The sequence below is a fragment of the Pseudomonas sp. Tav-5-1A genome (genome assembly GCF_055755055.1).
On sequence record NZ_CM146901.1, the window covers coordinates 5570334 to 5626514 of the forward strand.

General features: G+C 65.0%; 51 protein-coding genes (1 of these 51 cut by a window edge). 21 read left to right on the plus strand and 30 right to left on the minus strand.

The window, feature by feature from the left end; translation table 11 throughout:
- The first annotated feature begins 255 nt into the window (after positions 1–255).
- Complete coding sequence (locus AC0J42_RS25610; protein ID WP_473004412.1) at positions 256–1203, plus strand: antitoxin Xre/MbcA/ParS toxin-binding domain-containing protein; 948 nt, start codon at positions 256–258, stop codon at positions 1201–1203.
- Positions 1204–1216: 13 nt separating this feature from the next.
- On the opposite strand, the gene AC0J42_RS25615 is transcribed toward AC0J42_RS25610, so the two are convergent.
- The 3 genes from AC0J42_RS25615 to AC0J42_RS25625 form a co-directional block, all read right to left on the minus strand.
- The gene (locus AC0J42_RS25615; protein WP_416426760.1) at positions 1217–1516 is read right to left on the minus strand and encodes an amidase; all 300 of its coding nucleotides are present in this window, start codon (positions 1514–1516) and stop codon (positions 1217–1219) included.
- On the minus strand, positions 1513–2604 hold the full coding sequence (locus tag AC0J42_RS25620; protein ID WP_473004413.1) for a serine hydrolase domain-containing protein: 1092 nt from the start codon (positions 2602–2604) through the stop codon (positions 1513–1515). The genes AC0J42_RS25615 and AC0J42_RS25620 overlap by 4 nt, the downstream gene beginning before the upstream one ends.
- Before the next feature lie 63 nt (positions 2605–2667).
- A complete protein-coding gene (locus AC0J42_RS25625) occupies positions 2668–3552 on the minus strand; it encodes an acyl-CoA dehydrogenase family protein (RefSeq protein WP_473004414.1) in 885 nt (294 codons plus the stop codon).
- A 132-nt stretch (positions 3553–3684) separates the two neighbouring features.
- Between AC0J42_RS25625 and olsB the strand changes: the two genes are divergently transcribed.
- Both olsB and AC0J42_RS25635 read left to right on the plus strand, forming a co-directional pair.
- The gene (gene olsB / locus AC0J42_RS25630) at positions 3685–4440 is read left to right on the plus strand and encodes an L-ornithine N(alpha)-acyltransferase (RefSeq protein ID WP_416426765.1); all 756 of its coding nucleotides are present in this window, start codon (positions 3685–3687) and stop codon (positions 4438–4440) included.
- The gene (locus AC0J42_RS25635) at positions 4440–5210 is read left to right on the plus strand and encodes a lysophospholipid acyltransferase family protein (protein WP_416426767.1); all 771 of its coding nucleotides are present in this window, start codon (positions 4440–4442) and stop codon (positions 5208–5210) included. The genes olsB and AC0J42_RS25635 overlap by 1 nt, the downstream gene beginning before the upstream one ends.
- A 75-nt stretch (positions 5211–5285) precedes the next feature.
- On the opposite strand, the gene AC0J42_RS25640 is transcribed toward AC0J42_RS25635, so the two are convergent.
- Positions 5286–5852 (minus strand): acyl carrier protein phosphodiesterase, encoded by a 567-nt coding sequence (locus AC0J42_RS25640; protein WP_473004415.1) that lies wholly within the window; start codon positions 5850–5852, stop codon positions 5286–5288.
- Positions 5853–6004: 152 nt separating this feature from the next.
- Between AC0J42_RS25640 and AC0J42_RS25645 the strand changes: the two genes are divergently transcribed.
- Together AC0J42_RS25645 and AC0J42_RS25650 are read left to right on the plus strand one after the other, a co-directional pair.
- Positions 6005–6310 carry an ArsR/SmtB family transcription factor gene (locus AC0J42_RS25645; RefSeq protein ID WP_416426769.1) on the plus strand — a complete coding sequence of 102 codons (306 nt, stop codon included), beginning with the start codon at positions 6005–6007 and terminating at the stop codon, positions 6308–6310.
- A gap of 48 nt (positions 6311–6358) precedes the next feature.
- The gene (locus AC0J42_RS25650; RefSeq protein WP_416426770.1) at positions 6359–7408 is read left to right on the plus strand and encodes an alkene reductase; all 1050 of its coding nucleotides are present in this window, start codon (positions 6359–6361) and stop codon (positions 7406–7408) included.
- 62 nt (positions 7409–7470) lie between these two features.
- On the opposite strand, the gene AC0J42_RS25655 is transcribed toward AC0J42_RS25650, so the two are convergent.
- The 3 genes from AC0J42_RS25655 to AC0J42_RS25665 all read right to left on the minus strand — a co-directional run bounded on the left by AC0J42_RS25655 (position 7471) and on the right by AC0J42_RS25665 (position 10330).
- Complete coding sequence (locus AC0J42_RS25655; protein ID WP_416426771.1) at positions 7471–8313, minus strand: ATPase; 843 nt, start codon at positions 8311–8313, stop codon at positions 7471–7473.
- Positions 8314–8409: 96 nt separating this feature from the next.
- Positions 8410–9411: an NAD-dependent epimerase/dehydratase family protein gene (locus AC0J42_RS25660; protein WP_473004417.1), complete on the minus strand. Its 1002-nt coding sequence runs from the start codon at positions 9409–9411 to the stop codon at positions 8410–8412.
- 25 nt (positions 9412–9436) lie between these two features.
- On the minus strand, positions 9437–10330 hold the full coding sequence (locus AC0J42_RS25665) for a LysR family transcriptional regulator ArgP (protein WP_473004419.1): 894 nt from the start codon (positions 10328–10330) through the stop codon (positions 9437–9439).
- 91 nt (positions 10331–10421) lie between these two features.
- Between AC0J42_RS25665 and AC0J42_RS25670 the strand changes: the two genes are divergently transcribed.
- The 9 genes from AC0J42_RS25670 to AC0J42_RS25710 all read left to right on the plus strand — a co-directional run bounded on the left by AC0J42_RS25670 (position 10422) and on the right by AC0J42_RS25710 (position 23585).
- On the plus strand, positions 10422–11021 hold the full coding sequence (locus tag AC0J42_RS25670) for a LysE/ArgO family amino acid transporter (protein WP_416426777.1): 600 nt from the start codon (positions 10422–10424) through the stop codon (positions 11019–11021).
- 165 nt (positions 11022–11186) lie between these two features.
- Positions 11187–11783 (plus strand): superoxide dismutase, encoded by a 597-nt coding sequence (locus tag AC0J42_RS25675; protein WP_416426779.1) that lies wholly within the window; start codon positions 11187–11189, stop codon positions 11781–11783.
- Between the two features lie 265 nt (positions 11784–12048).
- Positions 12049–14100, plus strand: coding sequence for a putative bifunctional diguanylate cyclase/phosphodiesterase (locus AC0J42_RS25680; RefSeq protein ID WP_416426781.1), 2052 nt, complete (start codon positions 12049–12051; stop codon positions 14098–14100).
- A 116-nt stretch (positions 14101–14216) separates the two neighbouring features.
- The gene (locus AC0J42_RS25685) at positions 14217–15545 is read left to right on the plus strand and encodes an imelysin family protein (protein ID WP_473004420.1); all 1329 of its coding nucleotides are present in this window, start codon (positions 14217–14219) and stop codon (positions 15543–15545) included.
- 114 nt (positions 15546–15659) lie between these two features.
- Positions 15660–17075: a di-heme oxidoreductase family protein gene (locus tag AC0J42_RS25690; protein ID WP_473004421.1), complete on the plus strand. Its 1416-nt coding sequence runs from the start codon at positions 15660–15662 to the stop codon at positions 17073–17075.
- Positions 17076–17095: 20 nt separating this feature from the next.
- A complete protein-coding gene (locus AC0J42_RS25695; RefSeq protein ID WP_473004422.1) occupies positions 17096–18160 on the plus strand; it encodes an imelysin family protein in 1065 nt (354 codons plus the stop codon).
- Positions 18161–18162: 2 nt separating this feature from the next.
- Complete coding sequence (locus AC0J42_RS25700; RefSeq protein WP_473004423.1) at positions 18163–19218, plus strand: DUF1513 domain-containing protein; 1056 nt, start codon at positions 18163–18165, stop codon at positions 19216–19218.
- 202 nt (positions 19219–19420) lie between these two features.
- Positions 19421–20548 (plus strand): efflux RND transporter periplasmic adaptor subunit, encoded by a 1128-nt coding sequence (locus AC0J42_RS25705; RefSeq protein WP_473004424.1) that lies wholly within the window; start codon positions 19421–19423, stop codon positions 20546–20548.
- Between the two features lie 13 nt (positions 20549–20561).
- Entirely contained in the window at positions 20562–23585 is a 3024-nt protein-coding gene (locus tag AC0J42_RS25710; protein ID WP_473004425.1) for a multidrug efflux RND transporter permease subunit, read from the plus strand.
- Positions 23586–23675: 90 nt separating this feature from the next.
- On the opposite strand, the gene AC0J42_RS25715 is transcribed toward AC0J42_RS25710, so the two are convergent.
- The 9 genes from AC0J42_RS25715 to AC0J42_RS25755 form a co-directional block, all read right to left on the minus strand.
- A complete protein-coding gene (locus AC0J42_RS25715) occupies positions 23676–23897 on the minus strand; it encodes a hypothetical protein (RefSeq protein WP_416426794.1) in 222 nt (73 codons plus the stop codon).
- Positions 23894–24613: a lipopolysaccharide kinase InaA family protein gene (locus AC0J42_RS25720; RefSeq protein ID WP_473004426.1), complete on the minus strand. Its 720-nt coding sequence runs from the start codon at positions 24611–24613 to the stop codon at positions 23894–23896. Before AC0J42_RS25720 ends, AC0J42_RS25715 begins: the two co-directional genes overlap by 4 nt.
- A 161-nt stretch (positions 24614–24774) precedes the next feature.
- Positions 24775–26052, minus strand: coding sequence for a sensor histidine kinase (locus tag AC0J42_RS25725; RefSeq protein WP_416426796.1), 1278 nt, complete (start codon positions 26050–26052; stop codon positions 24775–24777).
- Positions 26042–26725, minus strand: a complete 684-nt coding sequence (colR, locus tag AC0J42_RS25730) for a two-component system response regulator ColR (RefSeq protein WP_416426798.1) — start codon at positions 26723–26725, stop codon at positions 26042–26044. The genes AC0J42_RS25725 and colR overlap by 11 nt, the downstream gene beginning before the upstream one ends.
- A 141-nt stretch (positions 26726–26866) precedes the next feature.
- Complete coding sequence (groL, locus tag AC0J42_RS25735; protein ID WP_158155614.1) at positions 26867–28510, minus strand: chaperonin GroEL; 1644 nt, start codon at positions 28508–28510, stop codon at positions 26867–26869.
- Positions 28511–28558: 48 nt separating this feature from the next.
- The gene (locus AC0J42_RS25740) at positions 28559–28852 is read right to left on the minus strand and encodes a co-chaperone GroES (protein ID WP_027976889.1); all 294 of its coding nucleotides are present in this window, start codon (positions 28850–28852) and stop codon (positions 28559–28561) included.
- 1045 nt (positions 28853–29897) lie between these two features.
- Entirely contained in the window at positions 29898–30383 is a 486-nt protein-coding gene (locus AC0J42_RS25745; RefSeq protein ID WP_416426800.1) for an FxsA family protein, read from the minus strand.
- 64 nt (positions 30384–30447) lie between these two features.
- On the minus strand, positions 30448–31179 hold the full coding sequence (locus AC0J42_RS25750; RefSeq protein WP_416426801.1) for a HugZ family pyridoxamine 5'-phosphate oxidase: 732 nt from the start codon (positions 31177–31179) through the stop codon (positions 30448–30450).
- 152 nt (positions 31180–31331) lie between these two features.
- The gene (locus tag AC0J42_RS25755; RefSeq protein WP_416426802.1) at positions 31332–32339 is read right to left on the minus strand and encodes a DUF481 domain-containing protein; all 1008 of its coding nucleotides are present in this window, start codon (positions 32337–32339) and stop codon (positions 31332–31334) included.
- A gap of 89 nt (positions 32340–32428) precedes the next feature.
- Here AC0J42_RS25755 and AC0J42_RS25760 point away from each other — a divergent pair, with 89 nt between their 5' ends.
- The gene (locus AC0J42_RS25760) at positions 32429–32809 is read left to right on the plus strand and encodes an MGMT family protein (protein ID WP_473004427.1); all 381 of its coding nucleotides are present in this window, start codon (positions 32429–32431) and stop codon (positions 32807–32809) included.
- 42 nt (positions 32810–32851) lie between these two features.
- Complete coding sequence (locus AC0J42_RS25765; RefSeq protein WP_416426805.1) at positions 32852–34402, plus strand: AmpG family muropeptide MFS transporter; 1551 nt, start codon at positions 32852–32854, stop codon at positions 34400–34402.
- Positions 34403–34487: 85 nt separating this feature from the next.
- Here AC0J42_RS25765 and AC0J42_RS25770 read toward each other — a convergent pair whose 3' ends face one another.
- A complete protein-coding gene (locus AC0J42_RS25770) occupies positions 34488–35327 on the minus strand; it encodes a mechanosensitive ion channel family protein (RefSeq protein WP_416426807.1) in 840 nt (279 codons plus the stop codon).
- A 101-nt stretch (positions 35328–35428) separates the two neighbouring features.
- Positions 35429–35908: a YajQ family cyclic di-GMP-binding protein gene (locus AC0J42_RS25775; protein WP_027976882.1), complete on the minus strand. Its 480-nt coding sequence runs from the start codon at positions 35906–35908 to the stop codon at positions 35429–35431.
- Positions 35909–36078: 170 nt separating this feature from the next.
- Here AC0J42_RS25775 and AC0J42_RS25780 point away from each other — a divergent pair, with 170 nt between their 5' ends.
- The 4 genes from AC0J42_RS25780 (at position 36079) to AC0J42_RS25795 (ending at position 40608) form a co-directional block, all read left to right on the plus strand.
- A complete protein-coding gene (locus tag AC0J42_RS25780) occupies positions 36079–37032 on the plus strand; it encodes a diguanylate cyclase domain-containing protein (RefSeq protein WP_473004428.1) in 954 nt (317 codons plus the stop codon).
- Entirely contained in the window at positions 37029–37946 is a 918-nt protein-coding gene (locus AC0J42_RS25785; protein ID WP_473004429.1) for a putative 2-dehydropantoate 2-reductase, read from the plus strand. Before AC0J42_RS25780 ends, AC0J42_RS25785 begins: the two co-directional genes overlap by 4 nt.
- 61 nt (positions 37947–38007) lie before the next feature.
- The gene (locus AC0J42_RS25790) at positions 38008–40041 is read left to right on the plus strand and encodes a sensor histidine kinase (protein ID WP_416426812.1); all 2034 of its coding nucleotides are present in this window, start codon (positions 38008–38010) and stop codon (positions 40039–40041) included.
- A gap of 3 nt (positions 40042–40044) precedes the next feature.
- Positions 40045–40608, plus strand: coding sequence for a cob(I)yrinic acid a,c-diamide adenosyltransferase (locus AC0J42_RS25795; protein ID WP_473004430.1), 564 nt, complete (start codon positions 40045–40047; stop codon positions 40606–40608).
- 123 nt (positions 40609–40731) lie between these two features.
- Here AC0J42_RS25795 and AC0J42_RS25800 read toward each other — a convergent pair whose 3' ends face one another.
- The 3 genes from AC0J42_RS25800 to secA form a co-directional block, all read right to left on the minus strand.
- Positions 40732–41676, minus strand: a complete 945-nt coding sequence (locus AC0J42_RS25800) for a Nudix family hydrolase (protein ID WP_473004431.1) — start codon at positions 41674–41676, stop codon at positions 40732–40734.
- 112 nt (positions 41677–41788) lie between these two features.
- Positions 41789–43006 (minus strand): bifunctional glutamate N-acetyltransferase/amino-acid acetyltransferase ArgJ, encoded by a 1218-nt coding sequence (gene argJ, locus AC0J42_RS25805; protein ID WP_416426816.1) that lies wholly within the window; start codon positions 43004–43006, stop codon positions 41789–41791.
- A gap of 116 nt (positions 43007–43122) precedes the next feature.
- On the minus strand, positions 43123–45861 hold the full coding sequence (gene secA / locus AC0J42_RS25810) for a preprotein translocase subunit SecA (RefSeq protein ID WP_473004432.1): 2739 nt from the start codon (positions 45859–45861) through the stop codon (positions 43123–43125).
- A 275-nt stretch (positions 45862–46136) separates the two neighbouring features.
- Between secA and AC0J42_RS25815 the strand changes: the two genes are divergently transcribed.
- Complete coding sequence (locus AC0J42_RS25815; RefSeq protein WP_473004434.1) at positions 46137–46604, plus strand: DUF721 domain-containing protein; 468 nt, start codon at positions 46137–46139, stop codon at positions 46602–46604.
- A 97-nt stretch (positions 46605–46701) separates the two neighbouring features.
- Here the strand turns inward: AC0J42_RS25815 and lpxC are convergent, their stop codons facing one another.
- The 9 genes from lpxC to murD form a co-directional block, all read right to left on the minus strand.
- Positions 46702–47613, minus strand: a complete 912-nt coding sequence (gene lpxC / locus AC0J42_RS25820; RefSeq protein WP_008365412.1) for a UDP-3-O-acyl-N-acetylglucosamine deacetylase — start codon at positions 47611–47613, stop codon at positions 46702–46704.
- 112 nt (positions 47614–47725) lie between these two features.
- Positions 47726–48916 (minus strand): cell division protein FtsZ, encoded by a 1191-nt coding sequence (gene ftsZ / locus AC0J42_RS25825; RefSeq protein ID WP_416426822.1) that lies wholly within the window; start codon positions 48914–48916, stop codon positions 47726–47728.
- Positions 48917–48978: 62 nt separating this feature from the next.
- Positions 48979–50235 carry a cell division protein FtsA gene (gene ftsA / locus AC0J42_RS25830; RefSeq protein ID WP_008365410.1) on the minus strand — a complete coding sequence of 419 codons (1257 nt, stop codon included), beginning with the start codon at positions 50233–50235 and terminating at the stop codon, positions 48979–48981.
- 14 nt (positions 50236–50249) lie between these two features.
- Complete coding sequence (locus AC0J42_RS25835) at positions 50250–51119, minus strand: cell division protein FtsQ/DivIB (protein WP_416426824.1); 870 nt, start codon at positions 51117–51119, stop codon at positions 50250–50252.
- 4 nt (positions 51120–51123) lie between these two features.
- Complete coding sequence (locus AC0J42_RS25840; RefSeq protein ID WP_416426826.1) at positions 51124–52083, minus strand: D-alanine--D-alanine ligase; 960 nt, start codon at positions 52081–52083, stop codon at positions 51124–51126.
- On the minus strand, positions 52080–53534 hold the full coding sequence (gene murC, locus AC0J42_RS25845; protein ID WP_416426828.1) for a UDP-N-acetylmuramate--L-alanine ligase: 1455 nt from the start codon (positions 53532–53534) through the stop codon (positions 52080–52082). The genes AC0J42_RS25840 and murC overlap by 4 nt, the downstream gene beginning before the upstream one ends.
- Positions 53527–54597 (minus strand): undecaprenyldiphospho-muramoylpentapeptide beta-N-acetylglucosaminyltransferase, encoded by a 1071-nt coding sequence (gene murG, locus AC0J42_RS25850; RefSeq protein WP_473004435.1) that lies wholly within the window; start codon positions 54595–54597, stop codon positions 53527–53529. Before murG ends, murC begins: the two co-directional genes overlap by 8 nt.
- Positions 54587–55801, minus strand: a complete 1215-nt coding sequence (ftsW, locus tag AC0J42_RS25855; protein ID WP_416426832.1) for a putative lipid II flippase FtsW — start codon at positions 55799–55801, stop codon at positions 54587–54589. Before ftsW ends, murG begins: the two co-directional genes overlap by 11 nt.
- Positions 55798–56181, minus strand: the 3' portion of a protein-coding gene (murD, locus tag AC0J42_RS25860) for a UDP-N-acetylmuramoyl-L-alanine--D-glutamate ligase (RefSeq protein ID WP_473004436.1). It continues 963 nt past the right edge of the window; 384 of the gene's 1347 nt are visible here — the last part of the coding sequence; the start codon falls outside the window, past its right edge; the stop codon is at positions 55798–55800. The genes ftsW and murD overlap by 4 nt, the downstream gene beginning before the upstream one ends.

The following is a 56181-nucleotide window of genomic DNA, read 5'->3' on the forward strand; positions in this document are numbered from 1 at the left end:
AACCGGGCACCGCTCAGGTAGCAAAAAACATTACAAGCGCTCCGAATTGACGCCGGAGCCCAATATTAGGTCTCATTCCGAAACACAAGAAGGACACCCCAAGAGCCAGCCACCCTTTATCATCTTGCTCCTGGCGCTTGGCTGCGCAATAATCTGTCCCAACAACTAACCCTTGCAACCGGTGTGGCATGACCATCTGGTTTGAGGGGGAAAAAGCCGGCGAAAGCCGGTTTTTTCGTTTATGGAGCATCGTCAATGCATGGACCAACGGCTTCGACGCCGCTGCGAACCCGAATCTACATCGACGGCTACAACCTTTATTACGGCTGTCTGCGCAACACAGCGTTCAAATGGCTTGACCCGATAGCTCTATGCGAGCAGCACATTCTGCCCTCCATCCTGGCACCGGATGATCTGCTTCGCCCACGCTCTTGGGTACTCCTTCCGGCGCCCTCCCTGAAGTTCTTTACAGCGCGAATCATTGAAAGCGTGGCCAGCGATCCTGACTCGGTTTCATCCCAAGCCAGGTATCACAGCGCATTGCGAAAACTCCACGGCACCCGCATCGAGCTAATCGAAGGGTACTACGCTGTAAACCCCATGAAGGTGCGTCTGATCTGTGCAACTCAGCCAAAACGCCTACCCAAGGATTGCGACACCGGGTTGGCCTGGAAGGTGGAGGAAAAACAATCAGATGTGAATTTAGCCTTGCACGCGTACCACGATGCCTTGACCGGCACCGTCGATCAGGTCGTTGTCGTGACCAATGAACCCGACTTGGCTCCGGCACTGGAAATGATCAGAGCTAATACATCCGTTCGAGTAGGTCTGGTCATTCCCACAACCGGCCATCATCGGCATCCAAACAGCGAACTGGTAAAATTGGCCCACTGGGTTCGAAAAAGAATCGATACCCGCGAACTGGCAGCATCGCAGCTGCCTCGCGTCATTGCCGGCGGGCGCCAGGCCACCTTGAAGCCAGAGTCCTGGTACGCAAACCCCCAACGCTTGAAGCAGGTGCTTGGACCGGTGATAGATGCCAAAGGGAGTCGAGGCGCAGCGTTCAAATGGATGGAAGCACCCAACCCATTCCTGGGAGGGCGACCTCCCATGGAGCTGTTGGAGACAGAGCAAGGCACCGAGAAAATCCTGAGCTATATCAATGACTGGCGAAGCCGCCGTGAACCTGCTCAGGAACCGTGACGCAAGTTCAATTTCAGCGTTGCAGCCGACAACCCTGCCGCGTGCCGGCCCACACCGCCGTGGCGCCCTGCCCCAGCCCCCGCGCTGACACCCGGGTGTTGGCCACGTCATCTTCCAGCGCACTCAAGGGCAGCCACTGTTTGACGTAGCCGGCGCAGTAACCGGCCGATTGGCCCATCACGTAGCGGCACGAGCAGTATTCCTTGGCGCTGTAGGCGCTGAGGATGCCGGGAAACGACAGCAGCGCCACGCGCTCGTGCCACACGGACAAGCCCAGGGCCAGCACGATGATCACCGTCACCCCGCGCCTCATTGCGCTTTGCCCTGGGCGAACGCGGCGATGGCCAGTTTCAGCAGCTGGTTGTGCTGGTAGCTGGCGTCGCGGTCATCGCCGTAGCGGACGATGACCAACTTCTGTTCGGGCAGCACGTACAGCGCCTGGCCCCAATGGCCCAGCGCGGCGAAAGTCTGTGCCGGGGCGTCGGGCCAGGGGCGTGGGGCATTGCCCACGGGCTGGTTGAGCCACCACTGGCCACCGCCGGTGGCTTCGCCTGGCTCGGCGACGGCGTGGTCGAAGGGCCGACGGTTGAAGGCCACCCAGGTTCTGGGCAACAGCTGCCGGCCCTGCCAGCGGCCGTCGCGCAGCATCAAAAGGCCGACGCGGGCCAGGTCGCGGGCGCGCAGGTAGGCGTAGGACGAGGCCACGAACACGCCCTTGCCGTCGGCCTCCCACACCGCGTGCTCAATGCCCAGCGGCTGGAACAGCGCCTGCCAGGGATAGTCGGGATAGTCGTGGGCGCCAACCATCTGCTGCAGCGCCGCCGACAGCAGGTTGCTGTCGCCACTGGAATAGCGGAACACCTGGCCCGGCGCGGCAAAGCTGTCGAGGCCGGCGGTGAACGCAGCCATGTCATCACGGCCACGGGTGTAGAGCATGGCCACCACCGACGAATACAGCGGCGCGTATTCGTAGTCTTCCTGCCAGTCCAGCCCCGAGGCCCAGTGCAACAGGTCGGCCAGGTGCACCTCGGGGTGGCGGGCCATGGCCGGGTAATAGGTGGCTACCGGGTCATCGAGCTGGAAGCGGCCCTGGCCATAGGCGACACCCAGCACGCAGGCCATCAGGCTTTTGCTGATCGACCAGGTGCTGTGCAGGGAGTCGGCGGTAAAGGGCGGCGCGTAGCGCTCATAGACCAGGCGACCGTCGCGAATCACCACCAGGGCGTCGGTGCGCACCCCGGTACGGGTGCTGTCATCGCGCGGGGGGAAGGCGTAGTCGGCCAGGGCCTGCACCGCCGGCGTGGGCGGTTGCAGGGCCTGGGCCCATTGCTCGCCGGGCCAGTCCTCGGCAAGGGCTGGCAGGGCGAAAACAGCGAGGAGGCAGAGCCAGGGTGTGCGCATGGCGCGCAGTGTAGAAGGCGAATGTGACAGGTATTCGCGCTCGGCCGCTGCCTGCGGCAGCGGCTACAGGGCCAGGGTTTCCACGGCTTTATCCAGGCGTTTCTGCCGGGCACCGCTGGCCAGGGTCAATAGGCCGCGGTCGCGTTGCCACACTGCTGCCAGCTCCGCGGGGCCGTTGGCGAACGCCTGTTCCAGAGGCCCGGACAACGCCGCGAACTGCTCGAACACGCCGCCCAGCAGCACATGGCTGGCAGCCGCGTCCGCGCATTGGCGGGTGGCCTCGGCGCAACTGCCCAGCAGGCCCACTAGGCGCAGCTGCAACGCCTGCGGCCAACCGTGGTCCTGGCTGCAGGCGTACAGCCAGCCAAGCATGGCGCTGAGCACATACAGGTCTTCCAGGCTGCGGAACGGTTTGACGTAGGCGTCCCAGCCGTCCCCGGCCAGGCGTTCGCACAGGGCGTTGTCCAGGTGCAGGCGGCTGTGGCTGATCTCCGGCATCAGCGCAATCGGCGGCAACGGCTCCAGGCGCACGCCCGGCTCGCCGGGGTAGACCACCACCAGGCTCAGCCGTGGTGCCTGCCCGGCACTTTCGCTGCGGGCGGCCACCAGCAGCCAGTCGGCGGCATCGCCGGCGGTGACGAAATCCTTGCGGCCGTTGAGGCGCAGGTCCGCCAGGCGCGTCTGCAGGTCGGCCGGGCGCAGGCTGTGCTGCTCGGTGGCGCAGATCGCGCCCAGGCTGGGCGGCGCACTGGGCCACAACACCCGCAACGCGGCCTGGTAGCCCACCAGGAACGCCAGCCCCGGGCTGTGCACGGCCTGGCCGCCGAGCACCGCCAATTCAAACGGCGACACCGGCCCCAGGCGCTCGAGCAGCGCGGCATAGGTATCAGTCAACGATGCTGCCAGCGGCAGGCGTTCACGCACATTGAGCAACTTGAGCCAGGACATGGGGCGCTCCTTGGGGGCTGTCATACAAGCATCACCAAAGCTTAACGGTGATGACACCGGGCCTACCTAGGCTGAGCTTGCACAACAAAGTGGACCGGCCGCAACCCCATGGCTGGCTTTTGGAGACTGGCAATGACTCAGATCGCTCTATCTGGCGTTACTCGCACCGAACGTCGCCTGCAAGCCGAACGCCTGACCGGGGACCAAGCCCTGCGCGAGGCCCAGAGCCTGCGTTTCAATGTGTTCAGCGGCGAGTTCAACGCCAAGCTCAAGGGTGCCGAACTGGGCCTGGACATGGACGACTACGACGCCCACTGCCGCCACATCGGTGTCCGCGACCTGAGCACCGGCGAACTGGTGGCCACCACCCGCCTGCTCGACCACACCGCTGCCCACGGCCTGGGCCGTTTCTACAGCGAAGAAGAATTCAGCCTGCACGGCCTGGGTGGCCTGCAGGGCCCGATCCTGGAAATCGGCCGCACCTGCGTGGCGCCCGACTACCGCAACGGCGGCACCATCGCCGTGCTCTGGGGCGAACTGGCCGAAGTGCTCAACGAAGGCGGCTACAGCTACCTGATGGGCTGCGCCAGCATCCCCATGCAGGACGGCGGCGTGCAGGCCCGGGCGATCATGCAGCGCCTGCGCGAACGCTACCTGTGCACCGAGCACCTGCGCGCCGAACCGAAGAACCCATTGCCTGAGCTGGACGTGCCGCACAACGTCATCGCCGAAATGCCACCGCTGCTCAAGGCCTACATGCGCCTGGGCGCCAAGGTGTGCGGCGAGCCCTGCTGGGACGAGGAATTCCAGGTGGCCGACGTGTTCATCCTGCTCAAGCGCGAGAACCTCTGCCCACGCTACGCCCGTCACTTCAAGGCGGCGGTCTGATGGCACGCGGGCGCGTCTACGCGCGCGTCGCCCGGGTGCTGCTGGTGGTTGCCCTGGGCCTGGGCATGGCGGCCATCTTCACCCTGTATGAACGCCTGCGCCTGCGCAACTCGATGGTCCGGCGCCAGCGCTGGTCGCGCTTCTTCATGGCCCGCCTGAGCAACGCCCTGCCCTTTCGCGTAACCGTGCACGGCAACCTGCCTACCCAGCCGATGCTGTGGGTGGGCAACCATGTTTCCTGGACCGACATCGCCCTGCTGGGCCAACTGGCACCGTTGTCGTTCCTGTCCAAGGCCGAAGTGCGGGCGTGGCCGATCGCCGGCTGGCTGGCGCTGAAGGCCGGTACCCTGTTCATCCGCCGCGGCTCGGGCGACAGCCAGCTGATTCGCCGGCAGATGACCCGCCACCTGGGCAGCCAGTGCTCGCTGATGATCTTCCCCGAAGGCACCACCACCAACGGCCAGGCCCTGCGCACCTTCCACGGCCGCCTGCTGGCCAGCGCCATCGAGGCCCAGGTGCCGCTGCAACCGGTGGCCATCCGTTACCTGCGCAACGGCGCGCTCGACCCGCTGGCGCCGTTCATTGGCGACGACGACCTGCTGTCGCACCTGATGCGCTTGTTCAGCAACGATGTGGGCGAAGTTGAAATCCACCTGCTGGCGCCCATCCCCAGCGCGGGCATGGAGCGCGCGGCGCTGGCGTTCCAGGCGCAGGAAGCGGTGCGCGTAGCGTTGTTTGGCCAGGCCACCGAGCAGGCCGAAGCCGCGTAACCTCTGTAGCAGCGGCCACCAAGCCGCGTCCCCAGGCGCCACGGTGGTGTTTTCGGACGCCGCCTGCGGCAGCTGCTACGGGCGGGCGAACTGCTGGAGGATGGGGTAGAAGGCGCGGAAGTCCGCGGTGAGGGGTTCGTACAGCGCGCGCACTTCCTCCATCGCTCCCAGCATCCCTTCCGGCTTCGACAGCCGCCGCGCAATGCCGTTGAACACCTGCTCCAGCACCTCGAATTCCGCGTACGAGCCCAGCCAGTCGTCGGCGATCATGTACGGCGCCATGCGCGCCAGCCGCCCCGGCAGCTGCGGCTCGGCGGCCAGCACCCGGTACACCCCGGCGGTGTATTGGTGCAACGGTACCTCGGCGTAATCCTGCCAATGCCGCGCCAGGCAGTGGTCGAAAAACACGTCGAGGATAATGCCCGCGTACCGCCGCCGCGCCGCCGGAAAGCGCGCCAACGCCGCCAGCACCAACGGATGGCTATCGGTAAACGCATCGATCTGCCGGTGCAGCTGGATGGCCGCCAGCAAACGCGGCGAATACTGCCCCTCCAGCCGGCCCTTGACGAAATCGCCATACAGGCTGCCCAGCAGTTGTTCAGGTTCCTGGCCGCCCAGGTGCAGGTGCGCGAGATAGTTCATCTCTCCAGCGTACCACCTGGCGAGCGCATCGTTATAACTCGATATACCGATTTAGCCTGTGCATAGCGCTCGATCATATTTGTATATCGCGATTTACAGATATATATTTCGTTTCAACGCGATATACGCTGACCCGGACGAGCACTGCTGCCATGCCCATCGATCTCGACGAAATAATAAAAGCCCTGGCCCACCCAGTACGGCGAGAAATCCTCAACTGGCTGAAAAACCCTGAAGTCGAATTCCCCGACCAACAGCACCACAGCACCGACATCGGCGTGTGTGCCGGGCAGATCGACCAGCGCTGCGGCCTGTCGCAGTCCACGGTGTCAGCCCACCTGGCGACGCTGCAACGCGCCGGGCTGATCAGCAGCCGCAAAGTCGGCCAGTGGCACTTTTTCCAGCGCAACGAGGAGACCATCCAGGCCTTCCTCAAGCAGATGAGCCAAGAGCTCTGAGCGCGCCCGTTATCCCCTTGCCAACTCCAAACCTGTGAGGCTAGTCCCATGACCACGATTTTCGATCCGATCAAACTTGGCGACCTCGAGCTGCCGAACCGCATCATCATGGCGCCCCTGACCCGCTGCCGCGCCGACGAAGGCCGCGTGCCCAACGCCATGATGGCCGAGTACTACGTGCAGCGCGCCAGCGCCGGCCTGATCCTCAGCGAAGCCACCTCGGTAACCCCGATGGGCGTGGGCTACCCCGACACCCCCGGCATCTGGTCCAACGACCAGGTGCGTGGCTGGACCAACGTCACCAAGGCCATCCACGGCGCCGGCGGCCGTATCTTCCTGCAGCTGTGGCACGTGGGCCGCGTCTCCCATGAAAGCTACCTGAACGGCGAGACTCCAGTGGCCCCGAGCGCCATCAAGCCGGCCGGCCACGTCAGCCTGGTGCGCCCGATCACCGAGTTCCCGACCCCTCGCGCGCTGGAAACCGCTGAAATCGCCGACATCGTCGAGGCCTACCGCCAGGGCGCGGAGAACGCCAAGGCCGCCGGTTTCGACGGCGTGGAAGTGCACGGCGCCAACGGCTACCTGCTGGACCAGTTCCTGCAAAGCAGCACCAACAACCGCACCGACAACTACGGTGGCTCGCTGGAAAACCGCGCGCGCCTGCTGCTGGAAGTGACCGATGCCTGCATCGACGTGTGGGGCGCCGGCCGCGTGGGCGTGCACCTGGCACCGCGCGCCGACTCCCATGACATGGGCGACGCCAACCGCCTGGAAACCTTCAGCTACGTGGCTCGCGAGCTGGGCAAGCGTGGCGTGGCGTTCATCTGCGCCCGCGAGAAGCAGGCCGACGACAGCATCGGCGCCGCCCTGAAGGAAGCCTTCGGTGGCCCGTACATCGTCAACGAGCGCTTCACCAAGGCCAGCGCCAACGCTGCCCTGGCAGCCGGCACCGCTGACGCCGTGGCCTTCGGCATCCCCTACATCGCCAACCCGGACCTGGTGGCCCGCCTGGCAGCCGATGCGCCGCTGAACGAACCCAAGCCGGAACTGTTCTACGGCAAGGGCGCCGAGGGTTACCTGGATTACCCGACGCTGTAAGCCTGGCCTGAACGAAAAAGCCCCGGTGCGCGAGCACCGGGGCTTTTTCATGTCCAGCCGATTTACTGGCGGGTGTTGATCTGCTGCTGCAGGTTCTGGATCTGGCTCTGCAGGGTGCTGATGTTGCGCGTGGTCTGCCCACGGAACGAGTCGAACTCGGCGGTGTTGGTGCCGGCTGCCGGCGCCGGGCGGTTCTCCACCTCGCTCTTGAGCACCACCAGGTCCTGCTCGACGCTGTCCAGGCGGCCGCCGACGTTGCCCTGCTTCTTCAGCGCCGCCACGTCATTGGCCACCGCCTTGATCTGCGCGTCCAGCTTGCCGCCGTCGGCCTGGCCGGCCTTCAGGGTCGCCAGGTCTGCGCCCAGGCTCTTGAGCTGCGCCTGCACCTGTTCGTTCGCCGCCTGCTGGGCACTGGCCTGGGCCAGGGCCTGGTCCAGGCGCTTGCCCAGGTCACCCTGCTGCCCGGCCACGCCCTGCTGCTGGCGGCCCTGGTCCTGCAGCTGCGCCTGCAGTTGCTTGATCTGCAGTTTCAATTGCTCGCTGCCGGTGGTGGCGCTGGACTCGGTGGCGACCACCTTGCCGCTGATGTCCTGCAGGCGCCCGGCGGCTTCCTCGCTGATGCGCGCGAAGCTTTCCTGGGTGGCCACCAGTTGCTGCTCCATCAGCGAGATCTGCTGGAAGCTCCACCAGCCCAGGCCGGCCAGGGCAATGGTCAGCGCGCCCACCAGGGCCCACAGGCCACCGGTGCTGGGGCCCTTGACCTTGACCACCGGCGTGGTGCGCGAATACACCGTGGTGCGGTCGCGCTCGGCGGGGGTGGCGGGGGCGAAGTCGTCGTCATCCCCGTCCTTGGCACTCAGGCGGGGCACATTGTCAAAATCGTCGTCACGGGCGTCGTTGCGCATGGGGAAACCTTGTATGTAGCACGATGATGGCTAAATAGCGGTGCGAGTATACCCGCCCACGGGCCGCAGTGATCGACCACGCAGGCGCGCGCCGGTTCAACGGCTGCCGGTGCGGTCCTGGGCTTTCCACCAGCCGCAGAACTCATCCAGCGCCGACCACAGGCTGACCTTGGGCTCGTACTCCAGATAATGCCTTGCCCGGCTGATGTCGAGGGTGAAATCCTTGTTCATGATCTGCATGCCCAGGCGCGACAGGGTCGGTTGCGGCCGCCCCGGCCACAGCAGGCAGGCGCCTTCGTTCAGCGCCGCCGCCGTGTACGCAAGCTTGTAGCCGCGATAACGGGTGGCCTGGGGCAGGTTCATCTGGCGCATCACGTAGTTGACCACGTCCCAGATCGGCACCGGGCTGCCGTTGCTGATGTTGTAGGCCTTGCCCAGCGCCGTGTCCCCAGCCATCAAGGCACTCATCAGCGCCTCATTGAGGTTCTGCACGCTGGTGAAATCGACCTTGTTGAGGCCGTTGCCGATGATCTTCAGGCGGTTTTTCTTCTGCATCGCCAGCAGCCGCGGGAAGATGCTGACATCGCCGGCCCCGGTGACGAAGCGCGGGCGCAAGGCCAGCACCTCGAGGCCGAACTCGGCTGCGCCGAACACCTTCTGCTCGGCAAGGAACTTGGTCTTCGCGTAATGATCGTGGAAGCGCCGCGGCACCTGTTCCTCGCGCAGGCCCAGGTGCGAACGGCCATCAAAATAGATGGAAGGCGAGGACAGGTGCACCAGGCGCCGCACCTGTTCTTTCAGGCACGACTCGACGACGTTTTCGGTGACTTCGACGTTGCCGCGATGGAAGTCCTGGTAACGGCCCCAGTTGCCCACGGCGCCAGCGCAATGCACCACCGCCTCGACGCCGATGCACAGGCGGCGTACCAGGTCAGGGTCGGTGAGGTCGCCCTGGACGAACTGTGCGCCCCGGCGCACCAGGTGCTCGACCCCTTCGGCCCGGCGGCCACTGACGCGCACCTCCAGCCCCTGTTCCAGCGCATGGCGGGCAAAGCGCCCGCCAATAAAGCCACTCGCGCCGGTCACCAGAATTTTCATGAAGCGCTCCGCATCGTTTGTATCGTTAAAGGGTTGTTACCAGCCACTGCCCGGCCTGGCGCGCCAGGTGGTCGGTGAGGTCAGTGAGCAACTGGCCGCCATGGCGCCAGTGGTGCCAGTACAACGGCACGTCGATCCAGCGCTCGGGCATCAGTTCCACCAGGCTGCCATCCGCCAGTTGCGGCTGCACCTGCAGTTCGGGCACCAGGCCCCAGCCCAGGCCGGCTTCGGCCATGCGCATGAAACCCTCGGAAGAAGGACACAGGTGGTGCATGAAGCCGCCGTCGATCCCCAGTGCGGCCATGTAGCGGTGTTGCAGCAGGTCGTCCGGGCCGAAGACCAGGGCCGGGGCGCGGGCCAATTGTCCCGCATCGAAGCCCGCAGGGAAATGCCTGGCGACAAACCCGGGGCTGGCCAATGCCCGGTAACGCATGGCGCCCAGCAGCAGGCTGCGCGCGCCAGCCACCGGCCGCTCGCTGCCGCACAGGCAGGCGGCCACCTCGCCCGCACGCATGCGTTTGAGGCCCACCTCCTGGTCTTCCACCACCAGGTCCAGCAGCAGCCCGCGCTCGGCACAGAAACGGCCGACCGCCGACGCCCACCAGGTCGCCAGGCTGTCGGCGTTCAGGGCAATGCGCAGGCGCTCGGGCAAGCCCTCTTCGTCCAGCGCCGGCACCTGGCCCTGCAGGTCGCGCTCAAGCAGGCGCACCTGCTGCACGTGGTTGAGCAGGCGCCGGCCAACTTCGGTTGGCGTCGGCGGTGTGGCGCGCACCAGCACGGGCTGGCCAATGCGCGCCTCGAGCAGCTTGATGCGCTGGGAAATGGCCGACTGCGACAGCCCCAGCACCTGGGCCGCGCGCTCGAAGCCGCCCTGTTCGGCGACCGCCGCCAGGGCCGAGAGCAATTTGTAATCGAACATCACTTTTCCTAATGAGCGATCAGCAGTATTGGTTTTTCTTATACAGCAACAGGCCCCACACTCCAAAGCCTTGCAGAGGAGCGTGAATGTCATGTGGCACAGTTATGTAAACGGTTTGTTGGTGGCGGCGGGGCTGATCATGGCGATCGGCACGCAGAATGCGTTCGTCCTGGCCCAGAGCCTGCGCCGCGAGCATCACCTGCCGGTGGCCCTGCTGTGCGTGCTGTGCGATGCCGTGCTGGTGACCCTGGGGGTGTTCGGCCTGGCCAACGTGTTGGCGCACAGCCCGTTGCTGCTGGGCGTGGCGCGCTGGGGCGGGGCCGTTTTCCTGCTGTGGTACGGGGCCAAGGCGCTGCGCCGCGCCTGTTCCAGCCAAAGCCTGCAACAGGGTGACGGCGATGGCCAGCGCTCGCGGCGCGCGGTGCTGTTGAGCGCACTGGCGGTGACGCTGCTCAACCCCCACGTGTACCTGGACACCGTTCTGCTGATCGGCTCCCTGGGCGCGCAGCAGAGCATGCCCAGCGCTTATGTGGCCGGCGCCGCAAGCGCCTCGCTGTTGTGGTTCTTCACCCTGGCCCTGGGCGCGGCCTGGCTGGCGCCGTGGCTGGCACGGCCGGCCACCTGGCGGCTGCTGGACCTGATGGTGGCCGTCATGATGTTCGCGGTAGCCGCGCAACTTATATATGCCTAAACGCTCTGGAACCTCTATCCCACACAGTTGTTGCGTGGTTATGCCCAAGCCCCGGTGCTATGATCCAGAGCTTGCGCCGCAAAGAGTAAAAACTCGCCGGCGTATATCTGGCCGCCCGTGATCGGCCTTGCGCTCACCGCAACAGACCTGATTAGGAGAATCACCATGGCTTTTGAATTGCCGCCGCTGCCCTACGCCCACGATGCGCTGCAGCCGCACATCTCCAAAGAGACTCTGGAATACCACCACGACAAGCACCACAACACCTACGTCGTGAACCTGAACAACCTGGTGCCAGGCACCGAGTTCGAAGGCAAGACCCTGGAAGAAATCGTCAAGACTTCCTCGGGCGGCATCTTCAACAACGCCGCTCAGGTCTGGAACCACACTTTCTACTGGAACTGCCTGGCGCCAAACGCCGGCGGCCAACCTACCGGCGCCCTGGCTGAAGCCATCAACACCGCGTTCGGTTCGTTCGACAAGTTCAAGGAAGAGTTCAGCAAGACTTCCATCGGCACCTTCGGCTCCGGCTGGGGCTGGCTGGTGAAGAAGGCTGACGGTTCCCTGGCCCTGGCCAGCACCATCGGCGCCGGCAACCCGCTGACCAACGGCGACACCCCGCTGCTGACCTGCGACGTCTGGGAACACGCCTACTACATCGACTACCGCAACGTTCGTCCTAAATACGTCGAAGCGTTCTGGAACCTGGTCAACTGGAAGTTCGTAGCCGAGCAGTTCGAAGGCAAGACCTTCACTGCCTAAGCTTCGCGCTTGCTGAAAAAGCCCGGCCTGTGCCGGGTTTTTTTGTGCCTGGCGCCAGGGGGCTTGCCTGGATCCGGGATAAGGCTAAGATTCAAAAAAGGAAAAAATGCCGGACGGCGCTCAAGTGCGAGCCGGTTCCAACCGACATACTGGAAGGCGTCTGCATTGGCCATCCGTTGTCAGCCTGTTACCCCTTGACTGCCTACCGGGATTGCCAACGATAATGGCATATTGATGCCACTTGCACGCAACAAGGAATGGCCCTTTGAAGCTGGAACTCAAGAACAGCTTGTCGGTGAAGTTGCTACGCGTGGTACTGCTCTCGGCATTGATTGTCGGGGTGGTGCTCAGTTGCGCGCAAATCGTGTTCGACGTCTACAAGACCCGCCAGGCCGTGGCCAATGATGCCGCGCGCATCCTCGACATGTTCCGCGACCCCTCCACCCAGGCCGTCTACAGCCTGGACCGGGAGATGGGCATGCAGGTGATCGAGGGCCTGTTCCAGGACAACGCCGTGCGCATCGCGTCCATCGGCCACCCCAACGAGCCGACCTTGGCCGACAAGGCCCGGCCGCCATTGCAGACCGCCACGCGATGGCTCACCGACCCCATCCTGGGCGAAGAAAAGACCTTCACCACGCAACTGGTGGGCCGCGGCCCGTACAGTGAATACTACGGCGACCTGAGCATCACCCTAGATACCGCACCCTATGGCCGGGATTTCATCACCAGTTCGGTGATCATCTTCATTTCCGGCGTGCTCCGTGCCCTAGCCATGGGCCTGGCGCTGTACCTGGTGTACCACTGGTTGCTGACCAAGCCGCTGAAACAGATCATCGAGCACCTGACCCAGATCAACCCCGACCGCCCCAGCCAGCACAAGCTGCCGCTGCTCAAGGGCCACGAGCGCAATGAACTGGGCCTGTGGATCAACACCGCCAACCAGTTGCTGGAATCCATCGAGCGCAACACCAACCTGCGCCACGAGGCCGAGAACAGCCTGCTGCGCATGGCCCAGTACGACTTCCTCACCGGCCTGCCCAACCGCCAGCAACTGCAGTCGCAGCTGGACAAGATCCTCGTCGATGCTGGCCGCCTGCAACGCCGGGTGGCCGTGCTGTGCGTGGGCCTGGACGACTTCAAGAGCATCAACGAGCAATTCAGCTACCAGACCGGCGACCAACTGCTGCTGGCCCTGGCCGACCGCCTGCGCGCCCACAGCGGCCGCCTGGGCGCGCTGGCGCGGCTGGGCGGCGACCAGTTCGCCCTGGTGCAGGCCGACATCGACCAGCCCTACCAGGCCGCGGAACTGGCGCAAAGCATTCTTGACGACCTGGAAGCGCCCTTCGGCCCGGACCTGGGCGAGATTCGCCTGCGCGCCACCATCGGCATCACCCTGTTCCCCGAAGATGGCGACAACGCCGAGAAGCTGCTGCAGAAAGCCGAGCAGACCATGACCCTGGCCAAGCTGCGCTCGCGCAACCGCTACCAGTTCTACATCGCCAGCGTCGACAGCGAGATGCGCCGCCGCCGCGAACTGGAAAAAGACCTGCGCGAAGCCATCGCCCGTGGCCAGCTGTTCCTGGTCTACCAGCCCCAGGTCAGCTACCGCGACCACCGCGTGGTCGGTGTCGAGGCGCTGCTGCGCTGGCAGCACCCGGAACACGGCCTGGTGCCGCCCGACCAGTTCATTCCCCTGGCCGAGCAGAACGGCAGCATCGTCGCCATCGGCGAATGGGTGATGGACCAGGCCTGCCGGCAACTGCGCGAATGGCTGGACCTGGGTTTCAGCGACCTGCGCATGGCGGTCAACCTGTCCACGGTGCAGCTGCACCACGCCGAACTGCCGCGGGTGGTCAGCAACTTCCTGCAGATCTACCGCCTGCCGCCGCGCAGCCTGGAGCTGGAAGTCACCGAGACCGGCCTGATGGAAGACATCAGCACCGCCGCCCAGCACCTGCTGAGCCTGCGCCGCTCCGGGGCGCTGATCGCCATCGACGACTTCGGCACTGGCTATTCGTCGCTCAGCTACCTGAAGTCGTTGCCGCTGGACAAGATCAAGATCGACAAGAGCTTCGTCATGGACCTGCTGCAGGACGACGATGACGCCACCATCGTGCGGGCCATCATCCAGCTGGGCAAGAGCCTGGGCATGCAGGTGATCGCCGAGGGCGTGGAAACCCTGGAGCAGGAAAGCTACATCATTGCCGAGGGCTGCCACGAGGGCCAGGGCTACCTGTACAGCAAGCCGCTGCCGGCGCGCGAGCTGACCCTGTTCCTGCGCCAGGCCCAGCGCAGCCAGGCGGTGAGCCTGTAGACCTGTCGAATTTGCTTACATCTTCGCGGTTTACATGAAATGCATATCCTTCGCATCATTGCGCCGTTTTAACGAGCCTGCGGGCTCGTTTCCCCCTCACGACGCAGGATATCGCCATGACCCACATGCCCCTGGCCGCCGGCCTGCTGGCCATCGCCGTCTCGCTCGCCGGTTGCGGCGACAGCAAGGAAGACAAGCGCAGTGCCGCCCAGGTGCCGAGCGCCTCCAGCAGCACCGCGACCGGCAAGAAGAGCGTCGACGAGGTTGCCGCCCAGGCCGTGGTAGCCCACTACGCCGACCTGGTGCAGGCGGTGTTCAGCGACGCCCACACCAGCGCCCTGGCGCTGCAGCAGGCCATCGCCACCTTCCTCGCCACCCCGGACGCCACCACCCTCAAGGCGGCCCGCGAGGCCTGGGTGGCGGCCCGGGTGCCGTACCTGCAGAGCGAAGTGTTCCGCTTCGGCAACCCGATCATTGACGAGTGGGAAGGCCAGGTGAACGCCTGGCCGCTGGACGAAGGCCTGATCGACTACGTCGACGCCAACTATGAGCCGGCGCTGGGCAACCCGGCGGCCACCGCCAACATCATCGCCAACGCGCAGATCCGCATTGGCGAAGACAAGGTCGACGTCACCCAGATCACCCCCGAGGCCCTCGCCAGCCTCAACGAGCTGGGTGGTTCCGAGGCCAACGTCGCCACCGGCTACCACGCCATCGAGTTCCTGCTGTGGGGCCAGGACCTCAATGGCACCGGGCCGGGCGCCGGCAATCGCCCGGCCTCCGACTACCTGGAAGGCCCGGGCGCCACCGGCGGGCATAACGACCGCCGCCGGGCCTACCTGACGGCCGTGACCCAGCTGCTGGTCAGCGACCTGGAGGAAATGCTCGCCCAGTGGAAGCCTGGCGTGGCAGACAACTATCGTGCCGCGCTGGTGGCCGAGCCTGGGGAGAAAGGCCTGCGCAAGATGCTGTTCGGCATGGGCAGCCTGTCCCTGGGCGAGCTGGCGGGGGAGCGGATGAAAGTCTCGCTGGAGGCCAATTCGCCGGAAGACGAGCATGACTGCTTCAGCGACAACACCCATCATTCGCACTTCTACGACGCCCTGGGCATCCGCAACGTCTACCTGGGCGAATACACCCGCCTGGACGGCAGCCGGTTGAGCGGCCCGAGCCTGTCGGCGCTGGTGGCCAAGGCTGACCCCGCCACCGACGCAGCGTTGCGCGCCGACCTCGACGCCACCCAGGCGCGCATGCAGGCCATGGTCGACCGCGCGAACCAGGGCGAGCACTACGACCAGTTGATCGCCGCCGGCAACACCGCTGGCCAGCAGGTGGTGCGCGACGCCATCGCCGCGCTGGTCAAGCAGACCGGCAGCATCGAACAGGCCGCTGGCAAGCTGGGCATCACCGACCTTAACCCCGAGACGGCCGAACATACGTTCTAGCAGCGGCGTTCTAGCAGCGGCGACAGAGTAATTTGTATCAAACATTGACCCCGGCCGGTTACGGCCGGGGTGCCTGATAAGCTTGCCCCCCTGCCCTTCACTGCTGGATCCTCGATGTCATCGCTCCTCCCTCGCCTCGGCGCCCTGCTGCTCACCCTGTGCCTGGGTGGTTGTGGCGAAGCCGTGCGGCTGGAAGACGAGGAACCGGAAGAGGCCCTGGCCGGGGGCGCCGGTACCGTCGGCCACCGCGACGTCAACGCCTTCGCCCAGCCCTCCGCCAACCTGAGCGCCGAGCGCAAGCTCGACTTCAGTGCCGGCAACAGTTTCTTCCGCAGCCCCTGGGTCATCGCCCCTGCCACCACCACCGCGCGCGACGGCCTGGGGCCGCTGTACAACACCAACGCCTGCCAGAACTGCCACATCAAGGACGGCCGCGGCCACCCACCCGGGCCGGACGCCACCAGCGCCGTGTCGATGCTGGTGCGCCTGTCCATACCCGATACCGCGCAGCAGGCAGCGCTCATCGAGCGCCTGGGCGTCAACCCCGAGCCGGTGTATGGCACCCAGCTGCAGGACATGGCCGTGCCTGGCGTGCACCCCGAGGCCAGGGTGCGCGTGGCCTACGAGCCGTACCCGGTGACGTTCGACGACGGCACCACGGTGCAACTGCGCAAGCCACGGCTGCTGATCACCCAGCTGGGCTACGGCCCCCTGCACCCCCAGGCGCGGCTTTCCGCCCGAGTGGCGCCGCCGATGATCGGCCTGGGGCTGCTGGAAGCCATACCCGAGGCCGCGATCCTGGCCAACGCCCAGGCCCAGGCCGCCACGGATGATGGCGTGCAGGGCCGGCCCAACAGGGTCTGGGACGATGCCCTGGGCAAGACCGTGATCGGCCGCTTCGGCTGGAAAGCCGGGCAGCCCACGCTGAACCAGCAGAACGCCCACGCCTTCGCCAACGACATGGGCCTGACCACACGCCTGCACTCCCGTGACAATTGCACCGCCGCGCAGGTCGGCTGCCTGCGCGCCGCCCACGGCGGCCACCCGGAGGTCAGCGACAACATCCTGCGCCTGGTGCTGTTCTATACCCGCAACGTGGCCGTGCCGGCGCGCCGCGACGTGGGCTCGCCCCAGGTGCTGGCCGGCAAGCAGCTGTTCAAGCAGGCCGGCTGCCAGGCCTGCCACACGCCGCACTACATCACCGCCGCCGATGCCGCCGAGCCGGAGCTGGCCAACCAGCGCATCCGCCCCTACACCGACCTGCTGCTGCACGACATGGGCCCGGGCCTGGCCGACGACCGCAGCGAGTTCGCCGCCGGGGGCCAGGACTGGCGCACCCCGCCGCTGTGGGGCCTGGGCCTGACCGAAACGGTCAGCGGCCACACCCAGTACCTGCACGACGGCCGTGCCCGCGATGCCATGGAAGCCGTGCTGTGGCACGGCGGCGAGGCCGCAGCGGCGCAGCGCCAGGTGCTGTCCTTCAACGCTGCCCAGCGCGCCGCGCTGCTGGCCTTCCTGAATTCACTTTGAGTCTTGCCACGGAGCCCTGAATGTTTCGTCCCACCCTGCTGTTCACCAGCCTCGCCGCCCTGCTCCTCGGTGCCTGCACGCCCCAGGACCGCCAGGCAGCCACCAGTGCGGCCATTGCCAACCAGGTCATCCTGCCCACCTACAGCCGCTGGGTGGCGGCCGACCAGCAGCTGGCCATCAGCGCCCAGGCGTTCTGCCAGGGCAGCGCCAGCCTGGCCACCGCCCGGGCCGACTTCCTCCATGCCCAGCGCGCCTGGGCGCAGCTGCAGCCGTTGCTGATCGGCCCGCTGGCCGAAGGCAACAGCACCTGGCAGGTACAGTTCTGGCCGGACAAGAAAAACCTGGTGGGGCGCCAGGTCGAGCAGCTGGTGAACGCCGACGCCACTGTAGACGCCGCCAGCCTGGGCAAGGCCAGCGTGGTGGTGCAAGGCTTGTCGGCCTACGAATACATCCTCTTCGACGCGCGCCTGGACCTGGCCGACGCCAGCCAGAAAGCCCGCTACTGCCCGTTGCTGGTGGCCATCGGCGAGCACCAGCAACAGCTGGCGCAGGACATCCTCGGCCAATGGCAAGGCGACCAGGGCATGCTCTGGCAGATGAGCCATTTCCCCAACCCGCGCTACGCCGATTCCCAGGAAGCCATCGCCGACCTGCTGCGGGCCCAGGTCACGGCGCTGGACACCCTGAAGAAAAAGCTCGGCACGCCCATGGGCCGCCAGAGCAAGGGCATCGCCCAGCCAATGCAAGCCGAGGCCTGGCGCAGCGAGGCTTCGTTGCACAGCCTGCAGGCCAGCGTCGGCGCCGCCCAGACGGTCTGGGCCGGGGTCGACGGCAACGGCCTGCGCGGGCTGCTGGGCAAGGACCAGCAAGCCCTGGCCCAGCGCATCGACGGCGCCTACGCCGAGGTACAGCAGTGGTTTGCCGAGCATCAAGGGCCGCTGGCCGAGCTGCTGGCCACCCCCGCCGGGCGCCAGCAGCTGGAAACGCTCTATGACCGCCTGAACGTGCTGCACCGCCTGCACGAAGGCGAGCTGGCCAAGGCGCTGGGCATCGCCCTGGGCTTCAACGCCAACGACGGTGACTGAACATGGGCCTGGCACAGTGGTGCAAAAACCTCCTGGCCCCCGCCTCGCCGGGCGGCCTGCTGCTGTCGGCACGCGATGACGCCGAGGGCCGGCACTATGCCGTGGGCTACCGGCAGGATGGGCGCGAGGTGTTTGCAACCGCCGTGCCCCAGCGCTGCCACGCCGTCATCGAACATCCACGGTTGCCGCTGGCACTGTTCGTGGCCCGCCGGCCGGGCACCGAATGCTACCTGCTGGACCTGCGCGACGGCCGCCTGGTGCAGACGCTGGCCGCGGCGCCGGACCGGCATTTCTATGGGCACGCCGTCATCCATGCCAGCGGCGACTGGCTATACACCACCGAGAACGACACCCGCGACCCGGGCCGCGGGGTCGTCGGCGTCTACCGCTTCGAGGGCCAGCGCCTGGCCCCTGCGGGCGAACTGTCGAGCCATGGCATCGGCCCCCACGAGCTGGCCTGGATGCCCGACGGCGAGACCCTGGTGGTCGCCAACGGCGGCATCCGCACCGAGGCCGAGAGCCGGGTGGACATGAACCTTGAGGCCATGACCCCCAGCCTGGTGCTGATGGGCCGCGACGGCACGCTGCACAGCCGCGAGACCCTGGCGCAACCCATGAACAGCATCCGCCACCTGGCCATTGCCAGCGACGGCACGGTGCTGGCCTGCCAGCAGTTCATGGGCGCGGCCGATGACAGCGCGCCGTTGCTGGCGATCAAGCGACCGGGCCAGGCGTTCGAGCCGTTTCCGGTGGCCGAGGCGCAGCTGCGGTGCATGGCCCACTACAGCGCCAGCGTGGCGGTGCATGACACCCTGCGGCTGGTGGCACTGACGGCGCCACGGGCCAACCGATGCTTCATCTGGGACCTGGACAGCGGCGCGCTACGCCTGGAAATGCAACTGGCCGATTGCGCCGGGGTGGCGGCGGTGCCCCAGGGCTTCGTGGTCACCTCCGGCCAGGGCCGCTGCCGCCTGGTGGACTGCCGCACCGCTACGCCGGTGGCCACGCCGTTGAGGTTGCCGGCGGGTTTTTGGGATAACCATCTGCGCAGGCCGTGACGCACCCCTGTGGGAGCTGGCTTGCCAGCGAGCTGTTGATTGAGGCCCGAAAAGCTCGCTGGCAAGCCAGCTCCCACAGAAACCCGTATACAGCGGCTATGATTTGTACACGTAATATCCAGAAATACAGCGCAGTGGCGCCCCGCGCCTTACAAGAATAATGTGCTGCAACTCTCAGCTTCGCTTTCCAGGGAAACGGAATATGTTGCGCCGCCGCATGCTCACCATGTTGGGGATCGTGCTGGTGGTCGTCCTGCTGCTCGGTGGTTACAAGGCATGGTCGATCTACCAGCAGGTCCGGATGTTCTCGGCCCCCAAGCCGCCCGTTGCCGTGGCCGTCGCCACTGCCAGCGAACGCGCCTGGCAAGCGCGGCTGCCGGCGGTGGGTAGCCTCAAGGCGCTGCAGGGCGTGAACCTGAGCCTGGAAATCGCCGGCACGGTGCGCGCCATCCAGTTCGAGTCCGGGCAGCAGGTCAAGGCCGGCCAGCCGCTGCTGCAACTGGACAGCGACGTCGAGACCGCGCTGCTGGGCACCGCCCAGGCCGACCTGGGGCTGGCCCAGCTCGATTACGGCCGCGGCGCGCAACTGGTGGACAGCCGCGCCATCTCCAAGGGCGAGTTCGACCGCCTCAACGCCGTGCTGCTCAAGAACAAGGCGACCGTCGCCCAACTCAAGGCCAGCCTGGCCAAGAAGAACATCGTGGCCCCGTTTAGCGGCACCATCGGCATCCGCCGGGTCGACGTCGGCGACTACCTGGCCAGCGGCACGGTCATCGCCACCCTGCAGGACCTCAGCAGCCTCTACGTGGACTTCTACGTGGCCGAGCAGGCCATCCCGCAGCTCCACGTCGGCCAGCCCGTGCTGGTCACCGTGGCCGCCTACCCTGGGCAGACCTTCGAAGGTGCCATCAGCGCCCTCAACCCCAAGGTCGACGACAGCACCCGCAACATCCTCATCCGCGCCACCCTGGCCAACCCCCAGGGCAAGCTGCTACCCGGCATGTTCGCCAACCTGCAGGTGGTACTGCCCCAGCCGCATAACCAGGTGGTGGTACCCGAGGGCGCCGTGGCCTATACCCTGTACGGCAACTCGGTGTACGTGGTCGGCGAGAAAAAGGACGAGCAAGGCAAGCCGGTCACCGGCGCCGACAACAAGCCGGTGCTGGTGGCCGAACGGCGCTTCGTCGACACCGGCGAGCGCCGCGACGGTCTGGTCATCGTCAGCAAGGGCCTGAGCGCCGGCGAGCAGGTGGTCACCGGCGGCCAGCTCAAGCTCACCAGTGGTGCCGCGGTAAGCGTCAGCCCCGACGCTACCCTCAAAGCCCACTGACAGGAGCACGGCCATGGCCTTTACCGACCCGTTCATCCGCCGCCCGGTGCTGGCCAGCGTCATCAGCCTGCTGATCGTGCTGCTGGGTTTCCAGGCGTGGAGCAAGCTGAGCATCCGCCAGTATCCGCAAATGGAAAACGCCCTGATCACGGTCACCACCGCCTACCCCGGGGCCAACGCCGAGACCATCCAGGGCTACATCACCCAGCCGTTGCAGCAAAGCCTGGCCAGCGCCGAAGGCATCGACTACATGACCTCGGTGAGCCGGCAGAATTTTTCGGTCATCTCCATTTACGCGCGCATCGGCGCCGACAGCGACCGGCTGTTCACCGAGCTGCTGGCCAAGGCCAACGAGGTCAAGAACAAGCTGCCCCAGGACGCCGAGGACCCGGTCCTCAGCAAGGAGGCCGCCGACGCTTCGGCGCTGATGTACATCAGCTTCTACAGCGACCAGCTCAACAACCCGCAGATCACCGACTACCTGTCGCGGGTCATTCAGCCCAAGCTGGCGACGCTGCCGGGCATGGCCCAGGCCGAGATCCTCGGCAACCAGGTGTTCGCCATGCGCCTGTGGATCGACCCGGTGAAGCTGGCCGGCTACGGCCTGAGCGCCAACGACGTCACCGACGCGGTGCGCCGCTACAATTTCCTGTCGGCCGCCGGCGAGGTCAAGGGCGAGTACATCGTCACCAGCGTCAACGCCGCCACCGACCTGAAATCCACTGAAGGCTTCGCCGCCATCCCGCTCAAGACCGACGGCGACAGCCGCGTGCTGCTGGGTGACGTGGCGCGGGTGCAGATGGGCGCCGAGAACTACGACACTGTCAGCTCCTTCAACGGCACGCCCTCGGTGTACATCGGCATCAAGGGCACGCCCGGCGCCAACCCACTGGACGTGATCCGCGAGGTGCGCAAGCTGATGCCCGAACTCGAAGGCCAGCTGCCACCCAACCTCAAGGCTTCCATCGCCTACGACGCCACGCTGTTCATCCAGGCGTCCATTGACGAGGTGGTGAAGACCCTGTTCGAGGCCGTGCTGATCGTCATCGTGGTGGTGTTCCTGTTCCTTGGCGCACTTCGCTCGGTGATCATCCCGGTGGTGACCATCCCGCTGTCGATGATCGGCGTGTTGTTCTTCATGCAACTGATGGGCTACTCGATCAACCTGCTGACCCTGCTGGCCATGGTGCTGGCCATCGGCCTGGTGGTGGACGATGCCATCGTCGTGGTGGAGAACATCCACCGGCACATCGAGGAAGGCCGCACGCCGTTCGACGCGGCGTTGGAAGGTGCCCGGGAAATTGCCATGCCGGTGGTGTCGATGACCATCACCCTGGCCGCCGTGTACGCGCCCATCGGTTTCCTCGAGGGCCTGACCGGCGCGCTGTTCAAGGAGTTCGCCCTCACGCTCGCAGGGGCCGTGGTGATCTCCGGCATCGTCGCCCTTACCCTGTCGCCAATGATGTGCGCCCTGCTGCTGCGTGCCGATCCCGACCCCAAGGGCCTGGCCCACCGCCTCGACCAACTGTTCGAGGGCATCAAGCAGCGCTACCAGCGCCTGCTGCATGCCACCCTGCAGACCCGCCCGGTGGTGGTGGTGTTCGCGCTGATCGTGCTGTGCCTGATCCCGGTGTTCCTCAAGTTCAGCCAGTCGGAGCTGGCGCCCGCGGAAGACCAGGGCATCATCTTCATGATGGCCACCGCGCCGCAGCCCACCAACCTCGACTATTTGAACACCTACACCGACCAGTTCCTGGGCATCTTCAAGGACTTTCCCGAGTACTACTCCTCGTTCCAGATCAACGGCTTCAACGGCGTGCAGTCAGGCATCGGCGGCTTCCTGCTCAAGCCCTGGAACGAGCGCAGCCGCACGCAGATGCAGCTGTTGCCCGAGGTGCAGGCGCGCCTGGCGCAGATCCCCGGCCTGCAGATCTTCGGTTTCAACCTGCCGGCGCTGCCCGGCACCGGCGAGGGCCTGCCCTTCGAGTTCGTGATCAACACCGCCAACGACTACGAGTCGCTGCTGGACGTGGCCCAGCGGGTCAAGGACCGCGCCCAGGCCACCGGCAAGTTCGCCTTCCTGGACATCGACCTGGCGTTCGACAAGCCCGAGGTGGTGGTGGATATCGACCGCGCCAAGGCGGCGCAGATGGGCGTGTCGATGCAGGAACTGGGCGGCACCCTGGCGACCCTGCTGGGTGAGTCGGAGATCAACCGCTTCACCCTCGATGGCCGCAGCTACAAGGTCATCGCCCAGGTGGAGCGCGCCTACCGCGACAACCCCGAGTGGCTGAACCAGTATTACGTGCGCAACAACCAGAACCAACTGCTGCCGCTGTCCACCCTGATCACCGTCAGCGAGCGGGCGCGCCCGCGCCAGCTCAACCAGTTCCAGCAGCTGAACTCGGCGATCATCCAGGGCTTCCCCATCGTCAGCATGGGCGACGCGGTGCAGACGGTACGGCAGATCGCGGTCGAGGAAGCGCCAGCCGGCTATGCCTTCGACTACGGCAGCAGCGCCCGCCAGTACGTGCAGGAAGGCAACGCCCTGTGGGTCACCTTCGGCCTGGCGCTGGCGATCATCTTCCTGGTGCTGGCCGCGCAGTTCGAAAGCTTCCGCGACCCGCTGGTGATCCTGGTGACCGTGCCGCTGTCCATCTGCGGCGCGCTGATCCCGCTGTTCCTGGGCTGGTCGAGCCTGAACATCTATACCCAGGTGGGGCTGGTGACTTTGATCGGGCTGATCAGCAAGCACGGCATCCTGATCGTCGAATTCGCCAACCAGCTGCGCCGGGAAAAAGGCCTGGACGCGCGGGAGGCGGTGGAGGAAGCGGCAGCGATTCGCCTGCGGCCGGTGCTGATGACCACCGCGGCCATGGTCTTCGGCATGGTGCCGCTGATCCTGGCCACCGGCGCCGGGGCGGTCAGCCGCTTCGACATCGGCACCGTGATTGCCACGGGCATGTCGGTGGGCACCCTGTTCACGCTGTTCGTGCTGCCGTGCGTGTACACCCTCATCTCCAGGAAAACCCCGTAGCAGCGGCCGCCAGGCCGCGTCCCGGGCGCCCCACGGATGCAAAAAGGCCCCGTCATTGACGGGGCCTTCGGGCCGATCGGTTTGGCAACCTCAGCCCTTGCGTCCCTGGGCCATGCCGAACACGAACAGGAGCAGGTCCTGGTCCGGCCGCACCGCCACCTGGGATTTGGCCGCTCGAGGCAGGGGGCAAGCCCCCGCGCCCGTTTCAACACTCAGCACACCCGGCCGAGGTTGATCCAGGGCTGCAATCGCAGCAGTGCTGACCGCCAGGGCAGCGAGCAAAAACAAACCTCGAGCAATTTCTAGTTTCATGACTCTAAACCTTTGATCGGGCTGCCAAACGCCGTCTTGTAAAAATAGAGCAATTTGCTCCAGTCTGCGTCGCTGAACGACGAGTGGCGGCGCAGTTGCTTGAGGTCATGACGGGCCGCGCTCTGGGCGCTGAACCGCTGGCGGCACTTCTCCAGGTCCAGGGTGGCGATCTCCGGTCGCGCTGCTGCGCCCTCGCCCACTACCCGCAGGAAAATGTGTTTTGCATAAAGGCAACTGTGCTGCCAACGGCCCTTGTGCATGCGCGCCAGGGTGTCGGCCAGTTGCTTGAGTATGGCTTCATGCAGCGCTTCACCGTAGTGCGCGCGGTCATGGCTTTCATACCACTGGTCGATTTCCTGGAACCCATCCAGGGCCTCGGTGACCAGCAGTGCACGCCACTGGCCCTGGGTGTCACGCTGGGCACCGCAGAACACCAGTTTCGGCACGCCTACACCAAGGGAGGCCAGGCTCTGCAAGGCATCGCGCTCGCGCAGCACCGTCGGCCGCCCCATGGGGTGGCGCAGGCTGCGGTAGGTGTGCCCTACCTGACGCTTGGCATACAGCAGTTGGCCATTGGCGGAATGCAGGCGCTGCACGCCGCTTTCGCCGCCGCGGCGCACGTTGGGCTCTTCCACCCATTCGCCCTGCTGGTTCCAGAAATAATCAAAGCGCGTGTCGGGCGCTGAAGGGTTTGGGGTCGCGTAGTCGACGGCCATCACCGGTACTCCTTGGCTAGGATGTGAACACGCCACACCGCATACAAATCGCGATCACCTTAGTCAGGCGGTCGTGAAAAATGTGTAGAAAACCTCAGTAAGCGAGCCGGGGTTTTACACAGGAACAATACTGGCATAGGGCCTTTAGTGCTACCCGGCAGTTAATCCGGCCGGTTCAGGCTGACCTGGAAGCAGCAGCCGTGGGGCTCGCGGGGGGTAAGGTCGACTTCCCAGCCCTGGTCATCGCAGATTCGTTGTACCAACGACAGGCCCAGGCCCAGGCCTTCGCCGCGCTTCTCGGTGGCGCGCACGAACGGCTGGAACACCGCCAGGCGCTTCTCCTCGGGAATGCCGATGCCGCTGTCCTCGACCTTGAAGCCGCCCGGCTCAAGGGTCAGGCGAATGAAGCCTGCGTCGGTGTAGTGCAGGGCGTTGCGCAGCAGGTTGCCCATTACCGCGAGCATGAAGGTGGCGTTGTAACGGGTGTCGGGCAGTTCGGTACGCGCCACTTCCAGGGTCAGGCCCTTGTGCTCGATGGGGCCACGCCACAAGCCCAGCAGGTTATCGGCCACCTGGTCGAGGGTCAGCTGCGCGCTCATCTCCGAGTCGTTGCGCTGGGCCCGGGCCAGCATCAGGAAGGTCTGCACCAGCTCGCGCATTTCCTCGCAGGCGCGTGCGATGCGCTCTACCTGGGCGCGGGCGCGGCCATCCAGCGCAGGGTTTTCCAGCAGCAGTTCGCAGGAGGTGGCCAGCACCATCAACGGCGTGCGCAGTTCGTGGCTGACGTCGCTGGTGAACAGGCGCTCGCGGCTCAAGGCATCGCGCAGGCGGCCCAGGGTAGCGTCGAACGCCACGGCCAGCTCACCCACCTCGTCTGCCGCGTAGTCGGGGGCCAGCGGCGGGGCCAGACCCAACAGTTGGTCACGGTGGCGCACTTGCCGGGCCAGGCGCACCACGGGGGCCATCACCCGCCGCGCCAGCACCCAGCCGAGGAACACCGCCAGGGCCAGGCTGAGCACGAAGCCCACCACCACCACGGCGAACAGCACGCGCTCGCGCTCTTCGAAATCGCTCTGGTCCTGCAGCAGCACATACCGGCGGCCATCGACGATTTCGACCATGGCGTGGTACGACAGGTCGCCGCGGAACACTTCATGGAAACCGGCGCTCAGGTGGCGCAGGTCCTTGGGCAAGGCATAGTCACCGCGGCCGCTGCTGTAGTAGAACAGCTGGTCGGGCTCGGGCCGATGGTTCCAGTCGCTGACGTTGTCCATCAGCAGCAGGCGTTGCAGGTCGCCGCCCAGCCCCGCCGAAATCAGCTTTTCCTCGACCAGGTGCACCGTGGCCACGATGCCCACGGCAAAGGCGCCGGCCACCAACGCGCTCATCAACGCAAAGGCGATGATGATCCGTTGCGCGAGGCTTTGCTTAAACTCCATCTTTGCCCTCGGCCAGGCGGTAACCCACGCCATGTACCGTTTGCAGCAGCGGTTTGTCGAACGGCTTGTCGATCACCTGGCGCAACTGGTGCACGTGGCTGCGCAGGCTGTCGCTGTCCGGGCAGTCATCGCCCCACAGCGCTTCTTCCAGCACTTCGCGGCGCAGCACGTGGGGGCTCTTCTGCATCAGCACCGCCAGCAGTTTCAGGCCAACCGGGTTGAGCTTCAGGGTGCGGCCCTGGCGCGAGACCTCGAGGGTATCCAGGTCGTAGCTCAGGTCGCCCACCTGCAGGCTGCGACGACCGCCGCCCTGGGCGCGGCGCAGCACCGCTTCGATGCGCGCGGCCAGCTCCGACAGCGCGAACGGCTTGACCAGGTAGTCGTCCGCACCGGAGCGGAAGCCCTGCAGGCGGTCGTCCAGCTGGTCGCGGGCGGTGAGCATGATCACCGGGGTTTCCCGGCGCGCGTCTTCGCGCAGGCGCTTGCACAGGGTGTAGCCGTCGATGCCGGGCAACATGATGTCGAGCACGATCAGGTCGTAATGCTCGGTGGCCGCCAGGTGCAACCCCGACAGCCCGTCCTGGGCACAGTCGACGGTGTAGCCCTTCAGGCCCAGGTAATCCGCGAGATTGGCCAGGATGTCGCGGTTGTCTTCAACCAATAGAATTCGCATGGGCAGGTTCTCCATCCAGTGTGTTTGCCCTTGGGCGCAGGCAGCTTACGGCGTTAGGCCCCCGAGGGCCAGTGGTGGCGCCCGCGGGCATAAAAAAACCCCGCGCAAGGCGGGGTTCTTTTTAAAGCGGGTAAGGCTGGCTTACATCATGCCGCCCATGCCACCCATGCCGCCCATGTCTGGCATGCCGCCAGCTGCAGGAGCGTCTTCCTTGATCTCGGCGATCATGGCTTCGGTGGTGATCATCAGGCTGGCGATCGAGGAAGCAGCCTGCAGTGCCGAACGGGTCACTTTGGCTGGGTCCAGGATACCCATCTGGATCATGTCGCCGTATTCGCCAGTGGCAGCGTTGTAACCGAAGTTACCTTCGCCTTGCTTGACCTTGTCGACAACCACGCTTGGCTCGTCACCGGAGTTGGCAACGATCTGGCGCAGCGGCGCTTCAACAGCACGACGCAGCAGAGCGATACCGACGTCCTGATCGGCGTTGTCGCCTTTCAGGCCAGCGATGGCTTGCAGCGAGCGAACCAGGGCCACGCCACCGCCAGGTACCACGCCTTCTTCGACAGCTGCACGGGTAGCGTGCAGGGCGTCTTCAACGCGGGCTTTCTTCTCTTTCATTTCAACTTCGGAGCCAGCGCCAACCTTGATCACTGCAACGCCGCCGGACAGCTTGGCCAGGCGCTCTTGCAGTTTTTCACGGTCGTAGTCGGACGAAGTGTCGGCCACTTGCTGACGGATCTGGGTAACGCGAGCCTGGATGTCAGCCTCGACGCCAGCACCGTCGATGATGGTGGTGTTTTCTTTCGACAGCACGACGCGCTTGGCGTTACCCAGGTGCTCCAGGGTAGTGCTTTCCAGGCTCAGGCCGATCTCTTCGGAGATAACGGTACCGCCGGTCAGTACGGCGATGTCCTGCAGCATGGCCTTGCGACGGTCGCCGAAGCCTGGAGCTTTGACGGCTGCAACCTTGACGATGCCACGCATGTTGTTCACAACCAGAGTCGCCAGGGCTTCGCCTTCGACGTCTTCAGCCACGATCAGCAGTGGGCGACCGGCTTTGGCAACGGCTTCCAGCACTGGCAGCATTTCGCGGATGTTGGAGATCTTCTTGTCTACCAGCAGGATCAGCGGGCCGTCCAGCTCGGCGACCATGGTGTCTGGCTTGTTGACGAAGTAAGGGGACAGGTAGCCGCGGTCGAACTGCATGCCTTCTACGACCGACAGTTCGTTTTCCAGGCCCGAGCCTTCTTCAACGGTGATCACGCCTTCTTTACCGACTTTTTCCATGGCTTCGGCAATGATGTCGCCGATCGAGGAGTCGGAGTTGGCCGAGATGGTGCCGACCTGGGCGATGGCTTTCGAATCAGCGCATGGCTTGGACAGGCCTTTCAGCTCTTTGACGATGGCGATGGTCGCCTTGTCGATACCGCGCTTCAGGTCCATCGGGTTCATGCCGGCAGCGACGGCTTTCAGGCCTTCGTTGACGATCGACTGAGCCAGTACGGTAGCGGTGGTGGTGCCGTCACCGGCGTCGTCGTTGGCACGGGAGGCAACGTCTTTGACCAGCTGCGCGCCCATGTTTTCGAAGCGATCTTTCAGCTCGATTTCCTTGGCTACGGAAACGCCGTCCTTGGTGATGGTCGGAGCGCCGAAGCTCTTCTCGATGATCACGTTACGGCCTTTCGGGCCCAGGGTCGCTTTTACCGCGTCAGCCAGGACGTTTACGCCGGTCAGCATTTTCTTGCGGGCGGAGTCGCCGAATTTAACTTCTTTAGCAGCCATGATCGATTTCCTTGAATACTGGGTAGTAAAGGGAGAGCAGCGGGGTTATCAGCCTTCGATAACGGCGAGGATTTCGTTCTCGCTCATTACCAGCAGGTCTTCGCCGTCTACTTTCACGGTGTTGCTGCCGGAGTAAGGGCCAAACACGACCTTGTCGCCCACTTTCACGGACAGTGCACGCACTTCACCGTTGTCCAGCACTCGGCCGGTACCGACCGCGATGACTTCACCATTGTTGGCTTTCTCGGCAGCCGAACCTGGCAGAACGATACCGCCAGCGGTTTTCTTTTCTTCTTCGCTGCGACGGATAACGACGCGGTCATGCAGAGGACGAAGCTTCATTGTCGATCTCTCCTAATTATGGTTTTCAGCGGCCGGTGTCTGTACCGGCGTTGTGGTTCATCCGGCGGGGCCGGTCGCGGCTCGCTGCGCGAGACGCGGAATAATGTCTGGCAAAGCCAGAAACCTTGCGGTGACCCATACATGAGGTCGCCGGTTACGATTACAAGGGTGGGGGATAAAAATTTTTACAGCACACCCCCCTCCCAAGCACCAACCGCCTACGGCTTTGGCTTTGGCTTTGGCTTTGGCTTTTGATGTTGCTTTTGATCTGGCTTTTGATCTGGCTTTTGATCTGGCTCTTGATCTTGGCCCCGTTAAGCGCCAGGGCCGACTGGAGGCGTTGACCAGGCGACAGCCCGCAGGGCCCTTCGGCGCAGCCGAAGGAAACGGCAGCCCGCCCGCTCTGTTAGCGGGGGCCGTTTTGCCGCCTGGGCGACGCCGGAGGGAGGGGACCCGTAGCGCAGCGGAGGGCCCAAGCAGGGGCGAGCCCTTTTTGGTGATTTTTTGGCTGGGCCGGCACACCGGGCGACTGCCAAAAAGTTACTCGGCGTAAGGCCGAAACGGTCGGTGGTCGCACCGCGAAAATGGATATGTCCAGCAACGTCAGAAGCGAGATTCGAAAGCCATAAACATATCCATTACCAAGGGTGATGCAGAATCACCTTTTCGGCCTTACGCCGACTCACTTTTTGTCAAACGCCACAAAAAGTAAGCAAAAAAGGCTTGCCCCTGCTTGGGCCCTACGCTTCGCTACGGGTCCCCTCCTTCCGGCGTCGATCAACGGGCAGACGGCACCCGCTATAGAAGCCTGCGGGTTACCGTCTCTTCGGCCTGCGGCCTCGGCCCTTCGGGCAGCCCGTTGATCGACGCCTCCAGTCGGCCCGGGCGCTTTACGGGGCATACAATCAAGATCAAAAGCCAGATCAAAAGCACATCAACAGCCAGATCAAAAGCCAGATCAAAAGCAGATCAAAAGCAGATCAAAAGCAGATCAACAGCCAACAAAAACGGCCCCGAAGGGCCGTTTTTGTTTCAGTGGTGCAGCTTAATCGCGCTTCTCGAACTCACCCTCAATCACATTGGGCTCACGCCCCACCGCGTGATTAGCCGCCGGCCGCGCATGGCCTTCATAGGTCCGGCCATGCATCTCCTCGGCAAACGAGCGCTGGCGCGACGCCTGCTCGCGGGCCTTGGCTTGCAGCTTGCCGGCAATCAGCTTGCGGGTGAACGGCAGCAGGCACAGCAGGCCCAGCACGTCGCTGATGAAACCTGGCAACAGCAGCAGGCCGCCGCCGATGGCCAGCATCAGCCCCTGGAACACCTGTTCGGCCGGCAGTTCGCCGCGTTGCAGGCTGGCACGGGCATTCAGGGCGGTGGCCAACCCGGCCACGCGCACCACCAGCACGCCAATGGCAGAGCCGGCAATGATCAGCGCCAGCGCCGGGAAGAACCCGATCGCCACGCTGACCTTGAAGAAGACGAAAAGCTCCAGCACCGGGAAGAGCAGGAACAACAGTAAAAAGACACGCATCAAGGTTTCCTCTGCGGAAGAACGACTTCCAGTAAACCTTAGATGACGTCGATGTTTCGTGAATTCAAGCCTCGACCTGCCCAGTCGTCGGCCAGACCTCGGCGTGGGCCAGTGAAACCAAGGCCTGGCGGACCTCCAAAGGAGTGTTACAAGGCTTTTCAAACGCCAGCCAGTACAACGCCTGGCCGATGCGCAGGTGCATGCCCTCGCTATCCACGCCGGCCAGTTGCGCCGGCACGTCCGCCGGCAACCCGGCCAGCTCCACGTAGTGGGCGATGGCCTTGGCGTGGTCGGCGTTCATGTGCTCAACCATGCCGGTCTCGGCCTGGCCGACGAAAGGGTTGGCCAGGGTGACCTGGTCCAGCCAGTGAATGGCGCCGAAACCGCCGATGTAGCGGTGGCGCACCGGCTCCAGCACCCAGAAATCGAAATCATGAGCGCGGTGGTAGTTGGCCGAATCCGGGAAGTAGCGGTAGTAACGCTGGGCCGCGGCCTCGATGGCAGCTTCGTCCTCCAGCTTGCGCGCCTGGGCCATCACCGTCAGCCGGCCGACGGCCTGCACATCCTCGGCGCCGCGCTCGCCCACCAACAGCGAGCACTTGGGGTCCTGCAGCAGGTTGTGGGTGTGCTGGGCGATGCGGCTGATGAGGATCAGCGGGTTGCCGGCCGCGTCCAGGCAGTACGGCACCACCGACCCGAACGGGAAGCCGGGCATGGACTTGGACAGGGTCGACAGCACGCCGCGGTATTCCTTGAGCAGCAGTTCACGGGCCTGACGCAGGGCTTTGGCGCTCACCTTGGGCTCCTTGGTGTAATAAAGGAAAGCCCAAAGGTAAACACTGGCAGGCGGGTTGTCACCTGTACCGCGTCGTCCTCATCGCGACCAAGGTCGGCTCCTACGCAAATCGTGGTAGGAGCCGACCTTGGTCGCGATGAGGACGGCGCCGCTTACCAGGCCACGCCGAAGCCTGCGGTGTAGCGGCTGGTGTTGAGGTCGGCGTTGCTGGAACCGGTCACCAGGTCCTTCTCGTACTTGAGGTTCAGCGACGCCCACTGCGTGACCTTGTAGCGCAGCCCCACTTCCGAATCCAGGCTGTAGTCGGCCACGCCACTGAGCGGCTTGCCCACTTCGCCGTTGGTGAAGAACTCCACGGTCTTGCCGATCAGGAAGCGGTTGTAGGCCCACTTCACGCCCACCGAGTAGAAGTCGGACTTGGCGCCGTCGGAGTATTCGTAAGTGCTGTGGTTGAGCAACGAACCCAGCGAGAACGCGCCCAGTTCGTCATCCCAGAACTGGTAGCCCGGGCCGGTACCCACGGTGCGTTGCTTGGACAGGTCCTCGACGAAGTCGCGCTTGACGTTGACGCGGCCCTGCCAGTACCACTTGTCGGTGATGAAGCGGTCCAGCGCGTACTCGGCGTTCCAGTTGTTGGTGCCGATCACGCCGTCGGTGGCCTCGCGGTTGTACTCGGCGTCCGCCGTGTGGCGCCAGCGGCCGCTGCGGGCGCTGGTCTTGAAGGCCAGGTTGTAGTCGTCGGTGTTGCTGTCGGCGCGCTTGAAGTCCAGGGCCGCGTCGATGTTACCCTTCCACACCAGGTCTTCGACCACCGGCTTGGGCTTGATGATCTGCTGGATGCTGGCCAGCTCGACGGTCTTGGGCGCCTCGCCGTTCTGCAAGGTCACCTTGCCGTCGTCGGAAGGCTTCAGGGCCTTGGCCTTCTGGCCGGTGTAGGCGTCCTGCTTGACCAGCAGTTCCTGGTCGCTTTCCAGGGTTTTGACCTGTTTCCAATCCAGGGCGACCGAGCCACCATACGGGGTGTCGAGCATCAGTTTGCCACCGTCGAACACGGTGATCTTGCCGGTCAGGCGGTCGCCGTTCTTCATCCAGACCGTGTCGGCAAGGGCAGTGGTTGAGGCGCTGGCAATGGCGAGGCACATAAGGGTTCTGGACAGCATAAGCAGATTCGGGCTCGAGTTTTGAGGGTTTTTGAGGAAAGCCGGGCATCATCCGGATGGACAGCTCCCGCGCAAGGAATGACCGACAAATGGCCAATGAGTTCAGCAATCGTTTGCAACCACCTGGTGACAAAAGCCCACCTGACCCGGCAGCGGAACGTCGCACGGCCCTGTATGTGGTGTTGTCCCAGGTGCCCGAAGGCAAGGTCGTGACCTACGGCCAATTGGCCGAAATGGCTGGGCTGGGGCGGGCTGCGCGATGGGTGGGGCGGACCTTGAGCCAACTGCCTGAAGGCAGCCAGCTACCCTGGCACCGAGTGATAGGTGCCGGTGGTCGGATAAGTCTCGCCGCCGGTACCGTGGGAGGCGAGGAGCAACGGGCACGGCTGCGTGCCGAGGGTGTAACTTTCATGAATAATCGGGTGGATATCCGTCGCCATGGCTGGCGTCCCATGGACCCTAACGGTTAGAGTGCGCGCTTTGTTTTCGTAAACTGAGGCAGATTCCAGCCCATGCCCCGTAAAACCTGGCGCGCCGCGCTCGCCGCTTATGCCAGCCCTTCGACGCTTGTCCTGTTGCTGCTCGGTTTCGCCGCCGGCCTGCCGTACATGCTGGTGTTCTCCACCCTCTCCGTCTGGCTGCGTGAAGCCGGCGTAGCCCGCGAGACCATCGGCTATGCCAGCCTGATCGGCCTGGCTTATGCCTTCAAGTGGGTGTGGTCGCCCCTGCTGGACCAATGGCGCCTGCCATTCCTGGCCCGGATGGGCCGTCGCCGCTCCTGGCTGGTGCTGGCCCAGTCGCTGGTGATCATCGGCCTGATCGGCATGAGCTTCTGCGACCCGCAAAAACACCTGTCCTGGCTGATCGCCATCGCGGTCATGGTGGCGTTCGCCTCGGCCACCCAAGATATCGCCGTGGACGCCTACCGCCTGGAGATCGCCGACGACAACACCCAGGCCGCCCTGGCTGCCAGCTACATGGCCGGCTACCGTATCGCCGCGCTGCTGGCCACCGCCGGCGCGCTGTTCTTCGCCGAGGCGTTCGGCTCCACGGGCTACGCCTACCTGCACAAGGCCTGGGCCGGTACCTACATGCTGTTCGGCGTGCTGATGGTGCCGGCGCTGATCACCACGCTGGTGATGCGCGAGCCCGCGGTGCCGCTGCGCACCCAGCTGTCGGCCGGCCGCTACAAGTTCGGCCACCAACTGGTGTCGGTGTTCGTGCTGATCGTCCTGCTGATCTCCGTGCCAGCCATGTTCACCCAGCTGTACAACACCGACTTCGCCAGCGTGATCTTCCACGGCGAGAGCCTGGTGAACCTGCTGATGACCGACCGGGCCTTCCTGCGCGCCATCCTCTACATCACCCTCACCGCCCTGTGCCTGTCGGCCATGGGCCGCCGCGGCCTGGCGCCGGTGTTGACCCCGGTGAGCGACTTCGTCACCCGCTACCGCTGGCAGGCGTTGCTGCTGCTGGGGCTGATCGCCACCTACCGCATGTCGGACACGGTGATGGGCGTGATGGCCAACGTGTTCTACATCGACCAGGGCTTCACCAAGGACCAGATCGCCAGCGTCAGCAAGATCTTCGGCCTGGTGATGACGCTGCTGGGCGCCGGCGTCGGCGGCCTGCTGATCGTGCGCTTCGGCATCCTGCCGATCCTGTTCATCGGCGGCGCTGCCTCGGCGGCCACCAACCTGCTGTTCCTGATGCTGGCCGACATGGGCCCGAACCTGCAGATGCTGATCGTGACCATCTCCCTGGACAACTTCAGTTCGGGCATGGCCACCTCGGCGTTCGTGGCGTACCTGTCGAGCCTGACCAACCTGAAGTTCTCGGCCACCCAGTACGCCCTGCTGAGCTCGATCATGCTGCTGTTGCCGCGCCTGATCGGCGGCTATTCGGGGGTGATGGTGGAGAAGTTCGGCTACCACAACTTCTTCCTGATCACCGCGGTGCTGGGCGTGCCCACGCTGTTCCTGATTGCCCTGCACTGGCACCAGGAAAGCCGCGGCAACCGCATGGAGGCAGTGGAAGAAGAAGTGGCAACCGAAAAACCGTAGCAGCGGCCCGCAGGCCGCGTCCCCAGGCACCACCATGCCATGGCCGGACACATGAAAAAGCCCCTGGAAAGGGGCTTTTCTGTTCTTACTGGGTGGCTTCCGACACCACTCGCACCACGCGCTGCGGGAACGGTATGTCGATGTTCGCCGCCCGCAGGCGGTCACGGATCTCGGCGTTGATCATGTTGGTGACCCCGCCCATGTCCGAGGTGTTCACCCAGCAGCGCAGCGACACGGTGATCGAGCTGTCGCCCAATGCCGAGATCACCGCTTCAGGTGCCGGCGATTCCAGCACGCGCGGGTCCTTGGCCAGGTCCAGGAGGATTTCCCGGGCCTTCTGCAGGTCCGCGTCGTAGTCCACGCCGATGTCGTAGGTGATCTTGCGCGTCGGCTGGCGGTTGGTGTTGGTGATGATGCCGTTGGACAGCGGGCCGTTGGGCAGGATCACGGTCTTGTTGTCACCGGTGCGCAGCACGGTGTGGAAGATCATGATGTTGTCCACGGTGCCCTGCACGCCCTGGGCTTCGATCCAGTCGCCAATGCGGAACGGCCGGAACAGCAGGATCAGCACCCCACCGGCGAAGTTCGCCAGGCTGCCTTGCAAGGCCAGGCCCACGGCCAGGCCGGCGGCACCGATGGCGGCGACGAAGGAAGTGGTCTCGATGCCGATCATCGATGCCACGCTGACGATCAGCATCACCTTGAGGGCGATATTGGCCAGGCTGCTGATGAAGCCTTGCAGCGCCAGGTCGGCGTTGCGCAGGGCCAGCAGCTTGCCCACCCGCAGGGTCAGCTGGTTGATCAGCCACCAGCCGATGGCCAGGGTGACCACCGCCAACAGCACGCGGCTGCTGTACTGCATGATCATCGGAATCCAGGTCTGGGATTTCTGGACGAGTTGGTCCACTTCTGCGTTTACATCCATAAGGGCTCTCCTATTGCCGATCGGCGCAATCGTTTCACCCGCGCCACGGGGGTGGGACGCCGCGAGCCCCGCTCAGGTTCCCTGCGGCGTCCCCCGGGCAATCAGTCGCGGAAGTTGTTGAACTGCAGCGGCATGTCGAATTCCTTGGCGCGCAGGGCCGCGATGGCTTCCTGCAGGTCGTCGCGCTTCTTGCCGGTGACACGCACCTGCTCGCCCTGGATGGCGGCCTGGACCTTGAGCTTGGCGTCCTTGATGTGAGCGACGATTTTCTTCGCCAGCTCCTTGTCGATGCCTTCACGCAGGGTGGCTTCCTGCTTCATCACCTTGCCCGAGGCATAGGCGTCCTTGACTTCCAGGCACTTCACGTCCAGCTTGCGCTTGACCAGCGCCAGCTTGAGGATCTCGATCATGGCTTCCAGCTGGAATTCGGCCTCGGCGGTCAGGGTGACGGTCAGTTCCTTGAACTCGATGGTGCCTTTGCCTTTCAGGTCGTAGCGGCGGTCCAGTTCCTTGACCGCGTTTTCCACGGCGTTGGTGACTTCGTGCTTGTCCAGCTCGGACACTACGTCGAACGAGGGCATGTAAAATTCTCCAAAAAAAACGGCGCAGCTCGGTACAGATGGAGCACGCCTGGCTTGACGGTTAAAATGCCGGGTCATTATAACGGTTGCCAGCAGTGCACAACGCCCCTTCATGCGCGAAGTTGCAGCCATGGGAGGGCAGATCGTCTCCCCAACCCCGTGAGTCACGTATGCCTAACCCGAATCTGAGCATTGTGCTGGTCCATGACGATCCCGCGCGGGCCGCGGTCCTCGCCGCGCAACTGCATGACGCCGGCTACCACGCCGTCACCGCCTGTACCCACGCCGAGGCGCTGGGCCGCCAGGAGCGCCAGCCGGCAAGCCTGATGCTGCTCGAGGGGCCGCAGGGGCTGGCCCTGGCCACGCGGGTGCGGCAGTTCGACGAGATGGGCGAGCACTACACCTACGTCCTGCTGGTCAGCGACCAGCCGCCCGCGCCGCTGCTGGACGAAACCGCCGACCACGGCATCGACGACGTGATCCACCCCCAGGCCCTGGCCCAACAGTTACCCGCGCGCCTGCACGCCGCCGAGCGGCTGTACAACATCATCCAGCGCCTGCGCCAGGAAAACAGCCTGCTGCGGCAGAACATCGCCAGCCTGGAGCAACGCAACCTGGTCGACTCGCTCACCGGCCTGGGCAACGCCCGCTACCTGCGGCAGAAACTCACCGACAGCCTGCGCCAGGTGCAGGCCCGCGGTGGCGCCCTGTGCTACCTGCTGATCGGCCTGCAGAACGCCGGTGACCTGCAACGCGAGCACGGCACCGAGGGCTTCGACGAGCTGTTGCAGGGCGTGGGCCGGCGCCTGCAGCAGATGGTGCGGCCGCTGGACGTGCTGGGGCGCCTGGACGACCAGCATTTCGTGCTGCTGACCCTGCCCCCCGACCTCAGCGAATGCGCCCCCAGCAGCTTCAAGCGCCTGCACGACGGGCTCAACCTCAAGGCCTTCATGACCGCCGCCGGCCCCGTGGAAATCGTGGCCGGCATCAGCCTGATCGGCGCCGACCGCGACAGCCTGCCCGACAGCCCGCAAGCGCTGTTCGAGGCGGCCCGCGAACTGCTGGGCGAGTCCTATGACAGCGGCCTGGTCAGCGCCAGGCGCCTGCCGGTGCGCAGCGCATGAGCACGCCCTGGCACGTACTGGGCGCCGGCAGCCTGGGCACCTTGTGGGCTTGCCGCCTGGCCCGCCATGGCCTGCCGGTGACGCTGATACTGCGCGACGACGCCCGCCTGCGCAGCTACCAGGCGGCGGGCGGCCTGACCCTGGTGGAACAGGACGTCAGCCACCTGTACCCGCTGCCCGCCGAAACCTTCGACAGCCAGGCGCCCATCCAGCGCCTGCTGGTGGCCTGCAAGGCCTATGACGCCGAGCACGTGGTGGCGCGCCTGGCACCGCGGCTGGCGGCCGGCGCGGAGGTCGTCCTGCTGCAGAACGGCCTGGGCAGCCAGGATGCGGTGGCAGCGGCGGTGCCCCAGGCGCGCTGCATCTTCGCCTCCAGCACCGAGGGCGCGTTCCGCTCCCGGGACTGGCACGTGACGTTCGCCGGCCATGGCTTCACCTGGCTGGGCGACCCCGCCGCGCCCACCGCGCCGGTGTGGCTGGACGACCTGGTGGGCGCCGGCATCCCCCACCAGTGGACCCCGGACATCCTCACCCGCCTGTGGCGCAAGCTAGCCCTCAACTGCGCCATTAACCCGCTGACCGTGCTGCACGACTGTCGCAACGGCGGCCTGCAGCAGCACCCGGCGCAGGTGGCCACCCTGTGCGCCGAGCTGGCCGAACTGCTGGAGCGCTGCGGCCAGCCCGACGCTGCCAGCGACCTGCACGCCGAGGTGCTGCGGGTGATCCAGGCCACCGCCGCCAACTTCTCTTCCATGCACCAGGACGTCGCCCAGGGCCGCCGCACCGAGATCAGCTACCTGCTGGGCTATGCCTGCGCGGCCGCCGCCCGTCACCAGTTGGCCCTGCCGCACCTGCAACAACTGCACGCGCGCCTGGTCCAACACCTGCAGGCACTGGGCCTGCCCAGCGTCTGAGCCCGGCGACGCTTTGATACACTCAAGGTTGAACGCCCTTTCCAGGAAGACGGAACCGTCAATGCCATTGCGCCAGCGCCTCGAAAACCTGCCGGTGGGGCAGAAACTGCTCGCCGCCCTGCTGGTCCTGCTGACCACCGTGCTGCTGGTCGCCAACCTGACCTTCATCAGCGCCGCCTACTGGATCTCCCAGGAAAGCATGGCGCCCCAGGCCCTGCAGACCATCGGCAAGCTGGTCACCAACCCGGCCCTGGCCATCGAGTCACTGGACTCGCCGCAGAGCGCCCAGGCGTTGCTGGAAGAGCTCAACAGCTACTCGCCGCTGCGGGCGGCGGCGGTCTACGACACCGACGGCAAGCTGCTCGCGCAAACCCAGCACGGCCAGCAGCTGAGGCTGCCCGAGCACTTCCGCAACGTCGAGAAATGGCGCCAGACCGAATTCCGCAGCACCCAGGTGGTCAACCTGCCCCGCAGCGGCAAGCCGCCGGGGCACCTGCTGCTGATCGCCAGCAGCGAACTGCCCATGGCCTTCTACACCGGCACCCTCACCGCCAGCCTGGGCATCCTGGTGTTCAGCGTGCTGTTGTGGCTGGTGATTGCCCGGCAGATCAAGCGCCTGATCACCCAGCCCATCTACCGCCTGGAAGAACTGTCACGGCAAGTGACCCGCGAGGAGAACTACTCCCTGCGCGCCGCCCCCGGCAACCATGACGAGATCGGCAGCCTGGCCGAGGCGTTCAACACCATGCTGTCGCGCATCGAAGCCCGCGAACAACAGCTCAAGCGCGCCCGCGACGACTCCCAGGCCGCCTATGACCAGGCCCAGGGCCTGGCCGAGGAAACCCGCCACACCAACCGCAAGCTCGAGCTGGAAGTGCAGGTGCGCAGCAAGATCGAGAAGAAACTCACGGGCTTCCAGAATTACCTCAACAGCATCATCGACTCCATGCCCTCGGCGCTGATTGCCCTGGACGAACAGCTCTACGTGACCCAGTGGAACCAGGAGGCCAGCGCGCTTTCCGGCACGCCCCTGGACGAGGCCCTGAACCAGCCGATATTCCTGGCGTTCGAACCGCTGAAGCCATTCCTGCCGCAGCTCAAGACCACCGTTGAACGCCACACCGTGGCCAAGATCGAGCGCGTGACCTGGGTGAAGGACGACGTCGCCCACCACTACGCCCTGACCTTCTACCCGCTGATGGGCGGCGCCGGCCGTGGGGTGGTGATTCGTATCGACGACATCAGCCAGCGCCTGTCCATGGAAGAGATGATGGTGCAGTCGGAGAAGATGCTCTCGGTGGGCGGCCTGGCCGCCGGCATGGCCCACGAGATCAACAACCCCCTGGGTGCCATTCTGCACAACGTGCAGAACGTGCGCCGGCGCCTGTCCGCCGACCTGCCGCGCAACGTCGAGGCCGCCGCCGAGGCCGGTATCGACCTGGCCACGGTCAACCGCTACCTGCTCAACCGCGAGATCCCTCAGTTGCTCGACGGCATCCAGCAGGCCGGCGCACGGGCGGCGAAGATCGTCACCCACATGCTCAGCTTCAGCCGCCGCAGCAACCGCCAGCTGGCGCCCTGCGACCTGCCGGCGCTGATCGACCAGGCGGTGGAAATCGCCGGCAACGACTTCGACCTGGCCATCGGCTTCGACTTCAAGGGCCAGAACATCATCCGCCAGTTCGACCCCAACCTGGGGCCGGTGCCCGGCACCGCCAACGAACTGGAGCAGGTGCTGCTCAACCTGCTGAAGAACGCCGCCCAGGCCATCCACCAGCGCCCCGAAGGCGGCGAGCCTGGGCGCATCACCCTGCGCACCCGGCTAAACCCGCCGTGGGCCGAGATCCAGGTGGAAGACAACGGCATCGGCATGCCCGAGCAGGTGCGCAAGCGCACTTTTGAGCCGTTCTTCACTACCAAGGAAATCGGCCAGGGCACCGGCCTGGGGCTCTCGGTTTCCTATTTCATCATTACCAACAACCACAAGGGCCAGATGGAAGTGCAATCGACGCCGGGGCTGGGCACCTGCTTCACCCTCCGCCTGCCGCTGACGGCCAGCACCGTCGCCACTCCCCTGTTGACCTCGGAGACTTGAACCATGGGCTTTCGCCTGTCGAAGATCTACACCCGCACCGGTGACAAGGGCGAAACCGGCCTGGGCGACGGCCGCCGCGTGGGCAAGGACCACCCCCGCGTGGAGGCCATTGGCGAGGTCGATACGCTGAACAGCCAGCTGGGCCTGCTACTGGCCGGCTGCGCCGAGGATTCGCGCCTGGGCGAGGTGCTGGAGGCCTTGGCGCCGTGCCAGCACCGTTTGTTCGACCTGGGTGGCGAGCTGGCGATGCCGGCGTACCAGGCGCTGGATGCTGCCGAAGTGGCACGGCTGGAGCAGGTGATCGATGCCTGGAACGAAGAACTGGGCCCGCTGGAGAACTTCATCCTGCCGGGTGGCTCCACGCTGATCGCCCAGGCGCACGTGTGCCGTAGCCTGGCGCGCAGTGCCGAGCGTCGCTGCCAGCATTTGAATGCGGTGGAACCGCTGGGGGGCGTGGGGTTGGCCTACATCAACCGGCTGTCGGACCTGCTGTTCGTGGCAGCGCGCATCATCGCCCGGCGCCAGGGTGTACCCGAGATCCTCTGGCAACCCGCCGCAAAACCCTGAACACCACCCCCCGTAGCCGCTGCCGCCAGGCTGCGCTGGCCCCATGCCTCACTGGAAATCTCCAGCGAACCCGAGGGCCAGCGCAGCCTGACGGCAGCGGCTACGCGATAGCGGCGTTTGAAATCACGCCCCTGGCCAGAAGGCGCGGATCCCGGCTACACCTTGCGCGCCCAGGTCCCAGGCGCGCTGCTTGTCGGCGGGGCCTACGCCACCCAGCAGGAACACCGGGTAGTTGAAGCTGGCGATCAGCTCGGCCGCCTGCTCCCAGCCCAGCGGTTGGGCATCGGGATGAGTCTGGGTCGGCTGCACCGGCGACAGGGTGACGAAGTCGACGCCCATCTGCTGCGCCAGCGCCAGCTCCTCGGCGTTGTGGCAGGAGGCTGCCAACAGCCGCTCACGAGGGAACGGGCGGCCCTTGCTGGCGTATTTGCGCAGCTGTTCGGCGGTCAGGTGCCAGCCGGCCGAAGGGAAGTCCCCCAGCCATTCCAGCGGGCCCTTGAGCATCAGCTGCGCCTTGCCGGCACACAGGCCCACCGCGTCCACGGCGAGGTCGCGGTACTTGGGGTCATAGCCATTGGGCGCGCGCAGCTGCACCAGCCGCGCGCCGTTGGCGATGGCCTTCTGGATGCCACGCAGCAGCTCGGGGCCTTCCAGCTCGCCGGGGGTAATCAGGTATTCGCAGGCCAGCCCCGCCGCCTTGACGATCGGCCGGTTGGCTTCGGGGAATTCGTAGTTGGGCAACTCGCGGGCGGTGACCCAGGCCAGGGGTTGGCCTTCAGCGCCGTGGGGCTGGCCGGTGAAGGCCGACACTTCCCACACGTCCAGCAGCACCTGCTTGTCCGGGTAGTCGTGCTGCACCTTGATCAACGGGCGCGCCGCGGTCACGGTGATGCCCAGTTCCTCGGCCAGCTCGCGGCCCAGGGCGGCGCGCACGCTTTCGCCCTCTTCCACCTTGCCACCCGGGAACTCCCACAGGCCGCCCTGGTGCTGGGTGTCGGCACGGCGGGCAATGAGGATACGGTTGTCAGCGCCACGGATGACCGCGGCGGCTACATGAATGCGTTTCACGATTCCTCCAGTGTCCTGTAGCCGCTGCCGCCAGGCTGCGCTGGCCCCCAAGTACACTGAATATTTCCAGCGCACTCCAGGGCCAGCGCAGCCTTCGGCAGCGGCTACGGGGTTACGTGCGGTATTCGGCGTTGATCTTCACGTATTCGTGGGACAGGTCGGTGGTCCAGATGGTTTCGCTGCAGTCACCACGGCCCAGCTCGATGCGAATGGTGATTTCCTCGCGCGCCATCACCGCCGAGCCCTGCTCTTCGGTGTAGGTGGCCGAACGACCGCCACGGCTGGCGATGCACACTTCGCCCAGGTACACGTCGATCTTGCTCACGTCCAGCTCTGGCACACCGGCACGGCCGACTGCCGCCAGAATGCGGCCCCAGTTGGGATCGGAGGCGAACAGCGCGGTCTTGATCAGCGGCGAGTGCGCCACGGCGTAGCCCACGTCCAGGCATTCCTGGTGGTTGCCACCGCCGTTGACCTGCACGGTGACGAACTTGGTGGCGCCTTCGCCGTCACGGACGATGGCCTGGGCCACTTCCATGCACACCTCGAACACCGCCTTTTTCAGGGCGTCGAACAGCGCGCCGCGGGCCTCGGTCACTTCCGGCAGGTTGGCCTGGCCGGTGGCGATCAGCATGCAGCAGTCGTTGGTGGAGGTGTCACCGTCGATGGTGATGCGGTTGAACGACTTGTTGGCGCCGTCCAGGATCAGGTCCTTGAGCACCGCCGGGGCCACTTTGGCGTCGGTGGCGATGTAGCCGAGCATGGTGGCCATGTTCGGACGGATCATGCCCGCGCCCTTGGAAATGCCGGTAACAGTGACCGTCACGCCGTCGATCACGAACTGGCGACTGGCGCCCTTGGGCAGGGTGTCAGTGGTCATGATGCCGGTGGCGGCAGCGGCCCAGTTGTCCACGGACAGGTCGTCCAGGGCAGCCTGCAGGGCGCCTTCGATCTTCTCGACCGGCAGCGGCTCGCCGATCACGCCGGTGGAGAACGGCAGCACCGCGCTGGCGTCGACGCCAGCCAGCTTGGCCAGGCTGGCGCAGGTGCGCTCGGCGGCCACCAGGCCAGGCTCACCGGTGCCGGCGTTGGCATTGCCGGTGTTGGTCAGCAGGTAACGCACGGTGCCCTGCACGCGCTGCTTGGCGATGATCACCGGCGCGGCGCAGAACGCATTCAGGGTGAAGACGCCAGCCACGCTCGAACCTTCGGCGCAGCGCATCACCACCACGTCCTTGCGCCCAGGGCGCTTGATGCCCGCCGAAGCGATGCCAAGCTCGAAACCAGCGACCGGGTGCAACGTTGGCAAAGGACCCAGACCAACAGCCATGTGAACACTCCTGCAAAGACGGACGCCGTGTTCCAGCACACGGCGCTAACGATGGAAAAACGCCGCGACGGCTGGAGCCGGTCGCGGCGCGGATGTTTCAGGTCAGAGCCGGATCGTCAGTTGATCTGGCCGTGACAGTGCTTGAACTTCTTGCCCGAACCACACCAGCACAGTTCGTTGCGGCCCAGCTTCTGGTCGTTGCGCACAGGGGCGGCGGCCAGGGCTACGTCTTCGCCCTCCTCGGCTACCAGCTGCGGCGCTTCAAGGCCAGGTGCCTCGGCGTGCTCGAACTGCATGCGCGCGGCCAGTTCCTCGGCTTCGCGGCGCAGGCGTGCTTCTTCCTCGGCCGGATCTTCGCGGCGTACCTGCACGTGCGACAGCACGCGGATGGTGTCGCGCTTGATCGAGTCCAGCAGTTCCTGGAACAGGGTGAACGACTCGCGCTTGTACTCCTGCTTCGGGTTCTTCTGGGCGTAGCCACGCAGGTGGATACCGTGACGCAGGTGATCCATGGTCTGCAGGTGATCTTTCCACAGGTCGTCGAGCACGCGCAGCAGGATCTGCTTCTCGAAGGTACGCAGGGCATCGGCGCTGGCCTGCTCTTCCTTCTCGTTGTAAGCCTCCAGCAGTTCAGCCAGCAGCTTCTCGCGCAGGGTTTCCTCGTACAGGTGGTCGTCTTCGTCCAGCCACTGCTGGATCGGCAGCTTCACGCCGAAGTCGCTCAGCAGGGTCGCTTCCAGGCCAGCCACGTCCCACTGCTCGGGCAGCGACTGTGGCGGGATGTGGGCGCTGACGGTGCTGTCCAGGACTTCCTGGCGGAATTCGGCGATGGTGTCGCCGATGTTCTGCGCGGCCAGCAGGCTGTTGCGCATGTGGTAGATGACTTTACGCTGTTCGTTGGCAACGTCGTCGAACTCCAGCAATTGCTTGCGGATGTCGAAGTTGCGGCCTTCTACCTTGCGCTGGGCCTTCTCGATGGCGTTGGTGACCATGCGGTGCTCGATGGCCTCGCCGGACTGCATGCCCAGGGCCTTCATGAAGTTCTTCACCCGGTCGGAGGCGAAGATGCGCATCAGGCTGTCTTCCAGCGACAGGTAGAAACGGCTCGAACCGGTGTCACCCTGGCGGCCGGCACGGCCACGCAGCTGGTTGTCGATACGGCGCGATTCGTGACGCTCGGAGGCGATCACGTGCAGGCCGCCCGATTCCAGCACTTGCTGGTGGCGCTTCTGCCAATCGGCCTTGATCTGGGCGATCTGCTCGGGGGTCGGGTTTTCCAGGGAGGCAACTTCCACTTCCCAGTTGCCGCCCAGCAGGATGTCGGTACCACGACCGGCCATGTTGGTGGCGATGGTCAGTGCACCCGGGCGACCGGCCTGGGCGATGATCTCGGCTTCCTTCTCGTGGAACTTGGCGTTGAGCACCTTGTGCTCGATGCCTTCCTGGTTGAGCAGGTTGGACATGTGCTCGGAGGTTTCGATGGTGGCCGTACCGACCAGCACCGGGCGCCCCTGAGCCATGCTTTCCTTGATATCGGTGACGATGGCAGCGTACTTCTCGTCCGCGGTCAGGTACACCAGGTCGTTGAAGTCCTTGCGCGCCAGCGGCTTGTTCGGCGGAATCACCATGACCGACAGGTTGTAGATCTGGTGGAACTCGAACGCCTCGGTGTCAGCGGTACCGGTCATGCCGGACAGCTTGTTGTACAGGCGGAAGTAGTTCTGGAACGTGGTCGATGCCAGGGTCTGGCTCTCGGCCTGGATGTTCAGGTTTTCCTTGGCCTCGATGGCCTGGTGCAGGCCTTCGGACAGGCGACGGCCGGGCATGGTACGGCCGGTGTGCTCGTCGACCAGCAGGATCTGGCCGTCCTGGACAATGTATTCCACGTTGCGGTGGAACAGCTTGTGGGCGCGCAGGCCGGCGTACACGTGGGTCAGCAGGCCCAGGTTGTGCGCCGAATACAGGCTCTCGCCCTCGGCGAGCAGGCCGACCTGGGTGAGCATTTCCTCGACGAACTGGTGACCGGCTTCGTTCATCTCCACCTGGCGGGACTTCTCGTCGATGGTGAAGTGACCGGCCTTGGTGACCTGGCCTTCGACTTCCTCGATGTGCTGCTCCAGGCGCGGGATCAAGCGGTTGATCTCGGTGTACAGCTTGGAGCTGTCCTCGGCCTGGCCGGAGATGATCAGCGGGGTACGGGCTTCGTCGATGAGGATGGAGTCGACTTCGTCGATCACGGCGAAATTCAGTTCGCGCTGGAATTTCTCTTCCAGGCTGAACGCCATGTTGTCGCGCAGGTAGTCGAAACCGAACTCGTTGTTGGTGCCGTAGGTGATGTCGGCGGCGTAGGCGGTACGTTTTTCCTCAGGCGGCGCGAAAGGCGTGACGACGCCCACGGTCAGGCCGAGGAATTCGTACAGCGGGCGCATCCAGTTGGCGTCCCGGCGGGCCAGGTAGTCGTTCACGGTGACCACGTGCACGCCCTTGCCGGACAGTGCATTGAGGTACACGGCCAGGGTTGCGACCAAAGTCTTGCCCTCACCGGTGCGCATTTCGGCGATCATGCCTTCATGCAGCGTCATGCCACCAATGAGCTGGACGTCGAAGTGGCGCATGCCCATGACTCGCTTGCCCGCTTCGCGGCATACCGCGAAGGCTTCCGGCAGAAGCTTGTCGAGGGTCTCGCCTTTTGCCAGGCGGGCCTTGAACTCGTCGGTCTTGGCGCGCAGCTGCTCGTCCGAGAGGGCCACCATTTGCTCTTCGAAGGCATTGACGATCTGTACCGTCTTGAGCATGCGCTTGACTTCACGCTCGTTCTTGCTTCCAAAAAGTTTCTTTAACAAAGGCGCAAACATATCGGCAGGATCTTCCACACGTAGGGATGGAGGGCGGCCCCGTGAGTCGCCCGTGCAGCCCTCATGGCCGCATGCGAACGAGCATTCTACCCGGAAACGGCGAGGAGGAAAGTGGCGTTATTTCCACGATGCTGGCACAGCGCTTTGACGGGGCTTTTTTACAATAAGGGCTTTTTTCCCAACTTCAACCCATGGGGTGCAGAAGTTATGTAACAGCCGGCGGGAAACGGGCCCTTTCTGCTACCATGGCGGCTCTGCAATTTCAGGTTTCCCCTATGGCCTTCCGCCCCCTTCCCGCCCGGGCGCCCGGCGTTTTGCTGCGCGAAGCCAAGCCCCTCAAGGCCCTGTTCAGCCAGGCCCAGCGCCTGTCGCACCTGCAACGGCTGTTCGAAAGCCAGCTGCAGCCTGCTGCCCGCCCGCACTGCTACGTGGCGTCATGGCGTGAAGGCTGCCTGCTACTGATTGTCACTGATGGCCATTGGGCAACACGCCTGCGCTACCAGCAGAAGCGCCTGCAGCGCGACCTGCAGGCCTTGGCCGAGTTTGCCAGCCTGACGCGCATCCTGTTCAAGGTGCAGCCGCCCACGCTGCAGCGCAGCACCGGCGGCCGCAATATCGACCTGTCCGCGCAGTCGGCGGAAAACATTCAGTCCACCGCCGAAGGCATCACCGACCCCAAGCTCAAGGCCGCCCTGGAGCGCCTGGCGGCGCATGCAGGCAAGCCCAAGCCGCAAGACCCGTAGCAGCGGCCAAAGGCCGCGTCGTGGGTGGTGATGGCCCATAAAAAAGGCCACCCGAAGGTGGCCTCAAGAACAACATCTAGAGAAGAGAGTGTTCGACTTACACTGCCGCCACGGGACGCATGTAAGAGATCGGTGCCGTGCTGGCATCTTCGAAAGTCACCACTTCCCAGGCATCCTTCTGCTCGATGAGCTTGCGCAGGAGCTGGTTGTTCAGCGCATGGCCGGACTTGAAGCCACGGAACTCACCAATCAGGCTGTTGCCCAGCAGGTAGAGGTCACCGATGGCGTCCAGGATCTTGTGCTTGACGAATTCGTCTTCGTAGCGAAGACCGTCTTCGTTCAGCACGCCGTCCTTGTCGACCACGATAGCGTTTTCAACGCTGCCGCCGAGTGCGAGGTTGTGCTTGCGCAGGTACTCGATGTCACTCATGAAACCAAAGGTACGGGCGCGGCTGACTTCCTTCACGAAGGACGTGCTGGAGAAGTCGACGCTGGCACTTTGGGTGCGGTTGCGGAACACAGGGTGATCGAAATCGATCTCGAAGCTCACCTTGAACCCGTCGAATGGCACGAAAGTGGCGCGCTTGTCGCCGTCTTCCACTGTCACTTCGCGCAGGATGCGGATGAATTTCTTGGCTGCGTCCTGTTCTTCCAGGCCGGCAGATTGAATCAGGAATACGAAGGGTCCTGCACTACCATCCATGATCGGGACTTCGGACGCGGAGAGCTCGACGTAGGCGTTATCGATGCCCAGGCCAGCCATGGCCGAGAGCAAGTGCTCAACCGTGTCTACCTTGGTATCGCCGTTGACCAGAGTGGTCGACATCGTGGTCTCGCCGACATTTTCCGCTCGCGCAGGAATCTGCACCATTGGATCCAGGTCGGCACGACAGAAAACGATGCCAGTATCCACGGGTGCCGGCTTGAGGGTCAGGTATACCTTCTCCCCAGAGTGCAGGCCGACACCGGTGGCACGGATAATATTCTTCAGGGTGCGTTGTTTAATCATGGCATTGGCCGCTTCAGCGCAAATTGCGAACTGGTATCAACAAAGGCTGGCGATAATAGCAGACCCGGCCTTTGCTGAACACCAATCACCTTCATAGCCCTGATAAATTCCATCAATCGGCCTGACGACGCAGGAATGCCGGGATGTCCAGGTAGTCCAGATCGTCTTGCGGGTTGAGTTTGGCAGCCTGTGCCGCGCCTGCGTGTGCCTGGTTGCGCATCACGGTAGGACGGTCCAGGTCGCGGTAGTTCACCGACGGCAGTTCCTGACGAGCGGGCTGCTGTACGGCAGCTTGCTGGCTGGCGGCCTGCAGGGTGTTGTCGATGATTTTCACCGGCTTCTCGATCTTCGCGCCCAGGCCCGTGGCAACCACGGTCACGTGCAGCTCGTCGCGCATGTCCGGGTCGATCACGGTACCGACCTTGACCATGGCGTGGTCGGAAGCGAACGCCTCGATGATGCTACCCACGTCGGAGTATTCACCCAGCGACAGGTCAGGACCTGCGGTGATGTTCACCAGGATGCCGCGGGCGCCCTGCAGGTTGACGTCTTCGAGCAGCGGGTTGCGGATGGCCGCCTCGGTCGCTTCACGCGCACGGTTCGGACCGCTGGCGCAGCCGGTGCCCATCATGGCCATGCCCATCTCGCTCATGACAGTGCGCACGTCGGCGAAGTCGACGTTGATCATGCCCGGACGCTTGATGATGTCGGAGATACCGCGCACGGCACCGGCCAGCACGTCGTCAGCCTTGGCGAACGCGGACAGCAGGCTGGCGTCCTTGCCCAGGATGGTCAGCAGCTTCTCGTTGGGGATGGTGATCAACGAGTCGACGCTTTCCGACAGCGCGCGGATGCCTTCGTCGGCGATCTGCATGCGCTTGCGGCCTTCGAACGGGAACGGACGGGTCACGACCGCAACGGTCAGGATGCCCATCTCCTTCGCCACTTCGGCGATGATCGGCGCAGCACCGGTACCGGTACCGCCACCCATGCCGGTGGTGATGAAGACCATGTTGGTACCCACCAACACTTCGGCGATACGCTCGCGGTCTTCCAGTGCCGCCTGGCGGCCCACTTCAGGGTTGGCGCCAGCGCCCAGGCCCTTGGTCACGCCGGTGCCCAGTTGCAGGATGGTGCGCGCACCAATGTTCTTCAGGGCCTGAGCATCGGTGTTGGCGCAGATGAACTCGACGCCTTCGATGTTGCTCTTGACCATGTGATTGACCGCGTTGCCGCCGCCACCACCCACACCGATAACCTTGATTACCGGGCTTTGCGGGATGTTGTCTACAAGTTCGAACATGTTCCCTCTCCTTTCTCTAGTTTTAGCGCCTACTACTGCCTTTGAAGCTTTAAATCGGAAACTTAGAAGTTGCCTTGAACCCAACGTTTCAATCTTTCCAGCACAGGTGCCTTGGGTTCATCGCCATAGCTGTTGCTGTTACTCAAGCCGGTCAGGGTGGTGCCATCGTTCTGCTTCTGCAGCCCGTACATCAGCAGGCCCACGCCGGTCGAGTAAATCGGGTTGCGCACGACATCTGCCAACCCGCGAACCGAATGCGGTACGCCCAGGCGTACCGGCATGTGGAAAATTTCTTCGGCCAGTTCGACCGCGCCTTCCATCTTCGACGTACCACCGGTGAGCACGATGCCGCCGGGGATCAGGTCTTCGTAGCCGCTGCGGCGCAGTTCGGCCTGGATCAGGGTGAACAGCTCGTCGTAGCGCGGCTCGACCACTTCGGCCAGGGCCTGGCGCGACAGTTCGCGCGGCGGACGGTCGCCCACGCTTGGCACCTTGATGGTCTCGCCGGCGCCGGCCAGCTTGGCCAGGGCGCAGGCATAGCGGATCTTGATCTCTTCGGCGTACTGGGTCGGGGTACGCAGCGCCATGGCGATGTCGTTGGTGACCTGGTCGCCGGCGATCGGGATCACCGCGGTGTGGCGGATGGCGCCTTCGGTGAAGATGGCGATGTCGGTGGTGCCGCCACCGATGTCCACCAGGCACACGCCCAGCTCTTTCTCGTCGTCGGTCAGCACCGAGTAGGCCGAGGCCAGTTGCTCGAGGATGATGTCGTCGATTTCCAGGCCGCAGCGGCGCACGCACTTCTCGATGTTCTGCGCGGCGTTGACGGCGCAGGTGACCACGTGGACCTTGGCTTCCAGGCGCACGCCGGACATGCCCAGGGGCTCGCGCACGCCCTCCTGGTTGTCGATGGAGTAATCCTGCGGCAGGGTGTGCAAGACCCGCTGGTCAGCCGGGATGGCCACGGCCTGGGCGGCGTCCAGCACGCGCTCCAGGTCAGCGCTGCTGACTTCGCGATCGCGGATGGCGACGATGCCGTGGGAATTGAGGCTGCGGATGTGGTTGCCGGCAATGCCGACAAACGCCGAGTGGATACGGCAGCCCGCCATCAGCTGGGCTTCTTCCACCGCCCGCTGGATCGACTGCACCGTGGACTCGATGTTCACCACCACGCCCTTCTTCAGGCCGCGCGAGGGGTGGGTACCGATCCCGACGATATCCAGCGAACCGTCATCCGCCACTTCGCACACCAGTGCCACCACCTTGGAGGTACCGATGTCCAGACCGACGATCATTTTCCCGCTTTGCACGTTTGCCATGGTCCTGCCTCTTCTTAATTCTTCGCGACGGCGGCTTGGGCCGTCGGCTTCGCATTCGGGTCACGCCAGGCCACGGCCAGGCCGTTGGCGTAGCGCAGGTCGATGCTTGCGATATTCGTGATCTGGTCTTTCAGGGTCTTGTCGTAAATGGCAATGAAACGGCGCATTTTCTCGACGAGGTGGTCACGCCCCAGCAACAGCTCGATGCCGGGACCTGCGCTTCCTGCGCCGGTGGTGAGGAACCAGCTGCCCCGCTCGCGCAGCTCCAGCCGCACGATGGAGAAGCCCATGGGCCGCAGCATCTGGCTCAGCACCTGGTACTGCTGCATCACTTGCTGCTGGGCGCGTTGCGGCCCCACCAGCTGTGGCAGGTGCTCGTAGTTGGCCAGCTCGCGCGGCGCGAACGCCTCACCCTGGTTGTTGAGCAGTGCCGAGTCCCCCCAACGGGCCACGGGCAGCTGCTCTTCCAGCCGGATCACCACCTGGTCAGGCCACACCCGGCGAACTTCGGCGTGGGCGATCCACGGCATCTGCTCAAGCTCGGTGCGCATGCTGGTCAGGTCGATGGTAAAGAACGTCGACGCCACGTACGGGGCGATGCGCTGCTGCACCGCCTGCTGGCTGATGTAGCTGAGGTCGCCCTGCACGTTGATCTTGGTGATCGGCCGGTCGGCGTAGGGCATCAGGTAGATGGCGCCCTCGTAGGTGCCGACGCCCAGTGCCACCAGCAGCACCGGCCAGAACAGCTTCTTCAGGAAGCTGAAATTGGCCTTGCGTACCCGTGCGCCCATGGGCTCGTCGGCCACCATGCGGCTGGCGCCACGGGGCACCGGCTTGCTGCGGCCGGGTACGGGTTGCTGATGACGAAGCGTCGCGCCGTTCATGGGTTTACCCTCGCGCCTCTACGCTGTCGGCCAGGATCGCCAGCACCAGTTGCTGGAAATCGATGCCGGCAGCGCGAGCTGCCATGGGAACCAGGCTGTGGTCGGTCATGCCTGGGGCCGTGTTGACTTCCAGCAGCCAGAAACGCCCCTGCTCGTCCTGCATGACGTCGACGCGGGCCCAGCCGGCAATGCCGACGGCGTCACAGGCACGGGCCGTGAGGTCGATCAGCTCTTGTTCGCGGGTGGCGTCGAGGCCGCACGGGATTCGATACTGGGTATCGTTGGCCACGTATTTGGCGTCGTAGTCGTAGAACGAGTGCGAGGTGCCCAGGGCAATTGGCGGCAGGACCTGGCCGCGCAGGGTCGCAATGGTGAACTCCGGACCTTGAATCCATTGTTCGACCAGGACTTGCGAGTCGTAGGTGCTGGCCGCTTTCCATGCGCCGATCAATTCTTCGACGCTGGACACTTTGGCCATACCGATACTTGAACCTTCATGGGCCGGTTTGACGATCAAAGGGAAGCCCAGTTCCGCACTCGCGGAAATACAATCTGCCTCGCTGGCCAAAACCGCGTGATGCGGGGTTGGCAGGCCCAGGCTTTGCCACACCTGCTTGGTGCGCAATTTGTCCATGGCCAGGGCCGAGGCGAGGATGCCGCTGCCGGTGTAGGGGATGCCCAGGCACTCCAGCAGGCCTTGCATGCTGCCGTCTTCACCGCCACGGCCGTGGAGGATGACGAAGGCGCGGTCGATCTTCTCGCTTTGCAGGCGCGCCAGCAGGTCGTCGCCCACGTCCAGGCCGAAGGCATCCACGCCGGCGCTCTGCAGGGCTTCAAGCACGGCAGCGCCGGACTTCAGGGAAACCTCCCGCTCGGCGCTCTTGCCGCCGTAAAGCACGGCCACGCGCCCGAAGTCCTTCGGGGCAATGGTCGATAGCAGGGAGGAAGTGGTGCTGGCTGTCATTTCAATTTCCCCTCGCCGGCCTTGTCAGCGGCGAACAACGGACTTTTCAGTAATTGCGGGGCGAGCCCGCCGATGTCGCCGGCGCCCTGGCACAGCAGGATGTCGCCGGCACGCAGCAGTGGCTTGACCAGTGGGGCCAGTTCCACGCCGCGCTCGATGTAGATCGGGTCCAGCTGGCCGCGCTGGCGGATGCTGTGGCACAGCTGGCGGCTGTCGGCACCGGGGATCGGCTCTTCGCCGGCCGGGTAGACCTCCATCAGCAGCAGCACGTTGGCGTCGGCCAGCACCTGGACGAAGTCGTCGTACAGGTCGCGGGTGCGGCTGTAGCGGTGCGGCTGGTAGACCATCACCAGGCGGCGCTCCGGCCAGCCACCGCGCACGGCGCGGATGACCGCGGCCACTTCGGTGGGGTGGTGCCCGTAGTCGTCGACCAGCATCACGCTGCCGCCGTCCACCGGCAGTTCGCCGTACACCTGGAACCGCCGGCCCACGCCCTGGAAGCCCGACAGGCCCTGGACGATGGCTTCGTCGCTGACGCCTTCGTCGGTGGCGATGGCGATGGTTGCCAGGGCGTTGAGGACGTTGTGGTTGCCGGGCATGTTCACCGACACGTTCAGCGGCTCGCGGTCGCGGCGCAGCACGGTGAAGTAGGTCAGCATGCCTTCCTGGCGGATGTTGATGGCACGCACATCGGCTTCTTCGCTGACGCCGTAGGTCAGGGTCGGACGGGCGATCTGCGGCAGGATCTCGCGCACCACCGGGTCGTCCAGGCACACCACGGCCAGGCCGTAGAACGGCAGGTTGTGGAGGAAGTCGACGAAGGTTTTCTTCAGCTTGTTGAAGTCGCCACCGTAGGTCGCCATGTGGTCGGCGTCGATGTTGGTGACCACGGCCACCAGCGGCTGCAGGTGCAGGAAGCTGGCGTCGCTTTCGTCGGCTTCGGCGATCAGGTAGCGGCTGGTGCCCAGCTGCGCGTTGGTGCCGGCGGCGTTCAGGCGGCCACCGATCACGAACGTCGGGTCCAGGCCACCGGCGGCGAACACCGAGGCGATCAGGCTGGTGGTGGTGGTCTTGCCATGGGTACCGGCCACGGCGATACCGTGACGGTAGCGCATCAGCTCGGCGAGCATCTCGGCGCGCGGCACCACGGGAATGCGGCGCTCAAGGGCAGTGGCCACTTCCGGGTTGGAGGTGTTCACGGCGCTGGACACCACCAGCACGTCGGCGGTGGCGGCGTTCTCGGCGCGATGGCCGATAAAGATCTGCGCGCCGAACGACTGCAGGCGCTCGGTAACCGGCGAAGCCTTGAGGTCGGAGCCCGATACCTGGTAGCCCAGGTTCAGCAGCACCTCGGCGATACCGCACATGCCCACGCCGCCGATGCCGACGAAGTGGATGCGACGGATGCGGCGCATTTCAGGTTGTGGCATGGCTTTCTGATTCTCAACCATGGGCCACCTCCAGGCAGACGTCGACGACGGTACGGGTTGCATCGGGCTTGGCCAGGCGGCGTGCGGTGCTCGCCATGGTGTTGAGTTTTTCCGGTTGCATCAAAACCTCGTTCAGGCGTTCAGCCAGCTCGGCTGCGCCAGTTGTCGCTTGTGGCATCAGGAAGGCAGCGCCTTCACGGGCCAGATATTCGGCGTTGCGGGTCTGGTGGTCGTCGATGGCGTGGGGCAAGGGCACCAGCACCGAGGCCAGCCCGGCGGCGGCCAGCTCGCTGACGGTCAGCGCACCGGCACGGCACACCACCATGTCGGCCCAGCCATAGGCCTGGGCCATGTCCTTGATGAACGGCGCCACCTGCGCATCGATACCGGCGTCGCGGTAGCGCTGGGTGGTGACGTCACCGTGCAGCTTGCCGCACTGGTGGAACACTTCCGGGCGAATGGCCTCGGGCACCAGCGCCAGCGCGGCGGGGATCAGCTTGTTCAACGGCTCCGAGCCCAGGCTGCCCCCGGTGACCAGCAGGCGTGGCCGGCGGCCGGCCAGGGCCTGGCGCGGGGTTTCCAGGAACAGTTCGGGGCGCACCGGGTTACCGGTGGTGCGGCGCTTGGCCGAGGCACCGAAGGTGTTCGGGAAGGCCTCGCAGATACGCGCGGCCAGCGGCGCCAGCAGGCGGTTGGCGGTGCCGGCCACGGCGTTCTGCTCGTGGACGATCACCGGCACGCCGCACAGGCGCGCGGCCAGGCCACCAGGGCCGGTCACGTAGCCGCCGAAGCCCACCACGCACACCGGCTTGAGCTGGCGCATCAGCTTGCGCGCCTGCAGCAGCGCGCGTACCAGCACGAACGGCGCCTTGAGCAGCGACAGCTTGCTCTTGCCCCGCAGCCCGGCGACGTTGATCAGGTGCAACGGCAGGCCAGCCTGGGGCACCAGTTCGTTCTCGATGCCACGCGGGGTGCCCAGCCAGTGCACGGTGTAGCCACGGGCCTGGAATTCGCGGGCGCAGGACAGCGCCGGGAACACGTGCCCGCCGGTGCCGCCTGCCATGATCAATACGTTACCGGCCACGGGCTGGCTCCTCTGCGAAGTCGCTCTCGTTGAACTCGGTTTCCTCACTGCCCAGGTGCGTGCGGCTCTCCCATTCGATGCGCAGCAGCAACCCCAGGCAGGCACAACAGATCACCAGCGAGCTGCCCCCGTAGCTGAGGAACGGCAGGGTCAGGCCCTTGGTCGGCAGCAGGCCGACGTTCACGCCGATGTTGATCAGGAACTGGCCGATCCACAGGAACGACAGGCCGTAGGCCATGTAGGCGGCGAAGAACTGTTTGCTGCGCTCGGCCCAGACGCCGATGTACATGCCGCGAATACACACGAACACGAACAGCGCCACGGTGCACAGCGAACCGACCACGCCCAGCTCTTCGGCCAATACCGAGAACACGAAGTCGGTGTGCGCTTCAGGCAGGTAGAACTGCTTCTGCACGCTGTTGCCCAGGCCGGCGCCCAGCCAGCTGCCGCGACCGAAGGCGATCAGCGCCTGGGTCAGCTGGTAGCCGGAACCGAACTGGTCGGCCCAGGGGTCGGTGAAGGTGGTCAGGCGGGCCATGCGGTACGGCTGCGCCTGCACCAGGATGAACACCGCGGCCACCGCCAGCACCACCATCAGGGCGAAGCGGAACAGGCCCACGCCACCCAGGAACAGCATGGCCGCCGCGGCGCCCATCATGACCACGGTGGCGCCGAAGTCGGGTTCCATCAGCAGCAGCACGGCCATGGGCAGCAGCACGATGAACGGCTTGAAGAAGCCCATCCAGGTCTCGCGCACTTCCTTCTGCTGGCGGATCAGGTAGCCCGACAGGAAGATCACCACGAAGACCTTGGCCACCTCCGAGGGCTGCACGTTGAAGGCGCTGAAGCCGATCCAGCGCATGGAGCCGTTCACCTCGCGGCCGATGCCCGGCACCAGCACCAGCACCAGCAAGCCGAAGGCGCCCAGCAGCATCATCCAGCCCAGGCGCTGCCAGGTGGCGATGGGAATCATCATGGTCACGCCGCAGGCGCCCAGGCCCAGCACCAGGTACACCAGGTGGCGGATCATCATGTACAGCGGGTTGCCCGATTGCACGGCGGCCACTTCGGACGACGCCGAGGTGATCATCACCAGGCCCAGGCCCAGCAGCGCCAGGCAGCCGGCCAGCATCGGGAAGTCGACGTCGATGCCGCGGCCAGTGATCAGCGGCGACGGGTAAGGCTTGATCACGCCAAAGATCATGACAAGCCCTCCACGGCCTGGGCGAACAGGCGCCCACGCTCTTCGTAGTTCTTGAACATGTCCAGGCTCGCGCAGGCCGGCGACAGCAGCACGGCATCGCCGGGCTGGGCCAGGGCGGCGCATTGTTCGACGGCTTCGTCGAGGGTCTTGACCCGCACCAGCGGCACGCCGTCGCCCAGGGCGGCAGCGATCAGCTCGGCGTCGCGGCCCAGCAGCACCACGGCGCGGCAGTGGGCGGCGACCGGGGCCTTGAGGCCGGAGAAGTCGGCGCCCTTGCCGTCGCCACCGGCCACCAGCACCAGCTTGCCGTCGATGTCGGCGCCCAGGCCTTCGATGGCCGCCAGGGCGGCACCGACGTTGGTGGCCTTGGAGTCGTCGTA

What these genes read in the sequence shown, in the direction of transcription:
- AC0J42_RS25610 (WP_473004412.1), top strand. Translation starts at nt 256, where the DNA reads ATGCATGGACCAACGGCTTCGACGCCGCTGCGAACCCGAATCTACATC.
- AC0J42_RS25615 (WP_416426760.1), bottom strand. Translation starts at nt 1,516, where the DNA reads ATGAGGCGCGGGGTGACGGTGATCATCGTGCTGGCCCTGGGCTTGTCC.
- AC0J42_RS25620 (WP_473004413.1), bottom strand. Translation starts at nt 2,604, where the DNA reads ATGCGCACACCCTGGCTCTGCCTCCTCGCTGTTTTCGCCCTGCCAGCC.
- AC0J42_RS25625 (WP_473004414.1), bottom strand. Translation starts at nt 3,552, where the DNA reads ATGTCCTGGCTCAAGTTGCTCAATGTGCGTGAACGCCTGCCGCTGGCA.
- olsB (WP_416426765.1), top strand. Translation starts at nt 3,685, where the DNA reads ATGACTCAGATCGCTCTATCTGGCGTTACTCGCACCGAACGTCGCCTG.
- AC0J42_RS25635 (WP_416426767.1), top strand. Translation starts at nt 4,440, where the DNA reads ATGGCACGCGGGCGCGTCTACGCGCGCGTCGCCCGGGTGCTGCTGGTG.
- AC0J42_RS25640 (WP_473004415.1), bottom strand. Translation starts at nt 5,852, where the DNA reads ATGAACTATCTCGCGCACCTGCACCTGGGCGGCCAGGAACCTGAACAA.
- AC0J42_RS25645 (WP_416426769.1), top strand. Translation starts at nt 6,005, where the DNA reads ATGCCCATCGATCTCGACGAAATAATAAAAGCCCTGGCCCACCCAGTA.
- AC0J42_RS25650 (WP_416426770.1), top strand. Translation starts at nt 6,359, where the DNA reads ATGACCACGATTTTCGATCCGATCAAACTTGGCGACCTCGAGCTGCCG.
- AC0J42_RS25655 (WP_416426771.1), bottom strand. Translation starts at nt 8,313, where the DNA reads ATGCGCAACGACGCCCGTGACGACGATTTTGACAATGTGCCCCGCCTG.
- AC0J42_RS25660 (WP_473004417.1), bottom strand. Translation starts at nt 9,411, where the DNA reads ATGAAAATTCTGGTGACCGGCGCGAGTGGCTTTATTGGCGGGCGCTTT.
- AC0J42_RS25665 (WP_473004419.1), bottom strand. Translation starts at nt 10,330, where the DNA reads ATGTTCGATTACAAATTGCTCTCGGCCCTGGCGGCGGTCGCCGAACAG.
- AC0J42_RS25670 (WP_416426777.1), top strand. Translation starts at nt 10,422, where the DNA reads ATGTGGCACAGTTATGTAAACGGTTTGTTGGTGGCGGCGGGGCTGATC.
- AC0J42_RS25675 (WP_416426779.1), top strand. Translation starts at nt 11,187, where the DNA reads ATGGCTTTTGAATTGCCGCCGCTGCCCTACGCCCACGATGCGCTGCAG.
- AC0J42_RS25685 (WP_473004420.1), top strand. Translation starts at nt 14,217, where the DNA reads ATGACCCACATGCCCCTGGCCGCCGGCCTGCTGGCCATCGCCGTCTCG.
- AC0J42_RS25690 (WP_473004421.1), top strand. Translation starts at nt 15,660, where the DNA reads ATGTCATCGCTCCTCCCTCGCCTCGGCGCCCTGCTGCTCACCCTGTGC.
- AC0J42_RS25695 (WP_473004422.1), top strand. Translation starts at nt 17,096, where the DNA reads ATGTTTCGTCCCACCCTGCTGTTCACCAGCCTCGCCGCCCTGCTCCTC.
- AC0J42_RS25700 (WP_473004423.1), top strand. Translation starts at nt 18,163, where the DNA reads ATGGGCCTGGCACAGTGGTGCAAAAACCTCCTGGCCCCCGCCTCGCCG.
- AC0J42_RS25705 (WP_473004424.1), top strand. Translation starts at nt 19,421, where the DNA reads ATGTTGCGCCGCCGCATGCTCACCATGTTGGGGATCGTGCTGGTGGTC.
- AC0J42_RS25710 (WP_473004425.1), top strand. Translation starts at nt 20,562, where the DNA reads ATGGCCTTTACCGACCCGTTCATCCGCCGCCCGGTGCTGGCCAGCGTC.
- AC0J42_RS25715 (WP_416426794.1), bottom strand. Translation starts at nt 23,897, where the DNA reads ATGAAACTAGAAATTGCTCGAGGTTTGTTTTTGCTCGCTGCCCTGGCG.
- AC0J42_RS25720 (WP_473004426.1), bottom strand. Translation starts at nt 24,613, where the DNA reads ATGGCCGTCGACTACGCGACCCCAAACCCTTCAGCGCCCGACACGCGC.
- AC0J42_RS25725 (WP_416426796.1), bottom strand. Translation starts at nt 26,052, where the DNA reads ATGGAGTTTAAGCAAAGCCTCGCGCAACGGATCATCATCGCCTTTGCG.
- colR (WP_416426798.1), bottom strand. Translation starts at nt 26,725, where the DNA reads ATGCGAATTCTATTGGTTGAAGACAACCGCGACATCCTGGCCAATCTC.
- groL (WP_158155614.1), bottom strand. Translation starts at nt 28,510, where the DNA reads ATGGCTGCTAAAGAAGTTAAATTCGGCGACTCCGCCCGCAAGAAAATG.
- AC0J42_RS25740 (WP_027976889.1), bottom strand. Translation starts at nt 28,852, where the DNA reads ATGAAGCTTCGTCCTCTGCATGACCGCGTCGTTATCCGTCGCAGCGAA.
- AC0J42_RS25745 (WP_416426800.1), bottom strand. Translation starts at nt 30,383, where the DNA reads ATGCGTGTCTTTTTACTGTTGTTCCTGCTCTTCCCGGTGCTGGAGCTT.
- AC0J42_RS25755 (WP_416426802.1), bottom strand. Translation starts at nt 32,339, where the DNA reads ATGCTGTCCAGAACCCTTATGTGCCTCGCCATTGCCAGCGCCTCAACC.
- AC0J42_RS25760 (WP_473004427.1), top strand. Translation starts at nt 32,429, where the DNA reads ATGGCCAATGAGTTCAGCAATCGTTTGCAACCACCTGGTGACAAAAGC.
- AC0J42_RS25765 (WP_416426805.1), top strand. Translation starts at nt 32,852, where the DNA reads ATGCCCCGTAAAACCTGGCGCGCCGCGCTCGCCGCTTATGCCAGCCCT.
- AC0J42_RS25770 (WP_416426807.1), bottom strand. Translation starts at nt 35,327, where the DNA reads ATGGATGTAAACGCAGAAGTGGACCAACTCGTCCAGAAATCCCAGACC.
- AC0J42_RS25775 (WP_027976882.1), bottom strand. Translation starts at nt 35,908, where the DNA reads ATGCCCTCGTTCGACGTAGTGTCCGAGCTGGACAAGCACGAAGTCACC.
- AC0J42_RS25780 (WP_473004428.1), top strand. Translation starts at nt 36,079, where the DNA reads ATGCCTAACCCGAATCTGAGCATTGTGCTGGTCCATGACGATCCCGCG.
- AC0J42_RS25785 (WP_473004429.1), top strand. Translation starts at nt 37,029, where the DNA reads ATGAGCACGCCCTGGCACGTACTGGGCGCCGGCAGCCTGGGCACCTTG.
- AC0J42_RS25790 (WP_416426812.1), top strand. Translation starts at nt 38,008, where the DNA reads ATGCCATTGCGCCAGCGCCTCGAAAACCTGCCGGTGGGGCAGAAACTG.
- AC0J42_RS25795 (WP_473004430.1), top strand. Translation starts at nt 40,045, where the DNA reads ATGGGCTTTCGCCTGTCGAAGATCTACACCCGCACCGGTGACAAGGGC.
- argJ (WP_416426816.1), bottom strand. Translation starts at nt 43,006, where the DNA reads ATGGCTGTTGGTCTGGGTCCTTTGCCAACGTTGCACCCGGTCGCTGGT.
- secA (WP_473004432.1), bottom strand. Translation starts at nt 45,861, where the DNA reads ATGTTTGCGCCTTTGTTAAAGAAACTTTTTGGAAGCAAGAACGAGCGT.
- AC0J42_RS25815 (WP_473004434.1), top strand. Translation starts at nt 46,137, where the DNA reads ATGGCCTTCCGCCCCCTTCCCGCCCGGGCGCCCGGCGTTTTGCTGCGC.
- lpxC (WP_008365412.1), bottom strand. Translation starts at nt 47,613, where the DNA reads ATGATTAAACAACGCACCCTGAAGAATATTATCCGTGCCACCGGTGTC.
- ftsZ (WP_416426822.1), bottom strand. Translation starts at nt 48,916, where the DNA reads ATGTTCGAACTTGTAGACAACATCCCGCAAAGCCCGGTAATCAAGGTT.
- ftsA (WP_008365410.1), bottom strand. Translation starts at nt 50,235, where the DNA reads ATGGCAAACGTGCAAAGCGGGAAAATGATCGTCGGTCTGGACATCGGT.
- AC0J42_RS25835 (WP_416426824.1), bottom strand. Translation starts at nt 51,119, where the DNA reads ATGAACGGCGCGACGCTTCGTCATCAGCAACCCGTACCCGGCCGCAGC.
- AC0J42_RS25840 (WP_416426826.1), bottom strand. Translation starts at nt 52,083, where the DNA reads ATGACAGCCAGCACCACTTCCTCCCTGCTATCGACCATTGCCCCGAAG.
- murC (WP_416426828.1), bottom strand. Translation starts at nt 53,534, where the DNA reads ATGGTTGAGAATCAGAAAGCCATGCCACAACCTGAAATGCGCCGCATC.
- ftsW (WP_416426832.1), bottom strand. Translation starts at nt 55,801, where the DNA reads ATGATCTTTGGCGTGATCAAGCCTTACCCGTCGCCGCTGATCACTGGC.